Here is a 53,156-nt window from a genome sequence, read left to right on the forward strand (position 1 = left end):
CTGCTGTCTGGCGTCATCGAGGAGCTCACCCACGGCACGCTCGAGAGTCGAGGCAACATCGCTTGCGGTGATCACCGCCGCGCGTACCCGTGGACCGGGAAGCTGTGACCAGAGGCGAGCGCACACGGACTCGAGTTCCTGTCCAGGTTCCCCGCAGACCAGCAGAACGTCGGCATCCGCTGGGGATGTCGCCGGCGCCCAGCCCCGACGGGCTAGCTCCGCCTCTACGCGCATTCGGGTCTCGCCCCAGCCGGGAACTTCCAGCACCAGCACGTGCACTCTGCGGGTGGCGTGTCCCGTCATGCTGCTTCTTAGACCCACCGCAGCGCACCCTCTCGCCAGGCCCAGACGACACCGACCATGAGCACACCGAGAAAGACGAACATCTCCACGACGGCGCCGATTCCGTCTTTTGCGACGACCAGCGCCCAGGGATACATGAAGAGCATCTCCACGTCAAAGGCCAGAAAAAGCAGGGTCAACGGGTACCACCTGGCGTGGTAGCGGGACAGAGCATGTTCCTCCGGCTCCCAGCCGGAAAGGAACGGCCACCGTTCAAGTGGGTCGGGGGCCACCGCGGTGTACCGCGCCACCAGGTAGAGGCCGCCGACTGTCAGCAGCGCGACTGCGAGCAGAACGGCAATGCTGATGTAGGTGGACACGCGGCTCCCTCTCAACACTCCTCGGCCTCAAAGCCTTTTTAGATCGATGCGTTCTCCAACCTAGTCCGACGGCGGGTGCGCAGGTATGCTGGCCAGCCGCTCGGACCTGCGCTCATCCACTCTTGATCGCGTAAACGGCGCGATTCGCAATCACATTGTTCCCGAGCTGGGGCGCATCGCCTTGGGAGACCTCGAGCGGCTTCAAATCCAGCAGTGGGCGAGCGGACTCAGTGTTAAACAAGAACCGGCATCGGTCCGAAAGATCGTCAACGTGCTTTCCGGCGCCTTGCAGCTCGCGTCGATAATGGTCGCCTCGCAGCCAGTCCTGCTCAACGCCTCAAACTGCCCAAAATCTCCAAGTCGCAGAAGCGGTTTTTTTCGCACGCTCAAGTTGCAGCCTTGGCCAAGTCGGTCGAAGCGCATAGCGCGGGTAACGGTTCACCTACAGTGACCTCTTCGACGCGGACTGAGACAGCGTTGCAGCAGCGCTGAATCAGGTCATTGTTAAAATGAATGTGGGCAAAATGTGGGCAAACGATGAAATCCCGACATCTGCACCAGCGCCAAAAAGATCCAGATCCGCGTGATTACGCGGATTTTACAAGTGTGCCCCCAGGCAGATTCGAACTGCCGCCCCTGCCTCCGGAGGGCAGTGCTCTATCCCCTGAGCTATGGGGGCCAGGGTGGTTCAAGGTTAGCATCATGCCCCGGCTGCCAAGACCCACCACGGGCCAGCCGACAAAATCTGCTAGCCGAGGTGCGAGAGCACCGTCGAGATGAGGGGCTCGGCATCGCCGGGCTCGAAGAACGCGGCGGTGCTGAGAGTGACCCAGTACTTTTCCGTGAAGACCTGTGCTTGACCGACGCCACCGGCATAGGTGAAGAAGCCGTCCACAGCCGGCGGGGTGCCGTAGCTGGGAACGGCCTGGCTATCGGCATCCGCTTGATGCTTGAGCGTGGTCATCAGCACATCGTTGGGGGCCACGACCGAGATCTCGATGAGCTCGCCGCTGGTCTGGTTTGACCAGCCGCAGGTCAGGCCGTTGTATGTTGCGGCGGTCTCGCCCAGACTGCCGGCACTCGGCGAGTAGTCGGGAGCGGTGCCATAGTTGGGGTTGAAATCGTAGACATCCTGCAGGGTGAGCAGGTCGCCACAGGTCTGCGTGATCGCGGATCCGGTCGCTTCCGGCGTCGGAGACGATGACGGCGCAGCGCTCTCGGTGGGGTCAGCGGATGCCCCACTCGTTGCGGTCGCAGAATCCGTGGGCTTCGGCTCGGCGCCACCACTGCACCCGGTCAGAACGAGGGCGAACAGCGTGCCAGCGGCGAGCAGGACGCTCGCCCGGCCACGAGTGGAACGAACGAGAGTGGGGTAGACGCGTGTATCAGTCACGCGTTGACCTTACCAACAGGAGGGGCCGGTACGATTGACCGGTGACTCCTGCCGAACTCTCCCAGTCCCTGTTTGACCTCATTCTCGACGTCAGCGAGCGCCGACGTGAGGCTGACACTGTTGGGGTAGACCTCGGACTCACCCTCGCCGACGTCGCTGTCGAACGCCCACGCAACCGCGACCACGGCGACTGGGCCTCGAGCATCGCGCTCAAGATCGCCAAGCCCCTTGGCGCCAAGCCGCGAGAAATCGCCGCCGAACTGGCTGCCGGTCTCGAACAGCTGAGCGATGTGGCATCCGTTGAAATCGCCGGCCCCGGTTTCATCAACATTCGCCTCGAAGCGGCGGCGGCCGGCGCACTCGCGCAGACCATCGTGACCCTCGGCGACGCCTACGGCACCGGTCACCTCTACGACGGTCTCAAGATCAACCTCGAATTCGTCTCGGCCAACCCCACCGGACCGATCCACATGGGCGGTGTGCGCTGGGCCGCCGTCGGCGACAGCCTCGCTCGCGTGCTCAAGGCCGAGGGCGCCGACGTCACCCGCGAGTACTACTTCAACGACCACGGTTCGCAGATCGACCGCTTCGCCCGCAGCGTGCTGGCCAGCTACCTCGGCGAGCCCACCCCGGAAGATGGCTACGGAGGAGCCTACATCGGCGACATCGCCGCCAACGTGCTCGCGAAGTACGACGGCGACGTCGCGGCCCTGCCCCGCGAGGAACAGCAGGAGGTGTTCCGCTCCATCGGCGTCGACCTCATGTTCACCGAGATCAAAGAGAAGCTGCACGGCTTCGGCGTGGACTTCGACGTGTACTTTCACGAAGACTCCCTGCACGAATCCGGCGCCGTCAACCGTGCCATCGATCGCCTGCGCGAACAGGGCCACATCTTCGAAGCGGATGGCGCCATCTGGCTGCGCACGACCACCTTCGGCGATGATCGTGACCGGGTCATCATCCGTTCCAACGGTGAACCGGCCTACATTTCGGGGGACCTCGGCTACTACCTCGACAAGCGTGAGCGTGGTTTCGACCAGTGCCTGATCATGCTCGGCGCCGACCACCACGGTTATGTCGGCCGCATGATGGCGATGGTCTCAGCCTTCGGCGACGAGCCGGGCGTGAACCTGCAGATTCTGATCGGCCAGATGGTCAACCTGCTCAAAGACGGCGAACCGGTGCGCATGTCGAAGCGCGCCGGCACCATCGTCACCCTCGACGACCTCGTCGACGCGGTCGGGGTCGATGCCGGCCGGTATGCGCTGGTGCGCTCGAACAGCGACTCGCAGCTCGACATCGACCTCGACCTGCTCGGCAAACGCACCAACGACAACCCGGTCTTCTACGTGCAATACGCCCATGCCCGTACGTCGGCGGTGGCGCGCAATGCCACCGCGAGCGGCGTCGAACGCACTGTCTTCGCCCCCGAGCTGCTCGTGCACGACAGCGAATCCGCGCTGCTCGGCGTGCTGCAGGAGTACCCGCGCATCGTCGCCCAGGCCGCCGAACTACGCGAGCCGCACCGCGTGGCCCGCTACATCGAAGAGGTCGCCGGCTACTACCACCGCTGGTACGACAACTGCCGGGTCATTCCGCTCGGCGACGAACCGGTCACCGACCTGCACCGTACCCGCCTGTGGCTCAACGACGCCACCGGCCAGGTGATTCGCAACGGCCTCGGCCTGCTCGGCGTCACTGCCCCGGAGCGCATGTGATCATGGCCAGAACCAAACGTCGTGGCCTCGTTCCGCTGATCATCGTGGGCGTGCTCGCCGTGTTGCTCGTCGTCGCCTACTTTCTGGTAGATGGCGGGCTGCGCGCCTTCGCGCAGGACACCGCTGAGAAAGAAATCACCAAGAGCATGCCCGCCTCGGTGACCGGTGACGTCACCGTCACCATCGGCGGCACCTCGGTGATCGCCCAGTTCATCGCCGGCAGCTTCGACCAGGTGGAACTGACCGCACCCAGCCTCACGGTAGACGGCGTGCCGGCATCCGTTCACGTCGTGGCTCGTGATGTGTCGACCAACACCGCCAAGGCCATCGGCTCGCTTACCGCCACCCTCGACGTGGACCAGGCCGCGCTCAACCAGCTGGTTCAGGCCTCCGGCACGGCTCCGGCTGATGCCGTAATGGCCCTCGGTGCCGGCGTCGTCACCTACACCGGCACGGTGAAATTGTTCGAGTTCAACGTGGGCTACAGCGCCACCGCCACGGCAACCGCCGCCGGTGACACAGTGAACATCGCGCCCACCGAAGCCACCGTCACAAGCGGCGTCGGCGACATCGATGCGACACCCCTGGTCAATCTGATTCTCCAGCAGGCGCCCATCAGCGTCTGCGTCGCTGGGTACCTGCCCGAAGGCGTCGAACTGAACGGTGTCGACATTTCTCCCGAGCGGGCACGCGTTACGCTGGAGTCGAGCACGCTTATGCTCACCCGGCAGTCGCTGACCACCCTCGGCACCTGCTCCGGCTAATTCGAACCTCGCCACCTGCGGCGGTAGAATCCAGTCAGGCACGCCCCATTCGCGGGCTGGCTCATTTTCCGGCTTCAGGGACCAATCCGGGTTCGCTCGCTGAGATTCCCCTTCGACTCTCGTGAGGTACTTCCCGTGACACTTGATCCCTCGGACGGCTCGTCCAACCCACTGGCACCCGACTGGCTGCACATTCCCGCCGACGCCAACGCGCTCGCCCCCGGACTCTGGCCGACCTCGACCATTCGCAGCGGCACCGGCGAGCTCGTGCTCGGCGGAGTGAGTGCCACGGCCCTCGCCGCCGAATTCGGCACCCCTCTCTATGTCATCGACGAAACGGATGCCCGCTCCCGCGCCGCCGAGCTGCTCGCCGTGTTCCAGACCGAGTTCGCACGCATCGGCACAAGCGCCAAGGTGTACTACGCCGGCAAAGCCTTTCTCTCCACCGAGATCGTGCGCTGGATGACCGCCGCCGGCCTCAACATCGACGTGTGCAGCGGCGGCGAACTCGCCGTCGCGCTGGCCGGCGGCGCGGACCCGGCCCGGCTCGGATTTCACGGCAATAACAAATCCCTGGCCGAACTCGATGAGGCCACCCGGGTCGGTGTCGGCACGATCGTGATCGACAGCGAGGTCGAAATCGGCCGCGTCGCCGAAGCGGCAGCCCGCAACGGCCGCGTGCAGAACGTGCGTCTGCGCGTGAACAGCGGCGTGCACGCGCACACCCACGACTTTCTGGCCACCTCGCACGAAGACCAGAAATTCGGCATCGTGCTCAGTGACGCCCCCAGACTGGTCGCGCTGATTCGCGCTGAACCGGCGCTCAATTTCGTCGGTCTGCACTGCCATATCGGGTCGCAGATCTTCGGCGCCGACGGATTCGCCGAGTCGGCCGCACGTCTGCTCGAGCTGCACGCCGCCCTGCTGGCGGATGGTCCGGTGCCGGAGCTGAACCTGGGCGGCGGCTTCGGTATCGCCTACACGAGCGCCGACGAACCCACTCCGATTCGCGAACTCGCTCGAGCCCTGGCCGACATCGTCGCCGCCGAGTGCGATCGGCTGGGCATCCCGCTGCCGGTCGTGGCTTTCGAACCCGGCCGGGTCATCATTGGTCGCTCCGGCGTGAGCCTGTACCGGGTCGGCACGACCAAGGCCGTCGACGTCTCGGGTACGCAGCGGCTCTATGTCAGCGTCGATGGCGGCATGAGCGACAACGTGCGCCCCGCCCTCTACGGCGCCGACTATGCCGTACGCCTCGCCGACCGTACGTCGACCGAACCTCCGGTGCTCGTGCGTATCGCCGGCAAACACTGCGAGAGCGGCGACATCGTCGTCGACGCTGACTATCTGCCCGGGGACGTGACCCCAGGCGACCTGCTCGCCGTGCCCGCCACCGGCGCCTACTGCTGGGCACTGTCCAACAACTACAACTATCAGGGCCGCGCGCCCGTCGTCGCTGTGCGCAATGGCACAGCGCGTGTTCTGGTGCGCGGCGAAACGATTGCCGACCTGCTCGCGCGGGACACCGGGGCCATGCCGCCCACCAACGGAGGAGAATCTTGAAGATCGAATACCGCAATCTCCGCGTCGCCCTCCTCGGCGGTGGATCCGTCGGCGCCCAGGTAGCCCGCCTGCTCCTCGAACAGGGCCCTGAGCTTGCCAACCGGGTCGGCGCGACCTTGGAACTGGTCGGCATCGCGGTTCGCGATGTGAACGCGGAACGCACCGTCGACCTGCCGCGCGAACTATTCACAACCAACGCTGAAGAACTCATTCTCGGTGCTGACATCGTCATTGAACTCATGGGCGGCATCGAGCCGGCCCGCAGCTACATTCTGCTCGCGGTCAGCAGTGGAGCGGATGTTGTCACCGCCAACAAGGCGCTGCTCGCCCTCCACGGACCCGAGCTGTTCGCCGCCGGGAACCAGGTCGGCGCCCAGATCAACTACGAGGCCGCCGTCGCCGGGGCAATTCCCATCGTGCGTCCGCTGCGGGAAAGCCTCGCCGGCGACCAGGTGAAGCGCATCCTTGGTATCGTCAACGGCACCACGAACTTCATTCTCGACCGGATGGATACCGAAGGGTCCAGTCTCGAGGACGCGCTGGCCGAGGCCACCGCGCTCGGTTACGCAGAGGCCGATCCGACCGCGGACATCGGCGGCTTCGACGCGGCGCAGAAGGCGGCCATTCTGGCGAGTCTGGCGTTCCACACGACGGTGCCGCTGGCATCCGTTTATCGCGAGGGCATCACGCAGGTCACGCCGGCGCAGATCGAATCAGCCCGCAAGGCCGGCTATGTCGTGAAGCTGCTGGCCATTTGCGAGCGCGTCACCGATGAAAACGGGGTCGACGGGGTGTCGGCGCGGGTCTACCCGGCGATGGTTCCGCGCAGTCATCCGCTGGCCTCCGTGCACGGCGCCAACAACGCCGTCTTCGTCGAGGCGGAATCCGCCGGCAGCCTCATGTTCTATGGCGCTGGCGCCGGGGGAGTTGAGACGGCCTCTGCCGTTCTCGGCGACGTCGTCTCGATCGCCCGGCGTCACGTCGCCGGCGGGCCGGGAGTGGCCGCGTCGAGCTACGCCGAACTGCCCGTTTTCGACATCGGCCGGGTCACCACCCGCTATGCCGTGACCCTCGAAGTGACCGACGAACCCGGCGTGCTCGCGACCATCGCGAGCGTGTTCAGCAAGCGCAAGGTGTCGCTGGCGCTCGTGGAACAGTCCATGACGCCGGCCGTGATGGCAACGAAGAGTCGTGCGGCGCGCTCGGCCACGGCTACCCTAGTTATCGGGACCCATGACGCAACGGAGGCCGCACTCGCCGCCACCGTGCAGGACCTGGCCACCAACAGTGTTGTCAGCGAAGTCGCATCCGTTTTGAGAGTTGAAGGAGTCTGATGTTTAGCCCAAGCGAGACCAGTGCCAGCCTGACCAACCCCGCGGCGATCGTCAGCCGCCAGTGGCGGGGCGTGCTGAACGAATACTCCGACCGACTGAACATCTCGGCCGCGACCCCGATCATCACCCTGGGTGAGGGTGGAACGCCGCTCATTCCGGCCGCCGCGCTCTCCGCGCGCACCGGCGCGAAGGTCTGGATCAAGTTTGAGGGAATGAACCCGACCGGGTCGTTCAAGGACCGCGGTATGACCATGGCCATCTCCAAGGCCATGGAAGACGGTGCGAAAGCCGTCATCTGCGCCTCGACCGGCAACACCAGCGCCTCCGCTGCCGCCTACGCCACCCACGCCGGCATCACTGCCGCCGTGCTCGTGCCGGAAGGCAAGATCGCCATGGGCAAGCTCAGCCAGGCCGTCGCGCACAATGCCCAGCTGCTGCAGGTGCAGGGCAACTTCGATGACTGCCTCGACATCGCCCGCGATCTCGCCACCAACTACCCGGTGCACCTGGTCAACTCGGTCAACCCCGACCGCATCGAAGGCCAGAAGACCGCAGCCTTCGAGGTCGTCGAAGTACTCGGTGACGCCCCCGACTTTCAGTTCGTTCCGGTCGGCAACGCCGGCAACTACACCGCGTACTTTCGCGGCTACAGCGAAGAGGTCGCCCGCGGCGCCACCACGAAGCTGCCGCGCATGTTCGGCTTCCAGGCCTCGGGTAGCGCCCCGATCGTGCTTGGCCACCGCGTCGAGAACCCCGACACCATCGCGAGCGCCATCCGCATCGGCAACCCGGCATCGTGGGACCTCGCGCTGAACGCCCGTGAGCAGAGCGACGGCTACTTCGGCGCCATCACCGACGCGAAGATTCTCGAAGCCCACCGCATTCTCTCGGCCGAGGTCGGCATCTTCGTGGAACCGGCATCCGCTATCGGCGTCGCCGGCCTGCTCGAGCGTGCCGAAGCCGGATTCATTCCGAAGGGCGCGACCGTGGTCATCACGGTCACCGGACACGGTTTGAAAGACCCGCAGTGGGCGCTCCGCACCGCCGACGGCTCCGATGTGTTGCCCACAATTGTTCCGATCGATACCGCCGAAATCGCGAGCGTGCTCGGCCTGGCCAAGGCATGAGCAGCCCTGTCTCGTTGATCGGCCGCGCTGTCTCGGTGCAGGTTCCGGCTACGACGGCCAACCTCGGCCCCGGCTTTGACACGCTCGGTCTGGCGTTGGCCAAGTACGACCAGCTCGAGGTGACCGTGCGGAGCGAACCCGGCGTGCTCGTCGAGGTGCACGGTGTCGGTGCCGGTTTGGTTCCCACCGACGAGACCAACCTCGTCGTACGGGCCATCATCCACACCTTCAACGCTGTTGGCCAGGCTATGCCCGGGCTTGACATCGTCGCGCACAACGTCATCCCGCACGGGCGCGGCCTCGGTTCCTCCGGTGCTGCCATTGTGTCGGGCATCATGGCGGCCAAGGGCCTGCTCGAGGGCATCGTCGACATCGACGCCGAGATGCTGCTTGTGCTCGCCACCGAGATGGAAGGGCACCCCGACAACGTGGCGCCCGCTCTGTTCGGTGGCCTGACCATTGCGTGGACGACGCCGGAAGGCCCGCGCCACAAGAAACTCATGGTGCACCGCGGCGTCAAGCCGCTCGTCTTTGTGCCCGAGCAGGAGATGTCCACTGCGCTCGCGCGCAGCCTGCAACCTACCTCGGTGCCGCACGAAGACGCCGTATTCAACCTGTCGCGTTCGGCACTGCTGATCGCCGCGCTCATCCAGAGCCCGGAGTTGCTGCTCGCCGCGACCGAGGACAAACTGCACCAGAGCTACCGTGCCGCGGCGATGCCGGAGACGAACAAGCTGATCACCCTGTTGCGCGCGGCCGGCTTCGCTGCCGTCGTGTCCGGTGCCGGACCATCCATTCTGGTGTTGGCGAGCGACCCGAGCCAGCGCCTGGTGGCTGCCGAACTCGTGGCCAGCAACTCTGATACCCCGTGGCGAGCACTCATGCTCGCCGTCGACGTTCAGGGTGCCACCGTGCATCCGCTCACGGCGGACAACGCGGGGGAGACGACGGCGGAGACCGCGGCGTAGCGAGCAGTCGAGTCGAGTCGGCCTCCGCGGCGCGCGTCGGCTCGGCCGGTCCTCGGGCTGTCGAAGCGACTGGCTCCGGGATGCTATGGTTGTTGTGCACCCGATAGAAACCGCCTTGAGCGACATCTTCTCCGGTGCATTCCCTGTACCTCACTGTTATTGTGAATTTCTGCGTAGCGGTGGGTGTTTACACCAATCCCCTCCATTTGTCGGATTGGATCACCCGCAGCGCAATTCTCGCTGCATACATCTCTCCTGACCTGAATCTTTGTTCGGCAGGGGAAAGGAACCCCCTTCGTGACTGATGTCAACCTCCGCGCCGCTGGCTCGGATCTTCCCCGTCTGAGTACTCTTCGCGTGTCCGAGCTTCAGGCTCTGGCCCTTGAACTGAAAATCCCCGGCGCTTCCAAACTTCGTAAAGGCGAACTTGTGGAGGCAATCCAAACGGCTCAGTCCGGCACGAGCGCCGCTGCTCCCGCCGACGCGCCCGTCGTTGAGGCTGCCCCTGTCGAGGCCGCCCCCGAGATCGCACCGATCGAGAGCCTCGCCGAGGCACTCGAAACGGCTCCCCGCAAGCGTGCACCGCGTCGTGCCAGTACCGCCACCGCTGCTCCCGCCAAGTCCCACGTCAATGCCGACGCCAGCACCGGATTCGGCATCATCCTGCCCGACGCTCCGGCGGCCGGCTCGCGCATCGCTCGTAACGCCCGCGGCGTTGTGACGTCCACCACCGTTGCTCCCGTAGTCGACGACGCTGCTCCCACCAGAGCGGATGCTGACAAGCCGGTTCGCCAGGCACGCAAGCGCGTGCAGGTCGCACCGGTGCTCCTCGATGACGCCGCCGCTGTGGTTGCCGACTCCGCTGACGCGGCGGCCGATGCACCCGTTGAGGTCGCGGCATCCACTCGCCGTCCGTCCCGGCGTGCGTCGTCGCAGCGCACCACCGCTGTCGTACCGGATGAGACGCCCGCTGAGTCTGACGGTGTCGCCGATTCTGCAGAGGTCGCACCCGACGCGTCGGTCGAATCAACCGACGAGTTGAACGACCAGTCGAATGATCAGCAGAACGATTCCGGTGCACCGCGTCAGGGCCGTAGTCGTAGCCGCAGCCGCGGTGGCGACCGTGCGCAGGGCGCCGACCGCAACCAGGGCGACCAGAACGCCCAGAATCAGAGCGCCCAGAACGACCGTGGTCAGAACGACCGCAACCAGAACGGCACCAACGACGAGGGAATGACGCGGGCACAGAGCCAGCGTCAGGCTCGCAATGAGCGCAACCAGGAGCGCGCGCAGGCCCAGGCCGACCGTAACCAGGGTCAGAACGAGCGTGGCCAGGACCGCAACCAGGGTCAGAACGAGCGTGGCCAGGACCGCAACCAGGGTCAGAACGAGCGTGGCCAGGACCGCAACCAGGGTCAGAACGAGCGTGGCCAGGACCGCAACCAGGGTCAGAACGAGCGTGGACAGGACCGCAATCAGGTCCAGAATGACCGCGGCCAGGACCGCAACCAGCTCGACGACGACCTGAACGGCCGCGGCAACCGCAACCGGTACCGCGACCGCAAGCGTCGCGGCCCGAACCAGGGCGATGACTTCGAACCCGAGGTCAACGACGACGACGTACTCATTCCCGTCGCCGGTATTCTCGACGTGCTCGACAATTACGCGTTCGTGCGCACGTCCGGTTACCTGCCGGGCGCGAGCGACGTGTATGTCTCGCTCGGCCAGGTCAAGAAGTACAACCTGCGCAAGGGTGACGCCGTCGTCGGCTCCATCCGTCAGCCGCACGAGGGTGACCAGTCCGGTCGTCAGAAGTACAACGCCATCGTCAAGGTCGACTCCATCAACGGCCAGACCGTTGAAGAGGCCGCGGCCCGCGTCGACTTCCACAAGCTGACCCCGCTGTACCCGACCGAGCGCCTGCGCCTCGAGACCGAGCCGGGCAAGCTCACGCAGCGCATCATCGACCTCGTCGCCCCGATCGGCAAGGGCCAGCGTGGCCTGATCGTCGCACCGCCGAAGGCCGGTAAGACCATCGTCATGCAGCAGATCGCGAACGCCATCGCCACCAACAACCCCGAGGTCCACCTCATGGTCGTACTGGTCGACGAGCGTCCCGAAGAGGTCACCGACATGCAGCGCACGGTCAAGGGTGAGGTCATCGCCTCCACCTTCGACCGCCCGGCCGAAGACCACACCGTTGTCGCCGAGCTCGCCATCGAGCGTGCCAAGCGTCTGGTCGAGCTGGGCCACGACGTCGTCGTGCTGCTCGACTCGATCACCCGCCTCGGCCGCGCCTACAACCTCGTGGCCCCGGCCTCTGGCCGCATCCTCTCTGGTGGCGTTGACGCATCCGCTCTGTACCCGCCGAAGCGTTTCTTCGGTGCGGCACGCAACATCGAGAATGGCGGCTCACTCACCATCCTCGCTTCCGCGCTGGTGGAGACCGGCTCCAAAATGGACGAGGTCATCTTCGAGGAGTTCAAGGGCACCGGCAATATGGAACTACGCCTGTCGCGTCAGCTCGCCGACAAGCGAATTTTCCCGGCCGTCGATGTGAACGCCTCGGGCACCCGCCGCGAAGAAATGCTGATGAGCGCCGATGAAGTCAAGGTCACCTGGAAGCTGCGCCGCGCCCTCGCCGGGCTCGAACAGCAGCAGGCGCTTGAGCTCATCCTCGGCCGTCTCAAGGAGACCGCGTCGAACGTTGAATTTCTCATGCAGGTTCAGAAGTCGATGCCGACCCTGAACGGGTCAGACAAGGACAAGTAATGTTCGAATCCGTCCTCACGCTGCTGGCCGAGCACGACGACCTGCAGTCGCAGTTGGCGGATCCGGAGCTGCACGCGAATCCGGCCCGTTCGAAGAAGGTCAACCGGCGCTACGCCGAGTTGAGTCGCATCATCGCGGCGTACCACGAGTGGAAAGAGGTTGAAGACAACCTCGAGGCCGCTCGTGAGCTCGCCGACGAAGACGCTGCCTTCGCCGAAGAGATCCCGGACCTCGTCGAACAGCTGGACGTCACGGCTGAAAAGCTGCGCCGTCTGCTGATCCCGCGCGACGAACTCGACGCCCGCGACGTGATCATGGAGATCAAGATGGGGGAGGGCGGCGCCGAATCGGCACTGTTCGCCGCCGATCTGCTGCGCATGTACCTGCACTACGCCGAGTCGAACCGCTGGAAAACCGAGATCATCGAGCAGACCTCGAGCGACCTCGGCGGTATCAAAGACATTCAGCTCGCCATCAAGGGCTTTTCGAGCGACCCGGCCGAAGGCGTGTGGGCGCACCTCAAGTACGAGGGGGGTGTGCACCGCGTTCAGCGCGTGCCGGCCACCGAGTCGCAGGGACGCATCCACACCTCAGCGGCCGGCGTGCTCGTCTTCCCCGAGGTCGACGAGCCCGAAGAAGTCGAGCTGCACCCGAACGACCTCAAGATCGACGTGTATCGGTCGAGCGGTCCTGGCGGGCAGTCGGTCAACACCACCGACTCTGCCGTGCGCATCACCCACCTTCCCACCGGAATCGTGGTGGCCATGCAGAACGAGAAGTCGCAGCTGCAGAACAAGGAAGCCGGCATGCGCGTGCTGCGCGCCCGCGTTCTGGCCCGTCAGCAGGAAGAGATCGACGCGGCAGCGTCGCTCGTGCGCAAGGGACAGATTCGTACGATGGACCGCTCAGAGCGCATCCGCACGTACAACTTTCCGGAGAACCGCATCGCCGATCACCGCACCGGTTATAAGGCGTATAACCTCGACGCGGTCATGAACGGAGCCCTCGGCCCCGTCATCGACTCCTGCATCCACGCCGACGAGGAAACCCGCCTGGCCGAGCTGGGCGACCCCGAGTAACCTCTACGTGGACGGGGCCTGGGCGCCGTCCGCAGTTGCGACCGACTAGAGGTAGTACTCGGGTTCGAGGGTGCCGCCGCGCGCGGACTCGACCGTAGCGGGGGTTTGCGGACGAATCGTCGCCGGCACGCCCACGAGCAGCGACCGCGGTGGAGCGCCCTTGGTCACTACGGCGTTGGAGCCGATCGTGCTCCAGGCACCGATCGTGATCGGGCCGAGAACCTTGGCGCCGGCCCCCACCGTGACACCGTCTTCCAGAAACGGATGCCGCCGCACCCCGCGCGCATGCCCGTGACGGCTCTTGCCGCCCAGCGTCACCGCGTGGTACAGCATGACATCGTCGCCGAGAATTGCCGTCTCACCGATCACGACGCCCATGCCGTGGTCGATGAACAACCGGCGGCCGATGGTCGCGCCCGGATGAATCTCAATCCCGGTTAGAAACCGGGTCACCTGGGACAGCAGACGAGCGGGCAGGTGCAGCCCGGCGCGCCATAACCGGTTAGCGACCCGATACGACCAGACCGCGTGCAGCCCGCTGTAGGCCAGAAAAACCTCGGTGTTGCTGCGCGCGGCGGGGTCGTGGGTGCGCGCAGCCGCGATGTCTTCGCGGAGGCGCCGTAAGGGATTCATTGAAGGGCAGACAGCGTTCTCTTAGTCCAGCAGGTCTTCGTACAGCACCGTCGAAATGTACCGCTCGCCGAAGCCGGGAACAATCACGACGATGGTCTTGCCAGCGTTCTCGGGGAGTTTTGCCTGCTCGAGCGCAGCCCAGACAGCGGCACCGCCGGAGATACCGCCGAGGATGCCCTCATCGGTGCCGAGTGAACGCGCCGTCGCGAGCGAGTCGGCCAGGGTCACATCGGTGATCGAGTCGTAGACCTCGCGGTTCAGGGTTTCCGGAACGAAGTTCGCGCCGAGGCCCTGAATTTTGTGCGGGCCGGGCTTGCCGCCGGTGAGAATGGGGGAGTCGATCGGCTCGACGCCGACAACCTTGAGACCCGGCTTCTGGTCTTTGAGGTACCCGCCGGTGCCGGAAAGCGTTCCGCCGGTACCGATGCCCGCGACGAGAATGTCAACGGCACCCTCGGTGTCATTCCAGATTTCCGGGCCGGTGGTGGCGCGGTGGATGGCCGGGTTGGCCGGATTTGTGAACTGGCTGGCCAGAACCGCGCCCGGCGTGTTCGCGACGATCTCGGCGGCCTTCTCGACCGCGCCGCGCATGCCGTCGGCACCAGTCGTCAGCACAATTTCGGCGCCATAAGCGCGCATCATGACGCGGCGTTCCTTGCTCATAGTCTCCGGCATAGCCAGAATGACCGTGTAGCCGCGGGCGGCGCCGACCATAGCGAGGGCGATACCCGTGTTACCGCTGGTGGCTTCGACGATGGTTCCGCCCGGCTTCAGCGAGCCGTCCTTCTCGGCGGCGTTGATGATCGCGACGCCGATGCGGTCCTTGACACTGCTGGAGGGGTTGTAGAACTCGAGCTTCAAGAGCACGGTGGCGCCGAGGCCGGCGGTCAAACGGTTCAGCTTGACGAGGGGGGTCCCACCAACGGCTTCGGTGATGTCGGAATAGATCTTGGGCACGAGGGCAACTTTCATTCGGTTTTCATTCGGTGAAATTCGGTGTGAGGGCCGGCTCCAGCCTATGTCTCCCGACCGAAAATCAGTTGGTGCGTTACATTTCACTACGTGCCTTCTTCAGATTCTGACCTGCCCCAGACCATCACTTCCGTGCGAAAACGAGCGATCAGCCTACTGAACGCAGCCGGAATCACCGACCCCGAGGTCGACGCCGACCTGCTGATCGGCCACGTGCTCGGCCAGAGCCGCGGCGAAGTGCAGGCCGGCAGCTTCCTGAATCGACCGGTTAGCCAAGCGGATGCCGCCACCATCATCGCCCTGCTGGCCCGCCGCAGCGAGCGTGAACCCCTGCAACACATAACAGGGCGGGCCCCGTTCCGCTCCCTCTCCCTGAATGTGGGCCTCGGCGTGTTCGTGCCGAGACCCGAAACCGAGCAGGTCGCCCAGTTCGCCATCGACGCCCTGCGTTCCATGCCCGATCCGGAGCCGATCGGCATCGACCTCGGCACCGGAAGCGGCGCGATCGCCCTGGCCCTGGCCACCGAGGTGCCGCACGCGCGCATCTTCGCGATCGAAAACTCGCCGGAAGCGTTCCCCTGGACCACCCGCAACTTCGACGAGGTCGGCGCCGCCAACGCCACACTCGCCTTCGGCGACCTCGCCGACGCGTTCGTCGAACTGGACGGCACGGTGGCCGTCGTCATCTCCAATCCGCCCTACATTCCAGCGGATGCTATTCCCCGCGACCCCGAGGTGCGCCTGTTCGACCCGGCCCAGGCCCTGTTCGGCGGCCCGGACGGACTCGACGTGGTGCGCAGCGTGTCAGCAACCGGGCTGCGCTTGCTGCGCGCGGGGGGTGTGCTCGTGATCGAGCACGGCGAGCTGCAGGGCGCCGCGATCCGCCAGCTGCTGGCAGCCGACGGCTGGCGTGCCCCGGCCACCCACCGCGACTACACCAGCCGGGACCGGGCCACGACAGCACTGCACCCTTAAAGGAACCCCGCCAGTCGGCGCATCCGCTCTTCACAACAGCACTGGGTTAGAATTGCCGGAAATGACACGCATCTACGATTGCACGAGCGACTCGACCACGGACGAATCCACCACGAGCGAAAACTACAGCGCTCATATCGCTCTGGCTCGCACGGCCATCGGTCGCGGGGCGCTCGTCGTCATCCCCACCGACACGGTCTACGGAGTGGCCGCTGACGCGTTCAACGCTGAAGCCGTTCAGCTGCTCCTCGATGCGAAGGGCCGCAGCCGGCAGTCGCCGCCACCGGTTCTCATTCCCGGCATTCCCACCCTCGACGCCCTCGCCGTCGACGTGCCGCAGCCGGTCCGCGACCTGGTCGCAGCTTTCTGGCCCGGCGGACTCACTGTCATCGTCAACGCCCAGCCCTCGCTGGTCTGGGATCTCGGCGAAACCCGCGGCACGGTGGCACTGCGCATGCCGAGCAACCAGGTTGCACTCGATCTGCTCGCCGAAACCGGCCCGCTCGCCGTGTCCAGCGCCAACCTGAGCGGGATGCCGGCCACCACCGACGCCCAGGCTGCTGAAGCGGCCCTCGGCGAGAGCGTCGACGTGTACCTCGACGGCGGCACCGCCGGCAGTACCTATGAGAGCGTGTTTGGTCAGACCGGCGACGGCTCATCGACGATCGTGGACGCCACCGGTTTCGAGACCAACGGCGGTTTTCTGCATATCGTGCGTAGCGGCGTCATCTCCCGCGACGCGATCGTGGCCGTCGTGGGCGATGTGCTCGCTGCTGCGCCGGCCGTTCCCGGGCTCCCGGCGATCTCGGCCGAAGCGGAAGCGACACCCACCATCGCCGCCCCGTCTCAGGACGAAACGGATGCCGGCCGGTAGCCCATGACTCTTTTCCTCCTGCTCGCGCTCGTTTCGGCGATCGTCACCTTCGTGCTGTCGATCGTGGTCTACAAACTCAGCCACAAGTACCGCCTGTACCCGAAGATTCGCGAACGCGACGTGCACACCCGGCCCACTCCGCGCCTCGGAGGTATCGCCATGTTCCTTGGCATCGTCATCGCCTTTGGCGTGGCCTACCTCGCTGCGGGGGCCTTCGCGCCCCTGCGACTCGTCTTCGCTGACCCGCAGCAGATTTTAGCTATTCTCGGTGCTGCCCTGCTGATCGTGCTGGTCGGCGTCGCCGACGACATCTGGGACCTCGACTGGATGACCAAACTCGCCGGCCAGTTCATCGCTGCCGGCCTCGTGGCCTGGCAGGGCGTTCAGATCTACTCTCTACCGATCGGCGGTCTGACGGTTTGGAGCGGTTGGACATCGATCGTTGTCACGGTCGTCGCCATCGTCGTGGTCATGAACATGATCAACTTCATCGACGGGCTCGACGGCCTGGTCACCGGTGTCGCCCTCATCGCTAACGGGGTGTTCTTTCTCTACAGCTATCTGCTCGTGCGCGACACCTCACCGACCAACTACTTCAACCTGGCATCGCTGATCGCCGCCATTCTGGTCGGCGCCTGCGTGGGGTTCCTCCCGCTGAACTGGCATCCGGCCAAGATGTTCATGGGCGATGCCGGCGCGCTGCTGGTGGGCCTGTTGATGGCGACCAGCGCGATCGCGATCACCGGTCAGATCGACCCGACGGCTACCAGCCGCTCGCAGCTGTTCCCGGCCTTCATCCCCATCCTGCTGCCGGTAGCGATCATGATCATTCCACTGCTCGACTTTGGGCTCGCGGTCATCCGCCGGGTGCACGCCGGTAAATCGCCGTTCAGCGCCGACCGAAAACACCTGCACCACCGGCTGCTCGATATGGGGCACTCCCACCTGCACGCCGTTCTGATCTTCTATGGGTGGACGGCCGCAGCATCCATTGGCTGCCTGCTGTATTACATACTGCCGGTCTACTTCGGCCTGCCGACCTGGTACGCGACCATCTTTCTGGTGACGTCGCTGCTCATCTGCACCATCGTCACGCTTGCACCGCTCGGCCGCCGCAAGACCGGGGAATGGCTTAGCCAGTCCGCACCAGTGCAATTGGCAGTACTGGACGAGCTCGACCCACTCGACGAGGCCGCCCAGGTCCAGCCCGCCCCAGCCACACCAGAACCACACACGACACGAGCGACCGCCATTGTGGCGGCGCCTGCCGAGGAGAACGTATGAGCACCAACGACACCGTCCGCACTCAGCCCACATCGATCCCGGTGCTGCGCCGCATCCTGATTTACGGGGGCTGGGTCGCCCTGGCAATCGCTGTCGTCGGATCGGTTATCGGCTACCTCGTCGACGGCGGTACCGGTGTGCTCAGCGCGCTGATCGGTACGGCCATGTCGGTCGCGTTCATGGGTATCACGGCTGGCAGCATTCTGCTGGCCAATCGGGTCGCCGGCAACGAGTCCGCCATCGGCGGCTTCTTCGGCATCATCATGGGCGGCTGGCTGCTCAAGTTCGTGGTGTTCCTGGTGCTGCTGGTCGTGCTGCAGGACCGCGAGTGGATCCAGCCGATGGTGCTGTTCTTCTGCATTATTGCCGGGGTTGTCGGGTCGCTCGTCGTCGACGCCGTCGTCGTCATGAAGAGCCGGATGCCCTACGCCAGCGACGCCACCTTGCCCCCGGCCCCGGTCGACGAGTAACCCTACGACCCATCTGCCCACGGATCCCGCTCACGATTCGGCTCAGCGCCTGATCTTTGCTAGAGTAAACACCGATCCCACCCCGGTTTGCACATGCTTTACAGCGTCGTAAACCTGCCCATATTCGTCGATGCGCGAGCAGAGCTCACCGCCCCGAAACAGGAGAAAGCGCTGCTAGAAATCGCCGTAAACCTGATGGTCCCGTCTGCCACCGGCGACGGTGAATTTCATGGTCCCTCCATCAATGAGTTCTTCCCCGATGTAATTTTCTTTGCGGATACTCCGTTCGAGATCAACCGCATCATTCTGATTCGTTTCCTCGCGGTCGCGGTTTTGATGCTGGTCTTCTGGCTCGGCACCCGCCGCATGAAGATCATTCCGACCCGCGGCCAGAGCCTGGCCGAAATGGGACTCGACTTCGTTCGCGTCAACATCGCCGAAGACCTGCTCGGAAAGAAAGACGGCAAGCGTTTTCTGCCGCTTCTAACGACCATCTTCTTCATGGTGTTGTTCATGAACATCACCGGAATCATTCCGTTCCTCAACATCGCCGGCACCTCGGTGATCGGAGTGCCGCTGCTTCTCGGTGTCATCTCCTACGGAACGTTCATCTACGCCGGCGTCAAGAAGAGTCCGGCGAAGTTCTTCCGCAACTCGCTCTTCCCGCCCGGAGTTCCGCCGGCCCTGTACCTCATCGTGACGCCGATCGAATTCATCTCGACGTTCCTGGTGCGACCGGTCACCCTGACGCTCCGACTGATGATGAACATGATCGTCGGACACCTCCTGCTCGTGCTGTTCTTCAGCGCCACCCAGTTTTTCTTCTTCACTGCGGATGGCGGGTTCAAGCTCTTCGGCGCTGGCACCCTCGTCTTCGGCTTCGCCTTCACGCTCTTCGAAGTGCTGATCGCCGTCCTCCAGGCTTACATTTTTGCCCTACTCACCGCCGTCTACATCCAGCTCGCGCTGGCTGAGGAACACTAGACACTTCAGGAATCCGGCACTCGCCGAATTCACCATCACGGAAGGAAACATACGTGGACGCAACAACCGTTCTCGCGGAAATCAACGGAAACATCGCGACCGTCGGTTATGGCCTCGCAGCCATCGGCCCGGCAATCGGTGTAGGTATCGTCGTTGGCAAGACCATCGAGGGTGTCGCCCGTCAGCCCGAGCTGGCCGGCCGCCTGCAGGTGCTGATGTACATCGGTATCGCCTTCACCGAGGCGCTCGCCTTCATCGGCATCGCCACCTACTTCATCTTCACCGGCGTCTAATCCTCTTCACTAACTAGTTAGGAGGCATGATGCTTCACGCAGTAATTGCAGCCGCGACCGAAGAAGCGGCAAAGAACCCGCTCATCCCTGAGTGGTACGACATCATCTGGTCGGCGGTCTGCTTTGTCGTGATTTTGTTCTTCTTCTGGAAGCTTGTGCTGCCCAGAATGCAGAAGCTTCTTGACGACCGTGCAGAAGCCATCGAGGGCAACATCGCCAAGGCCGACGACGCCCAGCGCAAGGCTGAAGCTGCACTCGCGGCGTACACAGCCCAGCTCGCTGACGCCCGTGCCGAAGCCGGTGCCATTCGTGATCAGGCCCGCACCGACGGCCAGCGCATCGTCGCTGAGCACAAGGAGCAGGCTGCGGCCGAGGCCGGTCGCATCGCGGCCAGTGCCAAGACGCAGATCGAAGCCGAACGCCAGGCCGCCGTCGTGTCGCTTCGCAGTGAGGTCGGCACCCTTGCCATTGACCTCGCTTCGGGCGTCATCGGTGAAAGCCTGTCCGACGACGCAAAGGCCAGCGCCATCGTCGATCGTTTCCTGGCAGAACTCGAAGCCAGCGAAGCACCAGCAGCAGGAAAGATCTAGCAAATGGGAAGCGCCACCAGAGAAGCACTCGCCACGTCGAGGGCGGCCCTGTCCGTCCCGGGCGGCACGACTGATCTGGCGACGGGCGAAAGCCTGTTCGGCGCCGGTCGAGTAATCGGGTCGTCGTCCCAGCTGTTGTCAGCACTCGGCGACGCCTCAGCGGATGCTGCGGCCAAGGTCACCCTCGTACGCGCCGTTTTCGGTGCCAACGTGACGCCTCGGGCACGCGACCTGCTCGCAGCGGCCGTCTCCGAACGCTGGTCCAGCCACGACGACCTGCTCGCCGGGATCGAAGAACTGGGCCTACGGGCATCCGCCCTCTCTACTCCGGCCGGAACGTCGATCGAGGGCGAGCTCTTCGCCTTCGGTAAGACGGTGTCCTCGGACGCTGAGCTGGAGCTGGCCCTGGCCAGCAAGCTCGGCAAGCCTGGCGCCAAGGCAGCCCTGGTCGAAAAGCTGCTGGCCGGCAAAGTCTCCGGTCAGACGCTCGCCATTGTTCGTCACCTGGTGCAGCAGCCTCGCGGCCGCCGCATCGGCGAACTGCTGCGACACGCAGCAGCAGTCGTCGCGGACGAGTCCGGCACGTCGATCGCCACCATCACGTCGGCGAGCGTTCTCACGGCCGATCAGCTCGCTCGCTTGCAGAAGAACCTCCAGTTGCGTCACGGACGAGCACTCACCATCAACCAGGTCGTTGACCCGGAATTGGTCGGCGGAGTGCGCGTGCAAATCGGCGACCTGGTCATCGATGGCAGCATTGCAACCCGCCTGGCAGATTTGAGACTCCAGCTCGCTCGCTGAGTCACCTCAGCAGCACCAAAAACCCAGCAGTACCAGATGACTCAGGGCGGCAGCGTCCTCGAACAGACAGAACCTGTACTTTCGTACAGAAAAGGGAAGATGATGGCAGAACTAACGATCAGCCCCGATGAGATCCGTGGCGCTCTCCAGGACTTCGTGAAGTCCTACGAGCCGAACAAGACATCAACGACCGAGGTCGGCTACGTCACCACGGCCGGCGACGGTATCGCCCACGTTGAGGGCTTGCCCGGCGTGATGGCGAACGAGCTCATCAAATTCGCCGATGGCACCCTGGGCCTGGCCCAGAACCTCGACGAAGACGAGATCGGCGTCGTCGTACTCGGCGAGTTCGGCGGCATCGTTGAGGGCATGGAGGTGCACCGCACCGGCGAGGTTCTCTCTGTTCCGGTCGGCGACGGCTACCTCGGCCGTGTTGTCGATCCGCTCGGCGCCCCCATCGACGGACTCGGCGACATTGCGACCGAAGGACGTCGTGCCCTCGAGCTGCAGGCCCCCGGCGTCATGAGCCGCAAGTCGGTTCATGAGCCGATGCAGACCGGCATCAAGGCCATCGACGCCATGATCCCGATCGGCCGCGGCCAGCGTCAGCTGATCATCGGTGACCGCCAGACCGGCAAGACCGCGATCGCCATCGACACCATCATCAACCAGAAGGCCAACTGGGAGTCCGGCGACAGCAACAAGCAGGTTCGTTGCATCTATGTCGCCATCGGCCAGAAGGGCTCCACCATCGCTTCGGTGAAGGGTGCGCTCGAGGATGCCGGAGCGATGGAGTACACCACCATCGTCGCCGCTCCCGCCTCTGACCCGGCCGGCTTCAAGTACCTCGCCCCGTACACCGGCTCCGCCATCGGCCAGCACTGGATGTACGCCGGCAAGCACGTTCTCATCGTCTTCGATGACCTGTCCAAGCAGGCCGAGGCCTACCGTGCCGTGTCGCTGCTGCTGCGTCGTCCGCCGGGACGCGAAGCGTACCCCGGAGACGTGTTCTACCTGCACTCCCGCCTGCTCGAGCGTTGCGCCAAGCTGTCCGACGAGCTCGGCGCCGGATCAATGACCGGTCTCCCGATCATCGAGACCAAGGCCAACGACGTTGCCGCATACATCCCCACCAACGTGATCTCGATCACCGACGGCCAGATCTTCCTGCAGTCCGACCTGTTCAACGCCAACCAGCGTCCGGCAGTCGACGTCGGCATCTCGGTCTCCCGCGTCGGTGGCGACGCTCAGGTCAAGTCGATCAAGAAGGTCTCCGGAACGCTCAAGCTCGAGCTGGCCCAATACCGTTCGCTCGAAGCCTTCGCCATGTTCGCCTCCGACCTCGACGCGGCCAGCCGCCGTCAGCTCGCCCGCGGCGCCCGCCTCACCGAACTGCTGCGCCAGCCGCAGTACTCGCCGTACCCCGTTGAGGACCAGGTCGTTTCGATCTGGGCCGGCATCAACGGCAAGCTCGACGAAGTTCCGGTTCCCGACGTGCTGCGCTTCGAACGCGAACTGCTCGACTTCCTCGGTCGCAACACCGAGGTTCTCAAGACCCTGCGTGAGACGAACGTTCTCTCCGACGATACCGTCACCGCTCTCACGGCCGGTGTCGACAAGTTCAAGCTCGAGTTCCAGACCGGCGAGGGCAAGCCGCTCGCCTCGGTCAGCAAAGAAAAGTTTGAAGCCATCGCAGTTGAAGACGTCAACCAGGAAAAGATCGTCAAGCACCGCCGCTAGTCGATACGACTTGCAGCAACTGACGACGCCAAACTGAAAGACAAGGAAGCAGACACATGGGAGCGCAACTTCGGGTCTACCGGCAGAAGATCAAGTCTGCCCAGACGACCAAGAAGATCACTCGGGCCATGGAGCTGATCTCCGCCTCGCGCATCCAGAAAGCGCAGGCGCGAGTCGCTGCGTCAACCCCGTATTCGCGAGCGGTCACCCGCGCCGTATCGGCCGTGGCCACGTACTCCAACGTGGAACACGTGCTCACAACCGAACCGGAGACGATCAGCCGTGCTGCGGTGGTCATCTTCGCTTCGGACCGTGGCCTGGCGGGTGCCTTCAGCTCACAGGTGTTGCGTGAGGCAGAGTCGCTCAGCGAACTGCTGCGCAGCCAGGGCAAGGACATCGTCTACTTCCTGGTCGGCCGTAAGGCCATCGCCTACTTCAGTTTTCGGGGCCGCGCGTCGGAGCGAATCTGGACCGGCGGCACCGACCAGCCGCAGTTCGAGACTGCCAAGGAAATCGGCGAGGCCCTGCTGGAGTCGTTCCTGCGGGACGCTTCCGACGGCGGCGTCGACGAGATTCACATCGTTTACAACCGTTTCGTGAGCATGGTCACCCAAGTGCCAGAGGTCGTTCGACTGTTGCCCCTCGAAGTTGTCGAGGGTGTGGAAGAACCAGGCGACAACAAGGTTCTCCCGCTCTACGAGTTCGAGCCCGACGTCGAAACGGTTTTGGACAGCCTCCTCCCGGTGTACATCGAGAGTCGTCTGTTCAACGCGATGCTGCAGTCGGCGGCATCTGAACATGCAAGCCGCCAGAAGGCAATGAAGTCGGCCAGCGACAACGCCGACAAGCTGATCACGGACTACACCCGCCTGTCCAACAACGCGCGGCAATCCGAGATCACCCAGCAGATTTCCGAGATCGTGGGTGGAGCCGATGCGCTCTCATCCGCCAAGAAGTAACCAGAGAAGAGAGAGCAATGACTGACACCGCAACCGCGCCAGTCCGCGCGGAGGATACGGCCGGTTCTGTTGGCCGCATCGCCCGTGTCACGGGCCCCGTTGTCGACATCGAGTTTCCGCACGACTCGATCCCCGGCATCTACAACGCCCTGAAGACCACGATCACCATCGGCGACGAGTCGAACGAGATCACCCTCGAGGTTGCCCTGCACCTTGGTGACGACCTGGTTCGTGCCATCGCGCTCAACCCGACCGACGGACTTGTCCGCGGCCAGGAAGTGCGCGACACCGGCAGCCCCATCACGGTGCCGGTTGGAAACGTCACCAAGGGCAAGGTCTTCAACGTCATCGGCGATGTCCTCAACGCCAAGCCGGGCGAGAAGATCGAGATCACCGAGCGCTGGCCCATCCACCGCAAGCCGCCGGCTTTCGACCAGCTCGAGTCCAAGACTCAACTGTTCGAAACCGGCATCAAGGTTATCGACCTTCTCACGCCGTACGTTCTCGGTGGAAAGATCGGCCTGTTCGGTGGTGCCGGAGTCGGCAAGACCGTACTCATCCAGGAAATGATCCAGCGCGTTGCGCAGGACCACGGTGGAGTATCAGTGTTCGCCGGAGTCGGCGAACGAACCCGTGAGGGCAACGACCTCATCGCCGAGATGGAGGAAGCCGGCGTCTTCGACAAGACCGCCCTGGTCTTCGGCCAGATGGACGAGCCGCCGGGAACGCGTCTGCGTGTCGCGCTCTCCGCCCTCACCATGGCTGAGTACTTCCGCGACGTGGAGAAGCAAGACGTGTTGCTCTTCATCGACAACATCTTCCGCTTCACCCAGGCCGGTTCCGAGGTGTCGACCCTGCTGGGCCGGATGCCTTCCGCAGTGGGCTACCAGCCGAACCTGGCTGACGAGATGGGCATCCTGCAGGAGCGCATCACCTCGACCCGTGGCCACTCGATCACCTCGCTTCAGGCGATCTACGTTCCCGCCGACGACTACACCGACCCGGCACCGGCGACCACCTTCGCCCACCTCGACGCGACCACCGAGCTGTCTCGTGAAATCGCGTCGAAGGGCCTGTACCCGGCCGTCGACCCGCTCACCTCGACCAGCCGTATCCTCGACCCCCGCTACCTGGGTGCCGATCACTACAACACGGCCGTACGCGTCAAGGCGATTCTGCAGAAGAACAAGGAACTCCAGGAGATCATCGCGATCCTCGGTGTTGACGAGCTCTCTGAAGAAGACAAGGTCACAGTTTCGCGTGCCCGTCGTATTCAGCAGTTCCTCTCCCAGAACACCTACATGGCGAAGAAGTTCACCGGTGTCGAGGGTTCCACTGTTCCGCTCAAGGACACCATTGAGTCGTTCACGGCAATCGCCAACGGTGACTTCGACCACGTAGCTGAGCAGGCTTTCTTCAACGTCGGTGGCATCAACGACGTCGAAGAGAAGTGGGCTCAGATTCAGAAGGAGAACGACTAAGCATGGCAAAGTCGCTGTCCGTCAGCGTTGTCTCGGCCGACCACCAGGTGTGGACGGGCGAGGCGACGATGGTTGTCGCCAAGACCGTCGAGGGCGAGATTGGCATCTTGGCCGGTCACGAACCGATGTTGGCGATCCTGGCCGTGGGTGACGTTCGTCTCACCCTGCCTGATGGCTCCAAAGTTCTGGCCCAGGCCGAGGATGGATTCCTGTCGGTGGACAACGACATGGTCACCATCGTGGCGCGCAAGGCTGAACTCGTGGGTTCCAAATAACCCGTCTGAACCGCCAGTGCTGATACTGCTTCCGCCGTCGGAGACGAAACGCTCCGGCGGCGAAGCTGTACCCCTGGACTGGACCACACTCGCTTATTCGGCCCTGACCGCGAAACGTCGGGTACTCGCGCGGGCCCTGGTCGCCCTGGCGCGGCATCCCGAGGCCGCCCGTACCGCCCTTAAACTGGGCCGCACCCAGCTGTTTGAAATCGACCGCAACCGTGAGCTGATGACGTCGCCGACGCTGCCGGTGATCGACCGCTACACCGGGGTGCTCTTCGACGGGCTGGATGCTGCCACCCTGTCGGCCGCGCAGCGCCAGTTCGCGCACGCCCACCTGGTCGTACACTCCGCACTGCTCGGCCCGCTCGCCGCCCTCGACCCCATTCCGGCGTACCGGCTGTCGCACGATTCACGAGTGCCGAACGTGACCCTGGCCAGCCACACGCTCAAACAGCACTGGAGTGCCGCGGTGGCTACGGTCCTCAGCCAGACCGGCGGACTGCTGCTCGACCTGCGATCCGAGGCCTATGTGGCGCTAGGAGCGAAGCCCGTGCGGCCGGATTCGCTGTACCTGCGGGTGGTCGCTGATTCCGGAGACGGGCAGAAGCGTGCCCTGAACCACTTCAACAAGAAATCCAAGGGCGAATTCACGCGCGCCCTGCTTCAACACGAACACGACTTCACGACGGCGAGTGAACTGATCGACTGGGCCCAATCGGTCGGAATTCGCCTCAGTCAGGGCGCACCCGGCGAACTGGAGCTCGTCGTTGAACAACACCTCGCTGCGGCCGGCCGGCCGGCCGCATCCACGATCTATTCTGGGGTTAGGCTGGGCGCGTGAGTACAGACGCCAGCACCTTTTCCCCAGCGGTCAACGTTCCCATTCTTCGGCAACCGGTTAATGTCACCGTCACTGGAGCCGGCGGACAGATTGGCTATGCGCTGTTGTTTCGCATTGCCGCTGGCGCCTTGCTGGGACCGACGACGCCGATCCGCCTCACCCTGCTGGAAATACCCCAGGGGCTGAAAGCCGCGGAGGGCACCGCGCTCGAACTCGAGGACTGTGCCTTCGGCCTGCTGCGCGGGGTAACGGTCACCGATGACCCCACGGTGGCGTTCGACGGAGTAAACATTGCGCTTCTGGTCGGCTCCCGCCCGCGAGGACCGGGCATGGAACGTGCCGACCTGCTGGGCGCCAACGGTCGCATCTTCGGGCCGCAGGGTGCGGCCATCAACGCCGGCGCCGCCGACGACGTGCGCGTGCTCGTGGTGGGCAACCCCGCCAATACGAATGCCCTCATCGCGGCCGCGCACGCGCCCGACGTGCCGAGTGACCGCTTCACCGCCATGACCAGGCTCGACCACAACCGCGCCGTCCGGCAATTGGCCAACCACCTTGACGTGGCCGTCGGGGCGATTCACGGATTGACCGTGTGGGGAAACCACTCGGCGACTCAATACCCGGATGTCTTCCACGCGACCGCCCAGGGTCGAGCGGTGAGTGATCTGGTCGACGAGCAGTGGCTCGCGGAGACGTTCATTCCGCGCGTCGCTCAGCGCGGGTCGGAGATCATCGCCGTGCGGGGCGGCTCCTCGGTCGCCTCCGCCGCCAACGCGGCCATCGACCACGTCGGAGACTGGGTCACCGGCCGCGGCACGGATTGGACCAGCGCCGGGGTAGTCTCCGATGGCTCGTACGACGTTCCGCCCGGACTGGTCTGCTCGTTTCCGGTGCGCTCCGTTGATGGGCAGTGGCGCATCGTGACCGGGCTGGAACACGGCGAATTCTCGCGCAGACGAATCGCGGCTTCTGTTGCCGAACTCGTGGAGGAGCGCGACGCGGTACGGGCCCTCGGCCTGCTGCCACTCGGCCGCCGCTGAAACCGCGGCCTCACGGGTCGGTTACCGGTGTGCGATGCCCTCGTGGCTGAGCAGCCAGGCCTTGGTCGGGATGCCCTCTCCTGCGCTATAGCCGGTGATCTGGCCACTGGTCGCGAGCACTCGGTGGCAGCCGATGATGATCGGCACCGGATTCGCGCCAACGGCCCCACCGATGGCGCGGCCCGATCCGGGCCGTCCAATGTCGTTGCCGAGCGCACCATACGAGATGACATCGCCGAATGTGAGGCTGGCCAGCCTCGCCCAGACGCTGCGCTGAAATTCGGTGCCGCGGGTGAGGTGCACGGGCAGGTCGAACGTCTGCCGGGTTCCGGCGAAGTACTCGCCGAGCTGTTCGGCCGCCCGTTGCAATACTGCGGACGGCGCCTCTGGGGTCGCGTCGAGCGGCAGCTGGCCGTCGGTTTCGATGGAGAGGGAAAGGATGCCCTCATCGTCGGCGGTGAGTTCGAGCCGGCCGATCGGGCTGGGGAGGCGGAGTAGGTGCGCGGGAGTGAGTGCAGTCGGGATGCTGTCCATGATTCGACTGTAGCTGCCACCCTCGGCGTCGCCTCGCGGGTTTCGGACATCGGTGCACAACCGCCGAGTACCTTCTCCTGTGCAGGAGGTGGCTGCGCCCCTAGTCTGTAGGGATGGCTCAAATTGAATATCGCAGACTTGGCTCATCCGGATTGACCGTCTCGACGATCGGGCTCGGGTGCAACAATTTCGGGCGCACCGGGACCGCGTCAGAAACCCAGGACGGCACGACGGCGGTTATCGATGCTGCCTTCGAAGCCGGGGTGACGCTGTTCGACACCGCCGATATCTACGGTGCCGAGCGTGGCCTCAGCGAAACGCTCATGGGGCACTCGCTGCGCGGCAAGCGCGACCAGATCGTGCTCGCCTCGAAATTCGGCATGGACATGGGCGGCCTGAACGGTCCGGACTGGGGCGCGCGGGGCTCACGCCGGTACATCCGCTTGGCCGTCGAGGCATCGCTGCGTCGGCTGCAGACCGACTGGATCGACCTCTACCAGCTGCACGTTCCCGACCCGTCAACACCCATCGAAGAGACGCTGTCCACCCTGCACGACCTCATCACCGAGGGCAAGATCCGTTACATTGGTCACTCCAACCTGGCTGGGTGGCAGATCGCCGAGGCCGACTTCACCGCTCGCATGAACGGGCACCCAGCGTTCATTTCAAGCCAGAACGAATACAGTCTGCTCGTGCGCGATGTCGAAGACGAGGTATTGCCGGCGGTGAACGCCTTCGGTCTCGGGTTTCTGCCCTTCTTCCCGCTCTACAACGGCTTGTTCACCGGCAAATTCTCTCGCTCGGGCGGGCCGGCCGACAGCCGCATCATGATGATCAGGCGCCATCTCGCCGACGATGCCCCGTGGGACGTGATCGAGCAGTATCAGGAATGGTGCGACGCGCGCGGCGTGACCATGCTGGCGGCGACGTTCGCCTGGCTTCTGGCCCAGCCGGGCCTGACCAGCGTTATCGCCGGCGCCACCAAGCCCGAGCAGATTCGACAAAACGCGGACGCGGCGACGTCGTGGCAGCCGTCGGTCGATGAAGTTGCCTACATTTCAAACCTTTTCGCCTGAACGCAGCAGGTGAAGTCGGCGCACGAGTCGGTGCTTTCTGCGCAGAGCGCAATATTTTTAGTCGACGACGTGCCGGTAAGAGTGCACTATTGCTTCAGTGGTTGCTGCGCCCGACCCATCCGGTCGGGCGGGCATCCGTCTTTTAATAGGAGAACTTCGTGCTGTGGTCCTTGCTCGTGCGTTACCTGCGCCCATACTGGCAACTGCTTCTAGGGGTGATCGTCTTTCAACTGGCCCAGTCGATCGCCTCGCTCTTTCTGCCCACCCTCAACGCTGACATCATCGATGAGGGTGTGGCAACCGGTGACTCCGGCTACATTCTGCGCGTGGGCGGCCTCATGCTGCTGATCACCCTCGCCCAGATCATCTGCGCGATCGTGGCCGTGTACTTCGGAGCCAAAGTCGCCATGAAGGTTGGCCGTGACCTGCGCGGGGCCGTGTTCAGCCGGGTCGGTGAATTCTCGGAACAAGAAGTCACCCGGTTCGGGGCGCCCTCACTCATCACCCGCTCCACCAACGACGTGCAGCAGGTGCAGATGCTCGTGCTGACCACCTGCACCCTGCTGGTCTCCGCACCCATCCTCAGCATCGGCGGTGTGATCATGGCGATCCGCCAGGACGTGCAACTGTCCTGGCTCATCGCGGTGAGCGTGCCGATTCTCCTCATCGGGGTCGGCCTCATCGTCGTGAAAATGGTGCCGCTGTTCCGCAAGATGCAGATCCGCATCGACACCGTCAACCGGGTGCTGCGGGAGCAGCTCACCGGCATCCGTGTGGTGCGCGCGTTTGTGCGGGAGACGCAAGAGGTGGCACGGTTCGCCCAGGCCAACCGGGACGTCACCGAGGTAGCACTCAGCTCCGGGCGCCTGATGGCGCTCATGTTTCCCATCGTGATGCTCGTGCTCAACGTCTCGAGCGTCGCCGTCATCTGGTTCGGCGCGTTCCGCATTGAAGACGGATCGATGCAGGTGGGCACGCTCATCGCGTTCCTCAGCTATCTCATGCAGATTCTCATGGCCGTCATGATGGCCACGTTCATGGCCGTCATGATTCCGCGCGCGGCCGTGTCGGCGGACCGCATCGGTGAGGTTCTCGCCACCGAATCGAGCGTCGTACCGCCGGCCAACCCGGTGAACGCAACGGTCGGTCAGGGCGAACTCGAACTGCTCGACGTGGGCTTCGCTTACCCGGGCGCGGAACAACCCGTGCTGCGCAACGTGAGTTTCATCGCCCGGCACGGCGAGACCACCGCGATCATCGGCAGTACCGGCAGCGGAAAGACCACCCTGGTGAACCTGCTGCCGCGGCTGTTCGACGCGACCAGCGGCTCCGTGCTGGTCGACGGCGTCAACGTGCGCGAGCTGAACCCCGACCTGCTCTGGGGCCACATCGGCCTTGTACCGCAAAAGCCGTACCTGTTCTCCGGAACGGTGCGCAGCAACCTGCTCTACGGCAAACCCGACGCGAGCGAAGACGAACTCTGGCAGGCCCTCACGATCGCGCAGGCCCGGGACTTCGTCACCGAAATGGATGGCGGGCTCGACGCCAAGATTGCGCAGGGCGGCACCAACGTATCGGGCGGTCAGCGCCAACGCCTCGCCATCGCGCGCGCCCTGGTGAAACGGCCGGAGTTGTACATCTTCGACGACTCGTTCTCAGCCCTCGACCTCGCCACGGATGCCCGACTGCGGCTCGCCCTCAAGCAGAGCACCGATGGCGCCACCATGGTCATCGTCGCCCAGCGGGTGTCGAGCATCATCGACGCCGACCAGATCCTCGTGCTCGAAGACGGCCGTATCGTCGGCCGCGGAACCCACGAGCAGCTGCTCGACTCGAACACCACGTACCAGGAAATTGTGTCATCCCAGCTCACCGCGGAGGAAGCAGCATGAGCGAGACTCACGCCGACGACAAGCCGGCTCCGCGTCCGCAGCGCGGAGGCGGCCCGTTCGGCGGTATGAGTCTGCCGGCCGAGAAGTCGATGAACTTCACCGCGTCGGGCAAGCGCCTGCTCGGCAAGTTGCGCCCCGAGCGCCTCTGGCTGATGCTCGTGCTGGTCCTCGCTGTGATCAGCGTGACCTTCTCGGTGCTGGGCCCGCGCCTGCTCGGTGAGGGCACCAACCTGATCTTCTCCGGCATCGTGTCGAAGTCCCTGCCGAGCGGCAGCAGCCAGGCCGACGTGATCGCGGGGCTGCGGGCATCCGGCAACAGTACCCAGGCCGACATGCTCAGCGGCATGACGCTGACCCCGGGCCTCGGCATCGACTTTGCCATGCTCTCCACCGTGCTGTTCTGGGCGCTCGCACTCTACGTACTGTCGAGTGTGTTCAGCTGGATGCAGGCGTATGTGCTGAACGGTATCGTGCAGCGCACGGTGTATCGACTGCGGGAGGAGATTGAGGCGAAGATCAACCGCCTGCCGCTGAGCTACTTCGACAAGAAGCCGCGCGGTGAACTTCTCAGCCGGGTCACCAACGACGTCGACAACATCTCGCAGAGCCTGCAACAGTCGCTCAGCCAGGTGGTGACGAGCCTCCTGACGGTGATCGGCGTGATCGTGATGATGCTCATCCTCTCGCCGCTACTGGCTCTGATCGCCCTCGTGACGGTGCCGCTCACGCTGGTGATCACGGCGTTCATCGCCAAGCGTTCGCAGAAACTGTTCGTGGCCCAGTGGGCCAACACCGGCGAGCTGAACGGTCAGATCGAGGAGACGTTCACCGGCCACGCCCTGGTCAAGGTGTTCGGCCGCCAAAAGGAGGTCGACGCCCGGTTCAAGCAGAAGAATGATGACCTGTACGACGCCAGTTTCGGTGCCCAGTTCATCAGCGGCATGATCATGCCGGCGATGACCTTCATCGGCAACCTCGTCTATGTCGCCATCGCTGTTGTGGGAGGCCTGCAGGTGGCTTCGGGTGCCATGCAGCTCGGCGACGTGCAGGCATTTATTCAGTACTCCCGCCAGTTCACCCAGCCGCTCGCGCAACTCGGGTCGATGGCGAACCTGCTGCAGTCGGGTGTCGCATCCGCTGAACGCGTGTTCGACCTGCTCGACGCCGACGAACAGAGTGAAGACCCCGATCCGGCCGAGACCCCAATAGAGGTGCACGGCCGTCTCGTCTTCGAGAACGTGTCGTTCCGGTACACCGAGGACAAGCCGCTGATCGAAGAACTCAGCCTCGTGGCTGAGCCCGGGCAGACCATTGCCATCGTTGGCCCGACCGGAGCCGGTAAGACCACACTGGTGAACCTCATGATGCGGTTCTACGAGATCGACTCCGGGCGCATCGTGCTCGACGGAGTCGACGTGGCCACCATGACCCGGCACGACCTGCGCAGCCGCATGGGCATGGTGCTGCAGGACACCTGGCTGTTCGGTGGCACGATCCGCGACAACATCGCCTACGGTCGACCGGATGCGACGGAGCAGGATATTCTCGCAGCCGCCACCGCGACCTACGTCGATCGGTTCGTGCACTCGCTGCCCGACGGGTATGACACCGTGCTCGACGATCAGGGCAGCAACGTGAGTGCCGGTGAAATGCAGCTGCTCACCATCGCGCGGGCGTTCCTGGCGAAGCCGAGCGTGCTCATCCTCGACGAGGCGACCAGCTCGGTGGACACCCGCACCGAGGTGCTGGTGCAGAAGGCGATGGGCGCCCTGCGGGCTGAGCGCACGAGCTTCGTCATCGCGCATCGGCTCTCGACTATTCGGGACGCCGACCTGATTCTGGTGATGGAATCGGGGCGCATCGTGGAGCAGGGCAACCACGTGCAGCTGCTCGCCGCCAACGGTGCCTACCAGGCGCTGTACGCCGCACAGTTCGCCGCGCCCGTCGCCGACGAGGTGTAGCCCCAGCTCCTCCCCAACCCGTCGCCTGCCCGTGTCATCCCCAGATTCGGGCAGGCACCGGCGGCGGTGCGGACCGCGCTGGCACAGTGGCGGCATGCATCCCACCATTGTCAAAGCCCAGAAGGCTCAGGACTTTCTGGCACTCGTTCCCCAGCTGCTCGGTTTCGTTGCCGAGTCCAGCGCCGTTCTGGTGGCGTTTCGTGGCAACCGCACCTGCGGCGCGCTGCGTTTCAACCTGCCCGACGACGGCGCACCCCACAAGGTATACAAGCGCATTGCGACGACCCTCGCCGGAATGCTGTGCAAGATCCCCGGAGTCGACGCCGTCGTCCCGGTGATCTACACCGATGATTCCTTCAACGATGCAGTCGGCATTCCGCGCGAACAGTTCGCCGAGATTCTGAATCGGCGACTCGAGCTGAGCGGATTTCTGCTGCGTGATTCCCTGTGCGTTGCAGCGGATGCCTGGGGCAGCTACCTCGACCCGGACTGCCCGGCCGCCGGGCACCCACTCAGCGATATCACGGAGTCACCGATTTTCGAGGCGGTGCCCCCGGAGGCCGCGCCCGACTTGCCACGCCCGCTGGGCACACTGCAGACCGGCGCTGACCCGATCGGTGTCAACCTGGCGACCAAGGAACGCCTGGCCCGCCTCTACCGGCGGTATCGGCATCTGCTCGCGCGGGGCGAGAACACTCCGCAGCTGTTCGCCGCCCTCAGCGTTGCGCTCGACCCGGTAGCGATTGCCGAGGACGCGCTGACCTGGCCGAACCCACCCACCGAGGAAAACGCCGCAGCGCTGCTCGTGCTCGTGCAGTCCCCGCCGAACCGCGACCAGATCATGGTGCAATTCGCGTTCGGGCGTGAGGAAGGCGTGCGCGCCCACGAAATCAACCGGCGGTACGCGCAGCTCCAGTACGAAACCGGGCGAAGCCTTGACGACCTGGTGGCCGCAGAGATCGACTCGGGCGACCCAACCGCCGAACACACCGGTGACATCATGCTCGGCCTGCAGACGGAACGACCCGACGTAGACCGCATTCGCATCGCGATCACCCTGCTCCGCACCGTCGTCGCCATGGCGCCGCGTTCGGCGAGACCGGCGCCGCTGTGCATGCTGGCGTGGCTGTCCTGGGCGCTCGGCAGTGGGTCTGTGGCCGGATTCTTCGTCGACCAGGCACTCGCCATCGACTCGCAGTACAGCATGGCCACCCTGCTTAACCTGCTGCTCACGTCTGGGCATCTGCCGGAATGGGCGTTCGCAGTGCCGCGCGGTGACGACGACGACGCGGCGGGCGAGGGCTACGAAAACGATGAGGACTTCGGCGAAGACGCTGCGCTCAGCGACGATGCCGTGTGGTTCTTCGAAGGCGAGAACGAGGAGTACGACGACGCCGACGATGACGACGCGCGGGCAGCTGACGGATGACGCGGGTGCAGCACGACCTGACCCGGTCTCGCATCCGTTTGAATGCCAGACCAGGCCGCCGGTTGCGAGGCGCACTAGATGTACTTCGGAGCCTCCGACAGCACGCCGTGCAGAATCTCGCCGATCTCGGCGAATTCCGTTGGGCCCACGGTCAGCGGGGGAGCGAGTTGGATGACCGGGTCGCCGCGGTCGTCGGCGCGGCAGTACAGGCCGGCTTCGTAGAGCGCCTTCGACAGGTACCCGCGCAGCAGACGCTCGGACTCTTCGTCGTTGAAGGTTTCCTTGGTGCCTTTGTCCTTGACCAGTTCGATGCCGAAGAAGTAACCGGCACCACGCACGTCACCGACGATCGGCAGGTCGAGCAATTTCTCCAGTTCCTTGCGGAACAGCGGCGAATTCTCGCGAACGTTCTCGTTGAGCTTTTCCTCTTCGAAGATGTCGAGGTTGGCCAGGGCAACCGCCGAGGAGACCGGGTGGCCGCCGAAGGTGTAGCCGTGGTAGAACGTCGTGTCGCCGTGTTTGAACGGTTCGTAGATGCGGTCGCTGACGATGGTCGCGCCGATGGGCGAGTATCCGCTGGTCATGCCCTTGGCACAGGTGATCATGTCGGGCTGGATGTCATAGGTCGTCGAGGCGAACATGTTGCCGATGCGGCCGAATGCTGTGATGACCTCGTCGGCGACCAGGAGCACGTCGTACTTGTCGCAGATTTCTCGCACGCGCTTGAAGTAGCCGGGGGGCGGCGGGAAGCAGCCGCCGGAGTTCTGTACCGGCTCCAGGAAGACAGCCGCAACGGTTTCGGGGCCCTCGAACTCAATCATCTCTTCGATGCGGTTCGCGGCCCATTGGCCGAACACCTCGAGGTTGTTGCCGAGGCCGAGGCCAGGGCTCATCTCGTCGGCCCGATAGAAGTTTGTGTTGGGAACGCGAAAACCGCCCGGGGTGACCGGTTCGAACATCTCCTTCATCGCCGGGATGCCGGTGATGGCCAGCGCTCCCTGCGGGGTGCCGTGGTAGGCAACGTTACGGGAGATGACCTTGTGCTTGGTCGGGCGCCCCATCAGCTTCCAGTAGTACTTGGCGAGCTTGAATGCGGTCTCCACGGCTTCACCGCCCCCGGTGGAGTAGAACACGCGGTTGAGGTCACCCGGGGCGTAGCTGGCGAGCCGGTCGGCGAGTTCGATCGCGTTCGGGTGGGCGTAGGACCAGATCGGGAAGAAGGCGAGTTCTTCGGCCTGCTTGGCGGCGACCTCGGCGAGACGCTTGCGGCCGTGGCCGGCGTTGACCGTGAACAGACCGCTCAGGCCGTCGATGTACTTCTTGCCCTTGGAATCCCAGATCTGATGGCCCTGGCCCTTGACGATGATGGGAACTCCAGCGCCGGATTCCATCACCGACTGACGGGAGAAGTGCATCCAGAGGTGATCCTTGGCCTTTTGCTGCAGCTCGGCGTTGTGCGCGTCGCTGTACGCGGTCGGTGAATCGATGGGTGTGGTGAGAGTCATTTTTTTACCGTGTTCCCCAGTTATAGAACTGTTTGTGGAGTTTGAGATAAACGAACGTCTCGGTGGAGAGGACTCCATCGAGATTGCGGATCTTGGAGTTGAGCAGTTCGAGCAGTTCGTCGTCGTCTTCGCAGACGACCTCGGCAAGAATGTCAAAGGTGCCGGCCGTGAGCACGACGTAGTCCACGGCATCGATCTCGGCCAGCTGCTCGGCCAGTATGCGGGTATCGGCCGACGCGCGAATTCCGATCATGGCCTGGCGAAAGAAGCCCAGCTGCATCGGGTCCGTCACGGCGACGACCTGCATGACGCCCGAGTCAGTGAGCTTCTGCACCCGTTGACGCACGGCCGCCTCGCTGAGACCGACGGCTTTGCCGATCTCTGCGTACGACCGACGTCCGTCGGCCTGCAGCTGTTCGATGATCTTTTTCGACACATCGTCGAGCTGGGCCAGCTTGGGCGAGTGACCGCGCTTTTGTCCATTCATGCATCGATTGTGTCAGTCAAAATGCACTTCGGCAAGCGAATCCGTCGCACATTATGCAAATCACTGCGGATTTCATTTGTGAATCTGGGTGCATCTCACATTGAAATAGGTACACTGGGCCGCATGAGTGCCCCCGAACTACGTAACTTTATCAACGGCCGGTACGTCGACTCCACCGCGACGGATCGGTTCGACCTCATCGACCCTGCTACCGAAGCGATCTACGGAAGCAGCCCGGTGTCGACCGCGGCAGATGTTGATACGGCCTACCGGGCCGCGGCATCCGCTTTTGAAATCTGGGGCGAGAGTACCCCGGCCGTGCGGCAGCTCGCGCTGTTTCGCATAGCGGACGCGATTGAGGCGCGTGCCGAGGAATTCGCCGATGCCGAGTCGCTCGATACCGGCAAGCCGCGCTCGACCCTGGTGGACGACGAGATTTTGCTTTCGGTCGACCAGATTCGCTTCTTCGCCGGCGCCGCGCGCAACCTCGAAGGGCGTGCGGCCGGCGAGTATATGACGGACCACACCTCGTTCATTCGGCGTGAGCCGATCGGTGTCGTCGGCCAGGTCACTCCGTGGAATTACCCGTTGAACATGGCGGTCTGGAAGTTCGCGCCCGCGCTCGCCGCCGGTAATACCACTGTGCTGAAGCCCTCGGACACCACCCCGAGTGCGACGCTGCTGCTCGCCGAGGTCGCGGCGGAATTTTTGCCGGCCGGCGTGCTCAACGTGATCACCGGGGACCGCGCCACCGGTGCCGCGATGGTCGATCACAAGATCCCGCAACTCGTCTCGATCACCGGTTCGGTGCGAGCCGGAATGGCCGTTGCGGAGGCTGCGTCACACGACCTCAAGCGGGTGCACCTGGAATTGGGCGGCAAGGCGCCGGTGATCGTGTTTGACGACGCCGATATCGAGCTCGCCGTTGCCGGGATCGTCGCCGCCGGCTTCTTCAACGCCGGCCAAGACTGCACCGCGGCTACCCGGTTGCTCGTGCAGGGCGGCATCCACGACGAATTCGTCGCAGCGCTCGCCGCCTATGCCAGGGATAATGCCCGTACGGGTGCCCCGAGCGAGCAGGGAATCCTGTTCGGACCGGTCAACAATGTCAACCAGCTCGCCCAGGTGTCCGGCTTCATCGACCGGCTGCCCGACCACGCCGTGCTCGAACTCGGCGGACACCGGGTCGGGAGCACCGGGTATTTTCATGAAGCGACCATTGTCAGTGGCCTCAAGCAGACGGATGAGGCGGTGCAGCAGGAGATCTTCGGCCCGATGATGACCGTGCAGCGCTTCACCGATGAGTCCGAGGCGTTGCGTTGGGCGAACGACGTGCAGTACGGTCTGGCCTCGTCGGTGTGGACGCGCGATCACGGTCGTGCGATGCGTTTCGCCAAGCATCTGGACTTCGGTTGCGTCTGGATCAACACACACATCCCCATCGTCGCCGAGATGCCACACGGCGGTTTCAAACACTCCGGCTATGGCAAGGACCTCTCGATGTACGGGTTCGAGGATTACACCCGGATCAAGCACGTGATGAGCTACATCGGACACTAGGCGGTGCGGTGGCGCCAAGCGGTGACGTTATTATGGTCCAAGTCCTTCGGCGAACGTTGGAACCACACTCGGAAGGCACCACCCGTGACCCAGATTGGTCAAGGTTCGACCGAATTTCGTGTCGAACTGCCCAGCGTTGCAACGACGTTAACGCTGGCGTGGGCAGTCCTGACCGATGTCGGTCATCGCCGTGAGGTGAACGAAGACAGCCTGCTCGCCCTACCGCCGCTGTTCGCCGTCGCTGACGGCATGGGCGGTCACTCGGCCGGTGACGTCGCCAGCGCTGCCGTGGTGACCCGGCTCGCCGAACTTTCCGGAACCCTCGTGGCCGAGGCCGGTTCGATCGACCGGGCGCTCGCGCTCGCGGTCGAGGATATGGCGCAGGGGGTCGGCGTCACCGACCAGGGCACCGGAACCACGGTGACCGGTGTCGCGTTGGCCCTGGTCTCGGATGCGGTCAGCTGGATCGTCTACAACATCGGTGACTCTCGGGTGTACCAGCTGACTGACGGTGTGCTCGAGCAGGTCACGAATGACCACTCGGTCGTGCAGGAACTCGTCGACGCTGGGCGCATCACCCGGGAAGAGGCCGACGTTCACCCGCACGGCAACATCATCACGCGCGCCGTCGGCTTTCACGAACCACCGATTCCCGACTACCGCATCCTGCCGATTCAGGCCGGCATGCGCATTCTGGTCTGCTCCGACGGGCTCACTAAGGAGCTCACGTCCTACGGCATCCGGCATTTCCTGCTCGAGAAGAAGCTGGCAGCGGATGCCGTCGCCGCGATGGTTGAGGCGGCCCTCGACAATGGCGGTCGCGACAATGTCACCGCAATCGTGGTCGATGTGCTCGCGGTCGAGCCCTACGAGGTGCCAGAGACCTGAGGTGAGCACAGCGCGCTAGCGGGCGTGCACGGCTATTAGGTATTACCTACTACCTGTCGTAAGGTAGTAGCTATGGCCCACCCACCGAGCACACCGGCCGTGCCACAAGACGCGCAGTCCCTGCGTGGGGTGCTGCCCATGCTCATTCTGAGCCAGCTGCAGTCTGCCGAGTCGTACGGTTACGAACTCGTTGTTCGGCTGCAGAACATCGGCCTTCGAGACCTCGCGACCGGCACGGTCTACCCGGTGCTGTCGCGCCTGGAACAGGACGGCTCGCTCACCAGCCGCCTGGTGGCATCCACTGCGGGCCCGGCGCGCAAGTATTACTCGCTGAGCGCGGCGGGGGAGGCGGCCCTCGTGCTCGCCACGGCGCGCTGGCACTCCCTGACGGCGATCGTGCAGACGGGCCTCGGCGTCACCCCCACAGAAGCTTTAGCCGGAGAGGATCAGAAATGAACACGCAAACCATCGAGGCCAGATCTTCCTTCGGAGTCTGGCGTCGACGCGAGTCCTATTTGTTCCGGCTCGACCTCTGGCTGGAAGAGTCCCTGTCGTCGCGCGAGCGCCGATCGATCCTGCGCGAGATTAGCGACAACATCACGGTGGATGCCGCAGCCCGCGGCATCGACGCTGCCCTCGACTCGCTCGGCTCACCCCGCACCCTGGCCCGAAGTTTCGCCGAAACCGGCCGCGGCAGCCGGCCCTCCTGGAATCGGGCGATCTATTGGTTCACCGGCCTGCTGCTGCTCTGGTGGACCCTGGCCTTCACCTACACGGCCGGTATGCTCTCGGCCCTACTGGACAGCGGAGCCGAGTCGGCCGAGTCGTACTTTCTCGGGCTGCCGGTATCGGCGTTTAACCGGGATTCCGGAATTGGGATCGGCTGGGAAGCCTCCTCTGCCGTCGCCTACATTCCGCTGATGGTCATGGTCGCTGCGGCCATCGTCGCCGGGCGGCTCTGGCGCGTGCGGGTCGGCCGCCGATAGTCGCAAAGCATCAGTCGCGTATTATGGAACGAGTGAATGAGACCCTGCCCAAGTGCCCTGAATGTTCCAGCGACCTGACCTACGAAATGGGTGCCCTGCTGGTGTGCCCGCTCTGCGCCCACGAGTGGTCGAACGAGCCGGTCGAGGAAGAGCAGGAAGCCCAGGTCAAAGACGCGTTCGGAACCGTGCTGACCGACGGTGACACCGTGTCGATCATCAAAGACCTCAAGGTCAAGGGCCAGGCGTTGTCGATCAAGGTCGGAACTAAGGTGCGCAACATTCGCCTCGTTGACCCGGTCGACGGTCACGACATCGACTGCAAGGTCGATGGTTTCGGATTCATGCAGCTCAAGTCCAGCGTGGTCAAGAAGGTCTAGGCCGAGTGATCGTGACGTGTCAGATTTGCGGGGCCTGGTTGCCAGTCGGGGCCATGTTCTGCGGCGAATGCGGCAGTTCCCGCACAGCCACCGTGGAATCGCGCAAGCGCCCGGACCCTCGCCCGAACGACACGACGATCATTGCGCGCCTGCCGCGCGCGCCCGTCGTCATCTCCGTATCGATTCCCGCTGAGATGCCGGCTCCGGTGCGGGCCGTGGCTGTCGTGAGCGCTGCACCGTCTGCATTACGGGCCGCGCTCCCCGCCGCAGTGATGCCGACCCGGGCGACCTTCGCGTTGACCTTCAGCACCGGCCAGCGGGTATCCGTGCAGGGCTCCGGCCTGATCGGCCGTAAACCCCTGGCCCAACCCGATGAGATTTTCGACGAACTCATACGGGTAGCGGATGCCGACCGCTCGGTCTCCAAGACTCACCTCGAGTTCGGCCAGCACGACGGCGAGTTCTGGGTCAGCGACCGCGTCTCGGGCAACGGCACGGTGATTCGCCGCCCCGGTGAAACGGCCGAGGCGCTCGAACCGGGGCGACGGTACGTTCTTCCGCGCGGCACCCGGGTAGAGATCGCCGACCAGTCCTTCAGCATCAGTTGAGTGCCGATCAGTTGAGCCGCCTCCTCCACAGCTACGCACCACCTGCGATCGTGCACCGATAGCCCCGTCGAGGATCGTCCTCGGTCAGCATTCTGGTCTGCTGGTGGCGTGTCCACCGTCGATGAAACCCTCGCGCTGCCACCCGCGCCAGCTAGTCTGCCTCCGGCGGGATTCCCCCTGCTCGCCAGCGTGGCGCCCCTGGTTGCTGCCGGGCTGATCTGGATGATCACCGGCTCGGCTTTCGCACTGATCTTCGCCGTTCTCAGCCCGATCATCGCGGTGGCCAGCATGTTCGATTCCAAGCGCTCGGGTGGCAAACGCCGCCGGGCTGAATCGGCCGCTCACGCCGAAGCCCTGGCACTGCTGCGTACGGTCATCACCGACCGCCAGTCCCGCTGGCGCGACGAGGCCTGGCAGCACACCCCATCAGCCCGAAATATTGTGCGGGGGTGTGCTGCTGCCGCGCGCTGGCGGCAAACGGATGCCACGCTTGTCGCGCTGGGCGTCGGCCCGGCCCCGAGTGGTATCCGACTGGGCGGTGCGAGCGCCCCAAACGAGCACCGGGAACTTCGGGAGTGGGCCTCGACCGTCACCGGCGCTCCGGTCGTCGTCGACCTGACGCCCGGACTCGGTATCGTCGGACCGATGCCGCTCGCAGCGGGCGTTGCCCGCGCCGTGCTCGTGCAACTGTGTTTCGCTCTGCCGCCGACCGACCTTGGCGTCGCAATCACCACCGACGCTCAGGCTACCGACTGGGCCTGGGCGGCGCAGCTGCCGCAGGCCGGAGTGACGCCGCGACGGCTCACGCTACTGCTGCGAACGGCCACCTCCGTGCATCCGCTGGGAGACGAACCCGATCGCGGGCGGCTGCTCCTGGCCGTGGCAACGCGGCTCGAGGACCTGCCCCCAGGCTGCGGAACGGTCGTGCGCATCGCTGGGCCGACCAGGGCGCAGATCATTCGTGCGCCCAATCGCGCGCCGCCCCTCGACTTTTGCCCGGAGCTGCTCGCCCAAGCTGAGGCGATCGACTTCGCGGTGGCCCTCACCGAGCAGGCCCGTGCCGCCGGGATGGCAAGGGAGTCCGGGGCGCTCCTGACCACGCTCACCCTGGCGGAACTGCTCGAAGACGGTACCGATGCCCCGGCAATCACCGGCGGGACAGCTCCGCCGGGCCTCGACTGCCCGATCGGTGTCGGCCGAGACGGGCCGGTGCACGTTGACCTGGTGCGATCCGGGCCGCACGCCGTGGTCGGCGGAACTACCGGCAGCGGCAAGAGCGAGCTCCTGACCACCTGGGTGGCAGCTCTGGCCGCGACCTATTCGCCGGGCCAGGTGAACTTTCTGCTGGTCGATTTCAAGGGCGGCGCGGCTTTTCAACCGCTGGCTCGGCTGCCGCACTGCGTTGGCCTCATCACCGACCTCGACGCGGCCACGGCGACCCGGGCCCTGGCCAGCCTGGGAGCAGAACTTCGCTACCGGGAGCGCACCCTCAGTTCGGCCGGGGCACGGGACGTGACCGACGTGCGCCTGACGCATCCGCTGCCCCGGCTGGTCATTGTCGTCGATGAATTCGCCACCATGCTCGGGCTGTTTCCCGAGCTGCACGCCCTCTTTGTCGACATTGCCGCGCGTGGACGGTCGCTCGGTGTGCACCTCATCCTCTGTACCCAACGACCGGCCGGGGTGGTGCGAGACGCCCTGCTGGCCAACTGCAGCCTGCGCCTGTCCTTGCGGGTGAACAACCGTGCCGACAGCCAGGCGGTGATCGGCACGGATGCTGCGGCCGAATTGGCACCGAATCAGCCTGGACGGTGCCTGATCGCCACCGAAACCGGAGAACCGGTGCTCTGCCAGGTCGCGACGACCCGGGAACTCGACATCGCTGGCATCGCTGCCGCGGCATTGTCGACACCGTCGGCAGCGGGCGGATTCGTCCCGAGGCGGCCCTGGCTCGATGCGCTCCCGCCGGTGGTCACGGCGGCCGACCTGGCGAGCGCGGCGGCGGCATCTGGCTTTCCGCTGGGGTTGCTCGACGAACCCGAGCGTCAACGGTACCTCGTGTTCGCCTACGACCCCCAGGTCGACGGGCATCTGCTCGTCGTCGGCGGGGCCGGTTCGGGTAAATCCGCCCTGCTGCACACACTGGCTGAGGCAGTTGCCGGTGCGGCCGAAACTCACACCGGGGTCCACCTCGTCACCGCCGACGTCGAATCGGCCTGGGATACCCTTGCGAGCTTCAGCACCAGCGTGGAAACCGGGCAGCAGACTGCGGGCTCACCCCGGTTGATACTGTTCGACGATTTTGATTCCGTCTGCGCTCGCTGGCAGCCCGACCACCGGCTCGCCGCCATCGACCTGCTCGTCGGCCTGCTGCGGGACGGCCCGGCAGCGGGGGTAAACGTCGTTGTTGCCGTACAACGGCACACCAGCGTGGTTCCCGGGCTGGCTGCACTCTGCCAGAGCTCCCTGCTGTTGAAACTGCCGAGCGTGCAGGACCACCTCGCGGCCGGTGGGCAATCGGCCAGCTATACCGCCGCGCTGCCGCCGGGCGGGGGAGTCTGGCGCGGTCTGCGCGTGCAACTGCTGGCTCCGACTGCGGCACCGGTCGTACCGCCAGCCAGGCTGCCTGATGCGCTGACCACTGGTGGCCCGCTCCTGATCGTGTCATCGTCGCCGACGAGCGCCGCCACCCGCCTGCGCACCGTCCTCGGCGCGCCGGTTCTGGAACTGGCGGGAACAAGCGGGCCGGCGGCATCCGCTCTGCTGGTTTCCGGAGAGGCAGGCCAGACGGACGCCGCCGGTCAGCTGATCGTCGTCGGTGACGCCGAATCCTGGCAGACGCACTGGACGTTGCTGGCCCGGCTACGGGTTCCAACGGCCAACAACACGGCGGCCAGCCTGGTCTTCGACCGGTGCAGCCTGTCGGATTTTCGGCTGATCAGCCACCGACGGGAGTTACCGCCGCCGTTGGCGCCCGGGCGCGGGCGGGTCTGGGTGTTGCACCCGAACGGCGAGGTGACCAGGGCGATGCTCCCCGATTAGACCAGCACTTCGGCGACGGGCTGGTGTGGCAACCCGTGGGCGAGCGCCACGGGGGCACTGGTCAGCCGCCCGGCGAAGGTATTGAGCCCCTGGGCCAGGGCGGAATCCGCGCGCAACGCATTGACCCAGCCGAGCGTCGCGAGTGCGCGCACGTAGGGCAGGGTCGCATTCGTCAGAGCATAGGTGGAGGTGTGCGGCACTGCGCCGGGCATGTTCGCGACGCAGTAGAACAGCGATCGGTGCACGGTGAAGGTGGGGTCGGCGTGCGTGGTGGGATGGCTGTCGGCAAAGCAACCGCCCTGGTCGACGGCGATATCCACGAGCACGCTGCCCGGTTTCATGCGCGACACGAGCTCGTTACTGACCAGTTTCGGGGCCTTGGCTCCCGGAATGAGAACCGAACCGATGACCAGGTCAGCTTCGACGACGGCCTTGTCGATCTCAAAGCTGTTCGAAGCAATGGTTTTGACCCGCCCGAAGTGCAGGGCATCGATCTCGCGCAGCCGGAACAGGTTGGTATCGAGCACGGTCACCTCAGCGCCGAGCCCGAGCGACACCTGCATCGCGGCCGTGCCGGCCACCCCGCCGCCGAGCACAGCGATCTTTGCCGGGTGAGTGCCAGGGACGCCGGGCACCAGCAGGCCGGGGCCGCCATTCGGCTTGAGCATGGCATTGGCCCCCACGATCGGCGCAAGGCGGCCGGCGACCTCACTCATCGGCGCCAACAACGGCAGAGCTCGCGAGGGCAACTGCACGGTCTCGTAGGCGATCGCGGTGACTCCGCTGCCGAGCAGGGCCCGGGTCAGCTCGGGTTCTGCGGCGAGATGCAGGTAGGTGAACAGCACCAGGTCGGCGCGAAAATAGCCGTACTCGCTGTCGACGGGTTCCTTGACCTTGAGCAGCAGGTCGGCGGCCGCCCAGATGCTCGCGGCATCCGGCAGGATGGTCGCGCCGGCCGCGACATACTGCTCATCGCTGATGGAGGAACCGACTCCCGCGCCGGACTGCACGAGCACGTCGTGACCGTGCAGCACGAGGTCGTACACCCCCGCCGGGGTGATCGCGACCCGAAACTCATTGTTCTTGATCTCGGTGGGAATGGCGATCCTCATGGTGTTCCTCTCTCGAAGCGCGCTCCTCGGCCGAGGTCCAGCGGCTCATCGCCACCACCCTAGTCGTGGCGCACCGACGATTTCGAGGGCGAATGTTGCAAGTTTGTGCTGATTTCGTGACAAATCGGTTGCAAGATCAATGTTTTGAACTCTTTTAGATGTTTCCACCACCGATATGTGCAATTATCGACCAACTCGCAACGCAGCGAGTCTGACCGTGTGCGTGCCCAGAATGCTAGGAGAACCATGATGAAGTCCAAGCCGCTGCCCGCCGATCCCATGATTCGCCAACTCATTCGCCAGGCGCAGAAGGCGCAGCTGGGTCGCCGAACTCTCCTCGCCGGTGCCGGTGCCGGTGCAACGGCCCTCGCGCTCGCCGCGTGCTCCACCGGAGGTGCGGCCAAGCCCACCGCTGCGGCCGACACGTCGGCTACCGACAAGACCATCCGCTGGGACAACTGGGCGCTGTACATCGACGTCGACGATGCCGGCAATTACCCGACCCTCGACGCGTTCAAAGCGCAAACCGGCATCTCGGTCAAGTACACCGAAGCCGTCGACGACAACAACTCGTACTACGGCAAGGTCAAAGACCAGCTCGCCCTCGGCCAGGACATCGGAGCCGATGTCGCCTGCCTGACCGACTGGATGGTCAGCCGCATGATCCGTTTTGGCTACACCCAGGAACTCGACCACGCCAATATCCCCAACCTCTCCAATCTGCTGCCGTCACTGCAGAACGTCGACTTCGACCCGGGCCGGGCTATGAGCATCCCCTGGCAGGGCGGTTTCGCTGGCCTGGCCTGGAACAAGGAAAAGTACCCGCAGGGCCTCAAATCGGTTGAAGACCTCTGGGTCCCCGAGCTGAAGGGCCGCGTCGGCGTACTCTCCGAAATGCGCGACACCATGGGCTTGATCATGCTCGATCACGGCGTCGACATCTCCGGAAAATGGGGCGAAAATGAATTCACCGCCGCCATCGACGAATTCAAGAAGCAGGTCTCCGACGGCCAGATCCGCAACATCAAGGGCAACTCCTACAAGGAAGACCTCGCCAACGAAGACACCCTGGCCGCGATCGTCTGGTCGGGCGACATCGTGCAGCTCAACGCCGAAAATGGCGACAAGTGGGGCTTCATCGTTCCCGAAAAGGGCGGAACGCTCTGGAACGATAACTTCGTCGTGCCGATCGGTTCGCCGGGCAAGAAGAACGTCGAAGAACTCATCAACTACTACTACGACCCGGCCGTCGCCGCCGAGGTCGCCGCCTACGTCAACTACATCACCCCCGTCGCCGGTGCCAAAGAAGCCATGATGGCCATCGACCCGACGCTGGCCGAAGATCCGTTGATCTTTCCCGACGATGCGACCCTCGCCAACGCCTACGTGTTCCGGGGGCTCGACGGCACAGAGGAGCAGACCTTCAACGCTCAGTTCCAAGCGATCCTGCTGGGTGCAGCCTGATGGTCATCGGTGCGTTCGCTGATCGTGGTGCCGACCTGGAGCTGGTCGGCATCGAGAAACGTTTCCCCGGGTTCACCGCTATTGAAAATCTCAACCTCACCATTCCGGCCGGGTCGTTCTTCGCGCTGCTCGGTCCCTCGGGCTGCGGCAAGACGACGACCCTGCGTCTGGTCGCCGGCCTCGAAGAGCCCACGAGCGGCCGTATCCTGATTGGGGGAGCGGATGTGACCAATCAGAAATCCTTCCAGCGCCCGGTCAACACCGTGTTCCAGAGCTACGCCCTGTTTCCGCACATGACCGTGCTCGAGAACGTCGCCTTCGGTCTCCGCCGCCGCAAGATCGGCGATCCGGTCGCCAAAGCGCACGAGGCCCTGCTGCTGGTTGAGTTGGACCACCTGGCCCACCGCAAACCGCAGCAGTTGTCCGGCGGTCAGCAGCAGCGCGTGGCCCTGGCCCGCGCCATCGTCAACCGGCCGGCATTGCTCCTGCTCGACGAACCGCTTGGGGCCCTCGACCTCAAGCTGCGGCGCCAGATGCAGCTCGAGTTGAAGACCATCCAGGAGGAGGTCGGCCTCACTTTTCTGCACGTGACCCACGACCAGGAGGAGGCCATGACCATGGCCGACACCATCGCGGTCATGAACAAGGGGCGCATCGAGCAGATGGGTGAACCGCAGCAGCTCTACGAACTGCCCAAGACCGCCTTCGTGGCGAACTTTCTCGGCCAGTCCAACCTGTTCACCGGCCCCGTCGTGTCCACCACGAGTACCGCCATCGCGGTCGACGTGTCCGGGCAGAAGATCGTGGTGCCGCTTGAGCGTGCGCACCGAATCTCGGGCGAGGTCACGATCGGTGTGCGCCCCGAAAAACTCACCCTGCACGCCGACGAACCGGCCTACGACGCCGGACGCAATACGATGGGCCCGGGCAAGGTCATCGACGTGTCGTTCAGCGGCGTCAGCACGCAGTACCTTGTCGCCGTTCCCGGCGTCGGAACACTCGTCGTGTTCGCCCAGAACGTGGCTTTCGGCCCGGCCGCGCACGTCGGTGCCGAAGTGTGGCTCAGCTGGAACGTCGACCACGGCTTCGGACTCGACGATGATCCAGCCGACGCACCGCGGTTCGAGGCAGACCTCGACACCAAGACCATCGCGCGGCAGCGTCGGTCATTGCTCGTCACGGAGCTTGAGGAGGCCTAAGGATGGCCTTCGCCGCATTCTCGACCGCGACTGCGACGTCGACCGACCCCGTCGCCCGGCGTCGCAGCCCGGTGGCGCTGTTTCTGCTGTTGCCGGGCATCCTCTATCTGGTGCTGTTCTTTCTGACCCCTTTGGTCTCGCTGCTGCTGACCTCGTTTCAGACGCCCCGGGAGTTCGGTGACATCGGCCAGTACGACTATGCCTTTCGCTGGCAGAACTACACCGAGGTCATCACGACCTACTGGCCGCACATCGTGCGATCGTTCAGCTACGCGCTGGCCGCGACATTCTTCGCGCTGGTGATCAGCTACCCGCTGGCCTACTTTATCGGCGTGAAAGCCCGCAAATGGCCGCTACTGCAGAGCCTCATGCTCGTACTCGTGATCGCACCGTTTTTCATCAGCTTTCTGCTGCGCACCCTGGCCTGGAAGCAGCTGTTCTCCGACGAGTCCTTCGTGGTGCAGTCGCTCAAAGCGCTCTCGCTGCTGGGACCGGAAGCACACGTGACCGGCACCGCGTTTTCGGTGATCTTCGGCCTGACCTACAACTTCATTCCGTTCATGACCCTGCCGTTGTACACGACGCTGGAGCGGCTCGATGTGCGTTACCTCGAGGCCGGCAACGACCTCTATGCGAGCCCATTCCAGGTGTTCCGCAAGATCACCATTCCGCTGTCGATGCCCGGCATCGTGGCGGGCACCCTGCTCACCTTCATCCCTGCGGCTGGTGACTATATCAACGCCAGTCGGGACTTTCTCGGTGGTACCGGCACCCAGATGATGGGAAACGTGATCGAGGCGAACTTCCTCGTGCTGCAGAATTACCCCTCGGCGGCGGCCCTGTCCATCATTCTGATGACCGTCATCCTGGTGATCGTCAGTATCTACGTCAAGCGATCCGGAACGGAGGAACTGCTGTGAAACTGTCCCTCGGCAAATGGCTGCTGCCCGTCTACAGCGGGTTGGCGCTGCTGTTCCTGATGATTCCCATCGGCTACACCTTCGTTTACTCCTTCAACGACTCCCTCAAATCCAACATCACCTGGCGCGGATTCACCTTCGACAAGTGGCTCAATGTCTGCAACGTACAAAATGGTGCTGTCTGCCAAGCCTTCGGCAACAGCCTGTTCATCGGGGCCGTGGCCACGGTCGTCGCGACCACCCTCGGCACCATGATTGCGATCGCCATCGTGCGCTACCGGTTCAAGTTTCGGTCACAGACCAGCCTGCTGCTGTTTTTGCCGATGGCTACCCCGGAGGTCGTGCTCGGCGCCGGCCTGGCGGCGCAGTTTCTGTCGCTCGGTGTGCCGAAGGACATGCTGACGATCATTCTGGCGCACACCATGTTCTGCATCAGCTTCGTCGTGGTCACGGTGAAGGCCCGGGTGGCCAGCCTCGACCCGGCTCTGGAAGAAGCCGGCCGCGACCTGTACGGCTCCGCCTGGCAGGTATTCGCGCGCATCACCTTTCCGCTGCTGCTGCCCGGCATTCTCGCGGCCGCTCTCCTGTCGTTCGCGTTGTCCTTTGACGACTTCATCATCACGAACTTCAACTCCGGGGCGGTGACGACGTTCCCCAAGTACATCTACATTTCGGCGGCACGCGGTATTCCGGCGGAGGCCAACGTGCTCGCGTCGGCCGTGTTCATTCTCGCGCTTGTCGTGGTCGTGACGGTGCAGGTGTCCGGGGCGGCGAAGGCGCGGCGGCTGGCCAAGCTGAGCTAAATGTAGCTGGCGCGAATCTCTCCGACCGGACGGCCGCCGCCGGTCACCGTGAGGCCGAGCTCGGGCAGCAACTGCGCGACATCCGCTCGCTGGATCGCCCCAGCGTCCGCCAGCAGGCTGACTGCAACCGCAGCGGCGGCCCGCAGGTTGCCGTCGAGTATCTTCAGTGCCACGGTGGTACCGTTTTCGGCGGCTGCGACCATGATTCCCTCCGCGCCGCCCTTCATGAACAGGCCGAGCCGGTCGATCACGATGCTGTCGGAGTGGCCGGGACCGGCCACCACCCAGCCATTGGCGCGCACCGCTTCGGCCAGAAAACCGGCCTCGCGGTAGATCGCGAACGGGGAGTTGGACTTGCTGGTGGCAATGCGGGCGATCCCGCGCGCCAGGCCCCCGAGGGAGATCGCGTGCACCGGGGCGCCGCAGCCGTCGATACCGGAGGCGACCGGTCGTTCGCCGGTGAAGCGTTCGAGCACGTCGAGGATGCGCTTTTGCAGCGGATGCGCCGGGTCCAGATAGCCGTCCAGCGCCCAGCCGTTCTGCTGGCAGGCCACGAGCATGGCCGCATGCTTGCCCGAGCACTCCATGTAGACCGGTGCCTTGGTGGCACCGAGGCGCACGAGAGCGTCTCGGGCGGCGGAGTCGATCGGCCAGGCAGCAGGGCACGCGAGCGCCGTTTCCGGAACTCCGGCCCGGGAGAGCAGGCCGCGAACGAGTTCGATGTGGGCGGCGGTGCCGCTGTGGCTCGCGGTAGCGATGGCGGCATCCGCTCCCCGCAGGGCGGCGCCGCTGGCCATGACCGCGACGGCCTGGAACGGTTTCATCGCCGAGCGCGGAAAGACCGCGCTGGTGACGTCGCCGAGCGCCCGCAACACCTCGCCGTTGGTGCCGAGCACGATCGCCGAACCGGCGTGGCGGGATTCGACGAAGCCGCTGCGCTCCACGACGGCGAGCTCGACGGAATCGTCGACCGTAAAGGTTTCAGTCACAGTGGCTACAGCGCGGCCATGGCGTCGTCGATCACCGAGAGGGCGTCGACGATCAGGGCATCAGACAGCGCGAGACTCGGCAGAAAACGCAGCACGTTGCCGTAGGTGCCGGCGGTGAGCAGCAGCACGCCGTGCTGGCCGGCGTAGGTCGAAATCGCGCTCACCGCGGCGGCGTTGGGCGCCTTCGTCGTGTCGCCGGTACCGGGCTGCACCAGCTCGATCGCCATCATGGCACCGTGGCCGCGAATCTCGCCGATGATGTCGTACTTGTTCTTGAGCGCGGTCAGGCCCGCCGTGAGCGACCGCTCGATGCGCTGTGCTTCGCCGAGCAGGTTGTTCGCGTCGATGGCCTCGAACACAGCGATCGCAGCGGCACAGGAGATCGGGTTGCCACCAAAGGTGCCGCCGAGGCCGCCGGGCTGGGAAGCATCCATGATTTCAGCGCGGCCGGTGACGGCGGCGAGCGGGAAGCCCCCGGCGATGCCCTTGGCACTGAGCACGAGGTCGGGGATCCAGCCGAAGTGCTCACTCGCGTAGTACTTGCCCGAGCGCGCCATGCCGCTCTGGATCTCATCGGCGATCATGACGACACCGTTCTTGGTGCACCATTCCTGCAGGGCGGGCAGGTAGCCATCCGCAGGTACCATGAAACCGCCCTCACCCTGGATGGGTTCGACGACCAGGCAGGCCAGATCGGATGCCCCGATCACCTTGTCGAGGTAGGCGATGGTGCGGGCGGCCGCCTCGGCACCGGTCAGTCCGTCGTGATAGGGGTAGGAACTCGGGGCGTGGTAGACATCGCTCGCGAGGGGACCGTAGCCGGTGGCGTAGGGCATGGCCTTGTAGTTCATGGCCATGGTCAGCACGGTGCGGCCATGGTAGGCGTGGTCGAGTACCGCGACGGCGCGGCGACCGGTGTACTTGCGGGCGATCTTCACGCCGTTTTCGACGGCTTCGGCGCCGGAATTGATGAGCACGCTCTTCTTCGGGAAATTACCCGGGGTGTGCTCGGCGAGCAATTCGGCGACGCGCACGTACTCTTCATACGGGGTGACGGTGAACAGGGTGTGGATGAAGTCCTGGGACTGTTCGATGGCCGCGGCAACGACGCTGGTCTCGGTGTGGCCGATCGTGGTGACGCCGATTCCGGCACCGAGGTCGATGAACTGGTTGCCGTCAACATCAACGAGGATCGCCCCGTTGGCCTTGGCAATGTAAACGGGGAGCATGGAGCTGACGCCGTCGGAGACGACCGCTCGACGCCGCTCCTGCAACGCTGCAGAGATCGGACCGGGAATGGCCGTGACGATCTTTCGTTCTTGCGCGACGGAGTACATGGTCGCGGCGGCAGTGGTAGCAGAGTTTGTGAGGGTGTCAGTCATGATGCATCCACTTTACCGATCTCATTCCCCACGAGGCTGGTTGTGCTGTCAGAATTGCTGAAGGAGATAGCGATTTCGAGGGGGAATCATGCTCGGCGAGCACAATTACGCGGTACGGGTCGACTGGACCGGCAATGAGGGCAGTGGTACGAGCAGCTATCGGGCCTACGGCCGACAGCACACGATCACGCCGGTGGGCAAGGGAGCCGAGGTCAAGGCCGTCATCAAGGGATCGAGCGACCCGACTTTTCACGGAAATGCCGAACGCTGGAACCCGGAAGAGCTGCTGCTCGCCGCGCTCAGCCAGTGCCACATGCTCTCCTACCTGCACGTGGCCGTGCGGCACGGGGTGACGGTCACCGCCTATACCGACTCCGCGGTCGGAGTGATGCGCCAGCGGCCGGGCGGCGGCGGAAGTTTCGCATCCGCTACCCTCCGCCCGCGCGTGACGATAAGTGACCCCACCCAGGTCGATTTTGCGCAGTCGCTGCACGCCGAGGCGGCGCGGGAGTGCTTCATCGGGGCCTCGATGAACTTTCCGGTCGTGCACGAGCCGGTCACCACGGTCTAGCAGCGTCCCGGAAGGACAGAAATTGCGCATGGCGCAGTAGTGCGGTTTGCGTAGTAGTGTGGGATCCGTTGAAGGTGCGAGCGAACGCTCGAGCCGATGAAGGGGATGCCGATGGATACCACCCAGTTACTCAAGGGGGTGCTTGACATGGCCGTTCTGGCCGTCATCGTTGACGACGACGGCTACGGCTATGACATCGTGCGCCGATTGCGCGCCGCCGGACTCGACGAGGTCGGCGACGCTTCGGTCTACGGCACCCTGCGGCGGCTGTACAGCGCGGGGGCGCTGTCGAGCTACGTGGTGCCGTCGGACGGCGGGCCGCACCGCAAGTACTACGGAATGAACCCGCACGGCCGGGCCATGCTCGCCGAACAGCGCGCGAACTGGACCCACTTTGCCGACACTCTCACCCAGCTGCTCGAGAATCCGCAGCGCTCCGCTCTCCTACCCACGATCGGCGACAACTCATGAGCGAAACAGCTACGACTCCGCAGTCCATTCGCGACTTTGCCCTGGCCGTGCGAGCGGCCCTGAACGATCTTCCCGCCGATGACGTCGACGACCTCACCGACGGCCTCGAAGCCGACCTCACCGAGCAGGCCGCCGACGTGGATGCCGGCGATGCCGCGGCGCCCGGCTTTGACCTCGGAGATCCGGTCGCCTACGCCGACGAGTTGCGTGGCGCGGCCGGGCTTCCCGTGCGGGGAGCGACGCCCGAAGCCCGCGTGCCGCGGCTGCGCCGGCTGCGCACCCGGGTCGGTGCCGCGCGGGCGGGC

At 64.7% G+C, this 53,156-nt stretch carries 51 protein-coding genes, 1 tRNA gene and 1 pseudogene (1 of these 53 running past the window's edge); 41 read left to right on the forward strand and 12 right to left on the reverse strand.

Annotated features, from left to right (window positions below):
- Together E3T29_RS13230 and E3T29_RS13235 are read right to left on the reverse strand one after the other, a co-directional pair.
- Positions 1-303, reverse strand: partial view of a hypothetical protein gene (locus tag E3T29_RS13230; RefSeq protein WP_134345951.1) — the 5' portion only. Its footprint begins 861 nt before the window's first position; the window shows 303 of its 1,164 coding nt (coding positions 1-303); its start codon is at positions 301-303; its stop codon lies off the left edge, out of view.
- Positions 304-311: 8 nt separating this feature from the next.
- Complete coding sequence (locus tag E3T29_RS13235) at positions 312-662, reverse strand: NADH-quinone oxidoreductase subunit A (protein ID WP_241987811.1); 351 nt, start codon at positions 660-662, stop codon at positions 312-314.
- Positions 663-747: 85 nt separating this feature from the next.
- Between E3T29_RS13235 and E3T29_RS13240 the strand changes: the two genes are divergently transcribed.
- Positions 748-1,113: an N-terminal phage integrase SAM-like domain-containing protein gene (locus E3T29_RS13240; RefSeq protein WP_134345953.1), complete on the forward strand. Its 366-nt coding sequence runs from the start codon at positions 748-750 to the stop codon at positions 1,111-1,113.
- A gap of 156 nt (positions 1,114-1,269) precedes the next feature.
- Here E3T29_RS13240 and E3T29_RS13245 read toward each other — a convergent pair.
- Together E3T29_RS13245 and E3T29_RS13250 are read right to left on the reverse strand one after the other, a co-directional pair.
- Positions 1,270-1,341 (reverse strand) — tRNA-Arg (locus tag E3T29_RS13245).
- A gap of 69 nt (positions 1,342-1,410) precedes the next feature.
- A complete protein-coding gene (locus tag E3T29_RS13250; RefSeq protein WP_134345954.1) occupies positions 1,411-2,055 on the reverse strand; it encodes an iron ABC transporter ATP-binding protein in 645 nt (214 codons plus the stop codon).
- Positions 2,056-2,096: 41 nt separating this feature from the next.
- On the opposite strand from E3T29_RS13250, the gene argS reads away from it, so the two are divergent.
- From argS to prfA, 8 genes are all read left to right on the forward strand, one after another.
- Positions 2,097-3,773: an arginine--tRNA ligase gene (argS, locus tag E3T29_RS13255; protein WP_134345956.1), complete on the forward strand. Its 1,677-nt coding sequence runs from the start codon at positions 2,097-2,099 to the stop codon at positions 3,771-3,773.
- Positions 3,774-3,775: 2 nt separating this feature from the next.
- Positions 3,776-4,537 carry a DUF2993 domain-containing protein gene (locus tag E3T29_RS13260; RefSeq protein WP_134345958.1) on the forward strand — a complete coding sequence of 254 codons (762 nt, stop codon included), beginning with the start codon at positions 3,776-3,778 and terminating at the stop codon, positions 4,535-4,537.
- A 135-nt stretch (positions 4,538-4,672) separates the two neighbouring features.
- Positions 4,673-6,100 carry a diaminopimelate decarboxylase gene (lysA, locus tag E3T29_RS13265; protein WP_134345960.1) on the forward strand — a complete coding sequence of 476 codons (1,428 nt, stop codon included), beginning with the start codon at positions 4,673-4,675 and terminating at the stop codon, positions 6,098-6,100.
- Positions 6,097-7,434: a homoserine dehydrogenase gene (locus E3T29_RS13270; RefSeq protein WP_241987812.1), complete on the forward strand. Its 1,338-nt coding sequence runs from the start codon at positions 6,097-6,099 to the stop codon at positions 7,432-7,434. The genes lysA and E3T29_RS13270 overlap by 4 nt, the downstream gene beginning before the upstream one ends.
- Positions 7,434-8,561 carry a threonine synthase gene (gene thrC / locus E3T29_RS13275; RefSeq protein WP_134345962.1) on the forward strand — a complete coding sequence of 376 codons (1,128 nt, stop codon included), beginning with the start codon at positions 7,434-7,436 and terminating at the stop codon, positions 8,559-8,561. The genes E3T29_RS13270 and thrC overlap by 1 nt, the downstream gene beginning before the upstream one ends.
- Positions 8,558-9,529, forward strand: coding sequence for a homoserine kinase (gene thrB / locus E3T29_RS13280; RefSeq protein ID WP_134345964.1), 972 nt, complete (start codon positions 8,558-8,560; stop codon positions 9,527-9,529). Before thrC ends, thrB begins: the two co-directional genes overlap by 4 nt.
- Before the next feature lie 297 nt (positions 9,530-9,826).
- A complete protein-coding gene (gene rho, locus E3T29_RS13285; RefSeq protein ID WP_134345966.1) occupies positions 9,827-12,301 on the forward strand; it encodes a transcription termination factor Rho in 2,475 nt (824 codons plus the stop codon).
- Complete coding sequence (prfA, locus tag E3T29_RS13290; protein WP_104129973.1) at positions 12,301-13,380, forward strand: peptide chain release factor 1; 1,080 nt, start codon at positions 12,301-12,303, stop codon at positions 13,378-13,380. Before rho ends, prfA begins: the two co-directional genes overlap by 1 nt.
- Positions 13,381-13,425: 45 nt before the next feature.
- Here prfA and epsC read toward each other — a convergent pair whose 3' ends face one another.
- On the reverse strand, positions 13,426-14,013 hold the full coding sequence (gene epsC / locus E3T29_RS13295; protein ID WP_092340860.1) for a serine O-acetyltransferase EpsC: 588 nt from the start codon (positions 14,011-14,013) through the stop codon (positions 13,426-13,428).
- Positions 14,014-14,034: 21 nt separating this feature from the next.
- A complete protein-coding gene (gene cysK / locus E3T29_RS13300) occupies positions 14,035-14,985 on the reverse strand; it encodes a cysteine synthase A (protein ID WP_104088744.1) in 951 nt (316 codons plus the stop codon).
- 90 nt (positions 14,986-15,075) lie between these two features.
- On the opposite strand from cysK, the gene prmC reads away from it, so the two are divergent.
- The 14 genes from prmC to E3T29_RS13370 all read left to right on the forward strand — a co-directional run bounded on the left by prmC (position 15,076) and on the right by E3T29_RS13370 (position 27,595).
- Positions 15,076-15,960: a peptide chain release factor N(5)-glutamine methyltransferase gene (gene prmC, locus E3T29_RS13305; protein ID WP_370449170.1), complete on the forward strand. Its 885-nt coding sequence runs from the start codon at positions 15,076-15,078 to the stop codon at positions 15,958-15,960.
- A gap of 61 nt (positions 15,961-16,021) precedes the next feature.
- Entirely contained in the window at positions 16,022-16,834 is an 813-nt protein-coding gene (locus E3T29_RS13310) for an L-threonylcarbamoyladenylate synthase (protein WP_134345968.1), read from the forward strand.
- A gap of 3 nt (positions 16,835-16,837) precedes the next feature.
- Positions 16,838-18,118 carry an MraY family glycosyltransferase gene (locus E3T29_RS13315; RefSeq protein WP_104088745.1) on the forward strand — a complete coding sequence of 427 codons (1,281 nt, stop codon included), beginning with the start codon at positions 16,838-16,840 and terminating at the stop codon, positions 18,116-18,118.
- Positions 18,115-18,588: a hypothetical protein gene (locus E3T29_RS13320; RefSeq protein WP_104088747.1), complete on the forward strand. Its 474-nt coding sequence runs from the start codon at positions 18,115-18,117 to the stop codon at positions 18,586-18,588. The genes E3T29_RS13315 and E3T29_RS13320 overlap by 4 nt, the downstream gene beginning before the upstream one ends.
- 195 nt (positions 18,589-18,783) lie before the next feature.
- Entirely contained in the window at positions 18,784-19,572 is a 789-nt protein-coding gene (atpB, locus tag E3T29_RS13325; RefSeq protein WP_241987822.1) for a F0F1 ATP synthase subunit A, read from the forward strand.
- Positions 19,573-19,625: 53 nt separating this feature from the next.
- Positions 19,626-19,865: an ATP synthase F0 subunit C gene (gene atpE / locus E3T29_RS13330; RefSeq protein ID WP_134345972.1), complete on the forward strand. Its 240-nt coding sequence runs from the start codon at positions 19,626-19,628 to the stop codon at positions 19,863-19,865.
- Positions 19,866-19,894: 29 nt separating this feature from the next.
- On the forward strand, positions 19,895-20,455 hold the full coding sequence (locus E3T29_RS13335; protein ID WP_104088893.1) for a F0F1 ATP synthase subunit B: 561 nt from the start codon (positions 19,895-19,897) through the stop codon (positions 20,453-20,455).
- A 3-nt stretch (positions 20,456-20,458) separates the two neighbouring features.
- Positions 20,459-21,256, forward strand: coding sequence for a F0F1 ATP synthase subunit delta (locus tag E3T29_RS13340; protein WP_134345974.1), 798 nt, complete (start codon positions 20,459-20,461; stop codon positions 21,254-21,256).
- A 102-nt stretch (positions 21,257-21,358) separates the two neighbouring features.
- Entirely contained in the window at positions 21,359-22,996 is a 1,638-nt protein-coding gene (atpA, locus tag E3T29_RS13345; protein WP_134346056.1) for a F0F1 ATP synthase subunit alpha, read from the forward strand.
- A 56-nt stretch (positions 22,997-23,052) separates the two neighbouring features.
- Positions 23,053-23,955 carry a F0F1 ATP synthase subunit gamma gene (locus tag E3T29_RS13350; RefSeq protein ID WP_092340867.1) on the forward strand — a complete coding sequence of 301 codons (903 nt, stop codon included), beginning with the start codon at positions 23,053-23,055 and terminating at the stop codon, positions 23,953-23,955.
- Between the two features lie 17 nt (positions 23,956-23,972).
- The gene (gene atpD / locus E3T29_RS13355) at positions 23,973-25,436 is read left to right on the forward strand and encodes a F0F1 ATP synthase subunit beta (protein WP_092340868.1); all 1,464 of its coding nucleotides are present in this window, start codon (positions 23,973-23,975) and stop codon (positions 25,434-25,436) included.
- Between the two features lie 2 nt (positions 25,437-25,438).
- Positions 25,439-25,711, forward strand: coding sequence for a F0F1 ATP synthase subunit epsilon (locus E3T29_RS13360; RefSeq protein ID WP_092340869.1), 273 nt, complete (start codon positions 25,439-25,441; stop codon positions 25,709-25,711).
- Positions 25,712-25,727: 16 nt separating this feature from the next.
- Entirely contained in the window at positions 25,728-26,555 is an 828-nt protein-coding gene (locus E3T29_RS13365) for a YaaA family protein (RefSeq protein ID WP_134345976.1), read from the forward strand.
- A 41-nt stretch (positions 26,556-26,596) separates the two neighbouring features.
- Positions 26,597-27,595 carry a malate dehydrogenase gene (locus E3T29_RS13370; protein ID WP_134346058.1) on the forward strand — a complete coding sequence of 333 codons (999 nt, stop codon included), beginning with the start codon at positions 26,597-26,599 and terminating at the stop codon, positions 27,593-27,595.
- A gap of 21 nt (positions 27,596-27,616) precedes the next feature.
- On the opposite strand, the gene E3T29_RS13375 is transcribed toward E3T29_RS13370, so the two are convergent.
- Positions 27,617-28,129, reverse strand: a complete 513-nt coding sequence (locus E3T29_RS13375) for a methylated-DNA--[protein]-cysteine S-methyltransferase (protein WP_134345978.1) — start codon at positions 28,127-28,129, stop codon at positions 27,617-27,619.
- A gap of 113 nt (positions 28,130-28,242) precedes the next feature.
- On the opposite strand from E3T29_RS13375, the gene E3T29_RS13380 reads away from it, so the two are divergent.
- The 4 genes from E3T29_RS13380 (at position 28,243) to E3T29_RS13395 (ending at position 34,487) form a co-directional block, all read left to right on the forward strand.
- Complete coding sequence (locus tag E3T29_RS13380) at positions 28,243-29,205, forward strand: aldo/keto reductase (RefSeq protein ID WP_134345980.1); 963 nt, start codon at positions 28,243-28,245, stop codon at positions 29,203-29,205.
- 158 nt (positions 29,206-29,363) lie between these two features.
- The gene (locus E3T29_RS13385; RefSeq protein WP_134345982.1) at positions 29,364-31,097 is read left to right on the forward strand and encodes an ABC transporter ATP-binding protein; all 1,734 of its coding nucleotides are present in this window, start codon (positions 29,364-29,366) and stop codon (positions 31,095-31,097) included.
- Complete coding sequence (locus E3T29_RS13390) at positions 31,094-33,058, forward strand: ABC transporter ATP-binding protein (protein WP_134345983.1); 1,965 nt, start codon at positions 31,094-31,096, stop codon at positions 33,056-33,058. The genes E3T29_RS13385 and E3T29_RS13390 overlap by 4 nt, the downstream gene beginning before the upstream one ends.
- 94 nt (positions 33,059-33,152) lie before the next feature.
- Positions 33,153-34,487, forward strand: a complete 1,335-nt coding sequence (locus tag E3T29_RS13395) for a DUF4192 domain-containing protein (protein WP_134345984.1) — start codon at positions 33,153-33,155, stop codon at positions 34,485-34,487.
- Positions 34,488-34,561: 74 nt separating this feature from the next.
- Here the strand turns inward: E3T29_RS13395 and E3T29_RS13400 are convergent, their stop codons facing one another.
- Positions 34,562-35,992 (reverse strand): aspartate aminotransferase family protein, encoded by a 1,431-nt coding sequence (locus E3T29_RS13400; RefSeq protein WP_134345986.1) that lies wholly within the window; start codon positions 35,990-35,992, stop codon positions 34,562-34,564.
- Between the two features lie 4 nt (positions 35,993-35,996).
- Complete coding sequence (locus E3T29_RS13405; RefSeq protein WP_134345988.1) at positions 35,997-36,479, reverse strand: Lrp/AsnC family transcriptional regulator; 483 nt, start codon at positions 36,477-36,479, stop codon at positions 35,997-35,999.
- A gap of 123 nt (positions 36,480-36,602) precedes the next feature.
- On the opposite strand from E3T29_RS13405, the gene E3T29_RS13410 reads away from it, so the two are divergent.
- From E3T29_RS13410 to E3T29_RS13440, 7 genes are all read left to right on the forward strand, one after another.
- On the forward strand, positions 36,603-38,039 hold the full coding sequence (locus E3T29_RS13410; RefSeq protein ID WP_134345990.1) for a gamma-aminobutyraldehyde dehydrogenase: 1,437 nt from the start codon (positions 36,603-36,605) through the stop codon (positions 38,037-38,039).
- Positions 38,040-38,123: 84 nt separating this feature from the next.
- On the forward strand, positions 38,124-38,927 hold the full coding sequence (locus E3T29_RS13415; protein WP_369831299.1) for a PP2C family serine/threonine-protein phosphatase: 804 nt from the start codon (positions 38,124-38,126) through the stop codon (positions 38,925-38,927).
- Positions 38,928-38,999: 72 nt separating this feature from the next.
- Positions 39,000-39,383, forward strand: a complete 384-nt coding sequence (locus E3T29_RS13420; protein WP_092340883.1) for a PadR family transcriptional regulator — start codon at positions 39,000-39,002, stop codon at positions 39,381-39,383.
- Entirely contained in the window at positions 39,380-39,913 is a 534-nt protein-coding gene (locus E3T29_RS13425) for a hypothetical protein (protein WP_134345992.1), read from the forward strand. The genes E3T29_RS13420 and E3T29_RS13425 overlap by 4 nt, the downstream gene beginning before the upstream one ends.
- A 23-nt stretch (positions 39,914-39,936) precedes the next feature.
- On the forward strand, positions 39,937-40,290 hold the full coding sequence (locus E3T29_RS13430) for a zinc ribbon domain-containing protein YjdM (protein WP_134345993.1): 354 nt from the start codon (positions 39,937-39,939) through the stop codon (positions 40,288-40,290).
- Positions 40,291-40,382: 92 nt separating this feature from the next.
- A complete protein-coding gene (locus E3T29_RS13435; protein WP_241987813.1) occupies positions 40,383-40,898 on the forward strand; it encodes an FHA domain-containing protein in 516 nt (171 codons plus the stop codon).
- Positions 40,899-41,006: 108 nt separating this feature from the next.
- Positions 41,007-43,940 (forward strand): FtsK/SpoIIIE domain-containing protein, encoded by a 2,934-nt coding sequence (locus tag E3T29_RS13440; protein WP_134345995.1) that lies wholly within the window; start codon positions 41,007-41,009, stop codon positions 43,938-43,940.
- Here the strand turns inward: E3T29_RS13440 and ald are convergent.
- Positions 43,937-45,052, reverse strand: a complete 1,116-nt coding sequence (gene ald / locus E3T29_RS13445) for an alanine dehydrogenase (protein ID WP_134345997.1) — start codon at positions 45,050-45,052, stop codon at positions 43,937-43,939. The genes E3T29_RS13440 and ald overlap by 4 nt on opposite strands.
- 249 nt (positions 45,053-45,301) lie before the next feature.
- Here ald and E3T29_RS13450 point away from each other — a divergent pair, with 249 nt between their 5' ends.
- Genes E3T29_RS13450 through E3T29_RS13465 form a run of 4 tightly spaced genes read left to right on the forward strand, consistent with a single transcriptional unit; the run spans position 45,302 to position 49,438 of the window.
- A complete protein-coding gene (locus E3T29_RS13450; RefSeq protein WP_134346062.1) occupies positions 45,302-46,516 on the forward strand; it encodes a PotD/PotF family extracellular solute-binding protein in 1,215 nt (404 codons plus the stop codon).
- Entirely contained in the window at positions 46,516-47,715 is a 1,200-nt protein-coding gene (locus E3T29_RS13455) for an ABC transporter ATP-binding protein (RefSeq protein ID WP_134345999.1), read from the forward strand. Before E3T29_RS13450 ends, E3T29_RS13455 begins: the two co-directional genes overlap by 1 nt.
- Before the next feature lie 2 nt (positions 47,716-47,717).
- Positions 47,718-48,635: an ABC transporter permease gene (locus E3T29_RS13460; RefSeq protein ID WP_134346000.1), complete on the forward strand. Its 918-nt coding sequence runs from the start codon at positions 47,718-47,720 to the stop codon at positions 48,633-48,635.
- Positions 48,632-49,438, forward strand: a complete 807-nt coding sequence (locus E3T29_RS13465) for an ABC transporter permease (RefSeq protein WP_174774976.1) — start codon at positions 48,632-48,634, stop codon at positions 49,436-49,438. Before E3T29_RS13460 ends, E3T29_RS13465 begins: the two co-directional genes overlap by 4 nt.
- Here the strand turns inward: E3T29_RS13465 and E3T29_RS13470 are convergent.
- Complete coding sequence (locus E3T29_RS13470; RefSeq protein ID WP_104129980.1) at positions 49,435-50,427, reverse strand: asparaginase; 993 nt, start codon at positions 50,425-50,427, stop codon at positions 49,435-49,437. The genes E3T29_RS13465 and E3T29_RS13470 overlap by 4 nt on opposite strands.
- A gap of 5 nt (positions 50,428-50,432) precedes the next feature.
- Complete coding sequence (gabT, locus tag E3T29_RS13475; protein ID WP_134346002.1) at positions 50,433-51,809, reverse strand: 4-aminobutyrate--2-oxoglutarate transaminase; 1,377 nt, start codon at positions 51,807-51,809, stop codon at positions 50,433-50,435.
- Positions 51,810-51,894: 85 nt separating this feature from the next.
- Here gabT and E3T29_RS13480 point away from each other — a divergent pair, with 85 nt between their 5' ends.
- The 3 genes and pseudogenes from E3T29_RS13480 to E3T29_RS13490 all read left to right on the forward strand — a co-directional run.
- Complete coding sequence (locus E3T29_RS13480; protein ID WP_092340896.1) at positions 51,895-52,380, forward strand: OsmC family protein; 486 nt, start codon at positions 51,895-51,897, stop codon at positions 52,378-52,380.
- Positions 52,381-52,491: 111 nt separating this feature from the next.
- Positions 52,492-52,851, forward strand: coding sequence for a PadR family transcriptional regulator (locus E3T29_RS13485; protein WP_134346004.1), 360 nt, complete (start codon positions 52,492-52,494; stop codon positions 52,849-52,851).
- Positions 52,848-53,156: pseudogene (locus E3T29_RS13490) on the forward strand (hypothetical protein); the annotation flags it as partial. The gene E3T29_RS13485 and the pseudogene E3T29_RS13490, both read left to right, overlap by 4 nt.

Source organism: Cryobacterium sp. TMT1-66-1 (assembly GCF_004403435.1).
GTDB classification, from domain to species: domain Bacteria; phylum Actinomycetota; class Actinomycetes; order Actinomycetales; family Microbacteriaceae; genus Cryobacterium; species Cryobacterium flavum.

Excerpts from the sequence above, each read along its gene's own strand:
- E3T29_RS13380 (WP_134345980.1), top strand. The coding sequence starts at position 28,243 with ATGGCTCAAATTGAATATCGCAGACTTGGCTCATCCGGATTGACCGTC.
- E3T29_RS13410 (WP_134345990.1), top strand. The coding sequence starts at position 36,603 with ATGAGTGCCCCCGAACTACGTAACTTTATCAACGGCCGGTACGTCGAC.
- E3T29_RS13350 (WP_092340867.1), top strand. The coding sequence starts at position 23,053 with ATGGGAGCGCAACTTCGGGTCTACCGGCAGAAGATCAAGTCTGCCCAG.
- E3T29_RS13320 (WP_104088747.1), top strand. The coding sequence starts at position 18,115 with ATGAGCACCAACGACACCGTCCGCACTCAGCCCACATCGATCCCGGTG.
- E3T29_RS13240 (WP_134345953.1), top strand. The coding sequence starts at position 748 with ATGCTGGCCAGCCGCTCGGACCTGCGCTCATCCACTCTTGATCGCGTA.
- atpD (WP_092340868.1), top strand. The coding sequence starts at position 23,973 with ATGACTGACACCGCAACCGCGCCAGTCCGCGCGGAGGATACGGCCGGT.
- E3T29_RS13395 (WP_134345984.1), top strand. The coding sequence starts at position 33,153 with ATGCATCCCACCATTGTCAAAGCCCAGAAGGCTCAGGACTTTCTGGCA.
- E3T29_RS13485 (WP_134346004.1), top strand. The coding sequence starts at position 52,492 with ATGGATACCACCCAGTTACTCAAGGGGGTGCTTGACATGGCCGTTCTG.
- atpB (WP_241987822.1), top strand. The coding sequence starts at position 18,784 with ATGGTCCCGTCTGCCACCGGCGACGGTGAATTTCATGGTCCCTCCATC.
- E3T29_RS13390 (WP_134345983.1), top strand. The coding sequence starts at position 31,094 with ATGAGCGAGACTCACGCCGACGACAAGCCGGCTCCGCGTCCGCAGCGC.
- thrB (WP_134345964.1), top strand. The coding sequence starts at position 8,558 with ATGAGCAGCCCTGTCTCGTTGATCGGCCGCGCTGTCTCGGTGCAGGTT.
- E3T29_RS13260 (WP_134345958.1), top strand. The coding sequence starts at position 3,776 with ATGGCCAGAACCAAACGTCGTGGCCTCGTTCCGCTGATCATCGTGGGC.
- cysK (WP_104088744.1), bottom strand. The coding sequence starts at position 14,985 with ATGAAAGTTGCCCTCGTGCCCAAGATCTATTCCGACATCACCGAAGCC.
- E3T29_RS13450 (WP_134346062.1), top strand. The coding sequence starts at position 45,302 with ATGAAGTCCAAGCCGCTGCCCGCCGATCCCATGATTCGCCAACTCATT.
- gabT (WP_134346002.1), bottom strand. The coding sequence starts at position 51,809 with ATGACTGACACCCTCACAAACTCTGCTACCACTGCCGCCGCGACCATG.
- E3T29_RS13335 (WP_104088893.1), top strand. The coding sequence starts at position 19,895 with ATGCTTCACGCAGTAATTGCAGCCGCGACCGAAGAAGCGGCAAAGAAC.
- E3T29_RS13375 (WP_134345978.1), bottom strand. The coding sequence starts at position 28,129 with ATGGACAGCATCCCGACTGCACTCACTCCCGCGCACCTACTCCGCCTC.
- E3T29_RS13400 (WP_134345986.1), bottom strand. The coding sequence starts at position 35,992 with ATGACTCTCACCACACCCATCGATTCACCGACCGCGTACAGCGACGCG.
- E3T29_RS13430 (WP_134345993.1), top strand. The coding sequence starts at position 39,937 with ATGGAACGAGTGAATGAGACCCTGCCCAAGTGCCCTGAATGTTCCAGC.
- E3T29_RS13455 (WP_134345999.1), top strand. The coding sequence starts at position 46,516 with ATGGTCATCGGTGCGTTCGCTGATCGTGGTGCCGACCTGGAGCTGGTC.
- E3T29_RS13420 (WP_092340883.1), top strand. The coding sequence starts at position 39,000 with ATGGCCCACCCACCGAGCACACCGGCCGTGCCACAAGACGCGCAGTCC.
- E3T29_RS13425 (WP_134345992.1), top strand. The coding sequence starts at position 39,380 with ATGAACACGCAAACCATCGAGGCCAGATCTTCCTTCGGAGTCTGGCGT.
- E3T29_RS13405 (WP_134345988.1), bottom strand. The coding sequence starts at position 36,479 with ATGAATGGACAAAAGCGCGGTCACTCGCCCAAGCTGGCCCAGCTCGAC.
- E3T29_RS13360 (WP_092340869.1), top strand. The coding sequence starts at position 25,439 with ATGGCAAAGTCGCTGTCCGTCAGCGTTGTCTCGGCCGACCACCAGGTG.
- prfA (WP_104129973.1), top strand. The coding sequence starts at position 12,301 with ATGTTCGAATCCGTCCTCACGCTGCTGGCCGAGCACGACGACCTGCAG.
- E3T29_RS13340 (WP_134345974.1), top strand. The coding sequence starts at position 20,459 with ATGGGAAGCGCCACCAGAGAAGCACTCGCCACGTCGAGGGCGGCCCTG.
- atpA (WP_134346056.1), top strand. The coding sequence starts at position 21,359 with ATGGCAGAACTAACGATCAGCCCCGATGAGATCCGTGGCGCTCTCCAG.
- epsC (WP_092340860.1), bottom strand. The coding sequence starts at position 14,013 with ATGAATCCCTTACGGCGCCTCCGCGAAGACATCGCGGCTGCGCGCACC.
- ald (WP_134345997.1), bottom strand. The coding sequence starts at position 45,052 with ATGAGGATCGCCATTCCCACCGAGATCAAGAACAATGAGTTTCGGGTC.
- thrC (WP_134345962.1), top strand. The coding sequence starts at position 7,434 with ATGTTTAGCCCAAGCGAGACCAGTGCCAGCCTGACCAACCCCGCGGCG.
- E3T29_RS13460 (WP_134346000.1), top strand. The coding sequence starts at position 47,718 with ATGGCCTTCGCCGCATTCTCGACCGCGACTGCGACGTCGACCGACCCC.
- E3T29_RS13310 (WP_134345968.1), top strand. The coding sequence starts at position 16,022 with ATGACACGCATCTACGATTGCACGAGCGACTCGACCACGGACGAATCC.
- E3T29_RS13315 (WP_104088745.1), top strand. The coding sequence starts at position 16,838 with ATGACTCTTTTCCTCCTGCTCGCGCTCGTTTCGGCGATCGTCACCTTC.